The organism is Photobacterium obscurum (genome assembly GCF_026191635.1).
Taxonomy (GTDB): Bacteria; Pseudomonadota; Gammaproteobacteria; order Enterobacterales; family Vibrionaceae; genus Photobacterium; species Photobacterium obscurum.
Genome location: NZ_JAKRRW010000023.1, coordinates 1 through 57,671 on the forward strand (window position 1 = coordinate 1; position 57,671 = coordinate 57,671).

Consider the following 57,671-nt stretch of genomic DNA (forward strand, 5'->3'; position numbering starts at 1 on the left):
ACTAAGCCCGAGTCGAAAGACTCGGGCTTTTTTACATCTGTCTAATATGTTCGCCCTCCGGTCGAATGAGTCCCGCAGGGAGGCCTGCTCGTCATGCGATCCCTGCCATCCGTTACTTATCAATAAGTCTCAATAGCCGCATTATCTGTCTTTAATCTCTTATAGTGCATACTACTGCATTTCCACTTGTCACACCTTCTGCTGTTAAATGTGTCAATCATGCGTATTATCCTCATATCTTCATTGATAAATTGATGAATGATAGAAGCTAAGTAATTTTTTGCTCCCTTTATTGGACTTAACCTTTTGTTTTAATAGTGTTTATGGTAGTTTCTCGTGCTTTTATTTTATGCGCACTGTTGCGCACTGTTGTTAATATATAAATCAAGAATAACTATGCATAAAACAAAAAAACAATGGCTAGGTAGCGCAATTCTGAGTTTGTTGCTTATCGGTTGTGGTGAAGGAAGTGATGCAACGAATAAGGACTCAAAAGTTGCTGATTCATTGGTGGTAAATAGCACGTTTGCGGCTACTTATTTACAGACCATTGAAAAGGAACAGTCACAGCAAGTTGCTTTACGTTACTTGGCACCGGTACAGACGAAAAGTCAGACTCAGGCCCATGGTTATGACGGGAAACTGGAAGTCACCAATATTCTCACGAAGGATAAACAAGTGTTTGACTGGCCGATGACCCAAAAGGTCGATAGTGAGGGCAATGTCGAGACTATTTCGCATCGCGCACTTACTCTCAAGCCGGGAAGTTACGACTTTGTCTTGCTGCTGACGTCGAAAGACGGCAAGCAGAATCAATATATGGCGGAGGCTCTTGGTGAAGAAATCATTGACGGTGAAACTCCTGAGATTGATTTTGTCCTGTTGCCTAATTTAGGCGATACCATTAGTGACTTTGGGCAGATCCAGTACGTCTCTACTTTGAAGTTTTCCTGGCCTGCAGAAGATCTTGTTGTTCTAAGTAATCCGCAGTTCGGTTTGTCTATCAACGGAAAAGACGAGACGGTTTATACCATCAATAAAGAAACCGGTATTGCCGAGTTAATCATGAATGTTGAGCCGGGTGAGTATCAACTGGCTATGCGTCTTTATGATGGCGATTTGATGGTCGGTAAAAATGAAGATCAGAACAATTCGGTAAATTTCGTTGAAGGTGAAGACGCTAAAATGGATGTCATTCCTCTTCAGGCTGATGTGAATCTAAACCTTACTCCGCTTAAAGATAAGGGCACATTTACCTTTACCGTACCAGCTGAAGTGGTTAATGAAGTCGGTTCGGCACAGGAGTTAGCACTGATCGTTCGCCTGGGTGGGGACAATGTTCCTGTCCAGGAAAAAGTGCTGACCGTACGTGATGAAAACGGTATCTACAAAGCAAGCGATTTGTTTGAAACTGGTGGCCAGGACAAAGTTACTGCCTATCTGGCATTCCATAAAGTGAGCGAGGCATCTGAACAGTTTAACTCAGTACCATTCGCCAGTTGTAATACCTCGATTAATGTTGAGCTTAACCAGACATTGGGCTGTAAGCTTGAGCTGAAACGCGAAAGTATTGTCACAGGTCGAGTGTTGGGCACTTTGATGCTAAATGTCTTGGACCAGGACTTACAGCCTGCCATTGGAGTGAAGGTGTATGTGGGTGACAAGCTGATAGGCCTGACGGGGGATGAATACAGTACTGGTTCGATTAAAGCTCATTTAGTTGCGGGTGAATATAATATTAAGGCTGAGCAAGGGATATTGACTAAAAGCACATCATTGGCGATAGAGGCTCTTTCTATTGTCAATAAGGTGATTTATTTAAATGAAAGCGATGTTCCTGAAGTGGGGAATTTCCAAAAAAATCAATTCATCGAGGCATCAGTAGAGGATCATAATTCACTGGCTCTAGTCGATGTGGACAATGATGGAGATTTGGACGTCGTTTATCCAGGACCAAACGCAAATATTTATTACCTTGAAAATGATGGAACAGGTCAATTTTCAAAGCCATCGTTACTGATTGAGTGGGGCGAGGCATGGAAGGTTGTGGCTGCTGATATCGATGGTGATGGTGACAGTGATCTTCTTCTTATGGATGGATCTGATTGGGATAGCCCAGATCCGCATTTTCATCAATTGTATATCAATAATAATGGCCACTTTACTCCTGGCCAAAAGTTCAATGTTCCTTACTTACAAGAAGCTGATGCGAAGTTCAGTGATATAGACGGTGACGGAGACTTGGATCTTGTAACCTCATTAAGCTTTATGAACGCAGACCTTCGTGTTTTTACCAATAATGGCAAAGGGATATTTGAACAGGGTCAGCAAAGACTCACTTCTCAACAATCTAATGCGTTTACAGTTGCTGATGTAAATGGTGATAAGGCACCAGATATTATTACGGGTGGAGCATATCATGCCGCTGGAGAGGTTCTTATCAATAATGGAAAAGGTGATTTTGATAAACTAGCTCAGTCGGTTTCAATAAATGTTGGCCGCAAAGGTAATGCAAATGGCTCACGTCATTTAGATCCTAAAGTTAACCTTTTAGCTGCTGATTTTGATAATGATGGAGATATTGATCTATTTGCAACTCAAATCCAATTTGAGTCTGGTGATGGAGCCGAACTCCCAAATCAACTTTATATTAATGACGGAGAAGGCACCTTTTACATTGGTCAGTCTGTAGGTGTTAACGGTTTAACGGGGGTTGCTACCGACCTTAATAACGACGGTCTTCAGGATATTATAGTTATGCGACCATTGACTGATGTTGGAAGTGAAGAGGTTTACCACGCCTATATCAATCAAGGCAATGAGACGTTCTCAGAGCAAACGATTTTCAGTGATACTCCTTTTAGTCGAAGAAGCCAACAGTTTATGGGAGACCTTAATGATGATGGTCATATGGATGTTGTCATGATGGGTGATGAGGGGTTTGTCACCTACTTGAATACACCAGTTCAATAACAAGACAGAATGAATGGCAGCTTCGGCTGCCATTTTCATCTCAATCTCTTAGCTCTATCAAACACACTCATTTACAACTCTTTGAACCGACGCTCTGTGCTTTGCTTGTCATCTGATAGGAAGTTGTGAGAGGGTTAGGCTCATTAGTTTGTTACGATGAGAGTTAGCCATGACGTTTTTCTTCGAGCGTAAAGAGTCTGCTGAAAACATTACTATTGTTCTGAAACCGCACTCGCTTTATGCCATGTTAGTAATGCTGGCGGTATGGTTGATGAATGATCTTGTCCTGCAGTCAGCCCCGATCACCCAGATCATTATGCCAGTGTTTATTGTGTTTATGGTCGTTCGCTTCTTTTCGCTCATCCGGATTCAGAAAGAAGTGATTGTTGCCATGAAACAAGGTCGGGTTAGCACCAGCGGTAGCAAGTTTTCTTTCTCCAACCCCTTTACTTACATCATCAATAAATAAACCATCTAATTCTTTCTATCAGATTTGGCCGCTTAGAAAATCACTGAGCGGCTGCTACTATGTCCCAGCAGGAAAGTATCCCTTAATGCCACGCCGCTTATCGTTTGAAATATAACGTGCATAATAAGAGTAGCGCCTGAAAAATTATTCAGGGCGTGGTTTTTAATAAGGAGAGCTATGAGTAGATTTAACTGGAAGCCGCTGTTGCTGGCATGTCTGATCGTCAGTATCGGTCAGCTTAGCTTGGGATTAATTTTTCCTTCTCTGCCGTGGATCGCGCAAGATCTGGGGATCACATCGGAGCAGGCGCAGCTATTGGTTTCTGGTTATTTGCTGGGTTTTGGCCCCTCCCAACTGGTTTACGGCCCCATGTCTGATGTTTTTGGCCGCCGTCCGGTCTTGCTGTCTGGCTTGCTCATTGCTCTTCTTGGTCTCACACTGGCGGTGACACATGCGGATTCGTTTAATTGGTTGCTGGCCGGTCGCTTTGTTCAGGGACTAGGGGCCGGTAGTGTTGCTGTGCTTGCCAGGGCGACAATACGTGATAGCTATCAAAGCCACGACCTGGTTAAGGCGATGACCTGGGTTGCCATCGTAGCTGCGTTTACACCGATTGTTGCGCCTGTGATTGGTGGGATCGTAAACCACTATTCAGGTTGGCTTGCTGTCTTTATTCTGCTGCTGGGCTATATCATGGTGATATGGTTAGTCTTGCTGCTGACCTTCAAAGAAACGCTCAACACGACTTCAAAACCGCAGTCTGTCGGTAAACTGGTGATTTCGTATTTTTCCCTGATGAAGGAAAGGCACTTCCTTACATTTGCCGGTCTTGGTTGGATTAACTTCTCCTTGGTGGTGATTTCTATCTCGCTGATGCCGTTTATTATGCAGGTGCAGATTGGGATGCCCTCTGATGAGTATGCATTGTGGGCGATGGTCCCTGCCTTCGGTTTGTTGAGTGGTGGGATTGTGTGCCAACGCCTGCGGCCAGTATTAGGGACACAAAAGATCCTTCAACTTGCGCCCGTTGTTCACTTTGTTGCCGGTACTGTGTTGCTCTTGGCTCCCGTAGAGCCTATCTGGATGAGCTGCGGACACTTCTTGCTGGCGATGGCCAACGGGATGGCTTTTCCTTGCGCCCAATCGTTATTGTTGGTGCCCTATGGCAATAAAGCGGGGACGGTTTCAGCATTGTCAGGTGCCTGCCAGATGGTCTTTGCTTCGCTATTGAGTAGTGCTTTGCTCAAGCTCGGGATCAGCGAGGCATGGCATTTGGGCGGGCTAATGCTGGTTGCTTCAGGCATTGGGGTGGTTTTGGTACACCTCGGTTCACGAAGCGAGCAGGGACGGGAAGCTGTTGCTGCATTGAATTAACCGCCCATATAGGTACAGAAATTTAGTCCATACTTAACAGCAGAGACGATAATCCCACAGAGGGTGATTTTATGCTGAGGTTAATTTGCCTGGCCGCAGTTATCGCATTGACCGCCTGTGTCAGTAAATATGAAAAGGAACTGTCGCAGAAGCAAGAGTGGGAGCAGCTAGGGGTGTATCACGGTGAGCAAGGTTATCAGGAGTGGGATAAAAAACGTCTGAGTAAGCAAGGCGCAATGACGGAGACGGAGTATGAGAAGTACCGTGCTGGCTATCTGCAAGGGCGGTTTGAATATTGTAGCGGTAAGAAAAGTGTCGATACCGTAGTAAACCCTGATTACCCAGATGAGTGTAGGAATAACCAAAGCAGCTATGGTCTTATTGATAGGGGGTATTAGTTGTTGGTTTATCTATGGGTATGGCTGATATTGCACGTAACAAAAAGGCTGCCTCGGCAGCCATTTTTAGTAGCAGACAACCAAAGCTTTAGTTGTTGCTGTGTAGTTCGCTGTTCAGCTCTACCGCTGATTTGTTTGCCAGACACTCGATCTGACCAGTCATAGAGTTACGGCGGAATAGAAGGTCAGATACGCCAGCAAGCTCGCGAGCTTTCACGACTTCCACTTCCTGACCGTTCTTATCTAGCATGCGAACTTTCGAGCCAGCAGTTACGTATAGGCCTGATTCAATTGTACAGCGGTCGCCCATCGGGAAACCAAGACCGGCGTTTGCACCCAGCAGGCTGTTTTCACCGATAGAGACAACAACCTTGCCGCCGCCGCTTAGCGTCCCCATGATAGAGGCACCGCCACCGATATCAGAACCTTCACCGACCATTACACCAGCCGAGATACGGCCTTCTACCATGCTTACGCCCGTAGTACCGGCGTTGAAGTTGATGAAGCCTTCGTGCATAACGGTTGTACCTTCGCCCACGTGTGCACCAAGACGGACACGAGAGGTATCAGCAATACGAACACCTGCAGGCACCACGTAGTCGACCATTTTCGGGAATTTGTCGACACAGTCGACGGTCAGCACTTCGCCGTTCAGGCGCGCTTCAATCTGGCGCTCGGCGAGCTCTGGCAGATCGATTGGTCCTTGGCTAGTCCAGGCAATGTTGTGCAGCAGGCCGAAGATACCATCCAGAACGGTGCCGTGAGGCTTAACCAGACGGTTAGAGATAAGTTGCAGCTTCAGGAAGCCCTCTGCAACAGAAGTTGGTGCTTCGTCGGTGGCTAGAATCACAATAACCAGTGGCTGCGTAGACTGAGCGGCTTTGGTCGCAAACTGCGCACTTTTTTCATCTCCCGCAGCGGTAAATGCTGCAGCTAGATCTGCACACTGAGCCGAAGTGACCTCAATAGCCTGGTTGCCTTCTTTGTAGTCAACAACGGTTGCTACTGTAGCTACCAGCTCATCTGATGGATTCAGGACTGGTGTTGGGAAGAAAGCTTCAATGATTTTACCGTCACGGTTTTTAGTCGCGGTACCTAGGGCAAGTGAAAAGCTGGCCATTATTGATCGTTCTCCATGTAAACGTTTTGAGCGCTGCGTTGCAACGCAGGCAGATTGTATACGATTTGAAACCATCATAATGACAGTTGGCATGATATTGAAGGGGGGAGCAGATAATCAGTGAAAAATGACGAAATTATTGCCAAAGCAAGGCTATAAACAGTTATTAAGTGTTTTTTTATGCATAAAAAAACCTCCTAAATGGAGGTTTATTCATGTTGAAGTCATCAGCAGCTAAGATTAAGCCGCATCATCCTGTGGCTGTTCGGCAACAGCTTCAGGCTTTGCTACTTTCTTTTTTGGCGCCGCTTTCTTTTTGGCACCCAGTGCAATCAATACTTCTTCACGTTTTTGCGCCAAGAACAGCGATAGTTCTTCTTGCTTGGCTTCATCTTCGAACAGCTCACTTTCGCTTAGTAAAGTAAACATCTCGTCAGCCATATCCAGCATCTTGTCGTATGCGTCGGCTTCGGATTTAGAGGTGAAAGTCATCTTTTCTTCTCCGTTGCGCTCAACCACATATTTGACGATAACAGCCATGGTCACCCTCTCCCGAAATTGATTTACTGGCTGCTTATACAGTAGTATGGCTGCTTCTGTCCAGTGATAAGCGTGTTAATGTGATGGTGCGAGAAAAATTTATCCATATTTATGCTCGAGCAGCCGAAAGGAAAGGCGGCGAGGCCGAACTGGAAAGCTTGCTGAGTACGCCTTTAACTGCTCAAGAGTTAAGAGCAATTCCTGATGATCGCTGGTTGGCTGCGTTTACCCAGAAGGTATTTCAGTCGGGGATGAGCTGGAAAGTGGTTCGGAATAAATGGCCCAATTTTGAAGAGGTTTTTTTCGGTTTTGACATCGAAAAAATGTTGTTGATGCCGACCGAGATGTGGGAGCGCAAAGCAACCGACCCGGCAATCATTCGTCACTTAGGCAAGGTGATGACCATTCCCGAGAATGCCCATATGATTCATGATGCATCTTTGGAGCATGGTTCGTTTGCAGCGATGGTCGCCGACTGGCCAGCCGAGGATATCACCGGCTTATGGCGTTACCTGAAAAAGCACGGTAAGCGACTTGGCGGTAATACCGGGCCATACACACTGAGGATCATGGGCAAAGATACCTTTATTCTTAGCCATGATGTTGAAGCCTACTTGCGTAATACTGGCGTGATTGACGGTGGTCGAGATACACAGAAGTCGCAACTGGCGACTCAGCTGGCGTTTAGCGACTGGCAACAGGAGTCTGGCCGCCCGATGTGCCAGATCAGCCAGGTTATTGCTTTTAGCCAAGGTGACAACCGAGTCTGAGTGGGGGCTCGGTGAGCTACCTAATTCAGGGTCCAGTGCTGACAGAAATCCAGAAATAGCTTTAGCAACGGGCTCTGGTACTTTTCTTTGTGATAGAGCATCCAGTACTGGCGGTGCATATCCAGCGGAAGACTGAGAGTCACTAAACGGTTATCTTGCACCGCATGTTCTACCGCCAAACGTGACAGGCAGGTGATCCCCAGTCCCGCCGCGGCACAGTTAATTATAGCTTCGGTGGTATTGAGCTCGAACGCCTGCTGCCATTCTTCCAGCCTTGGGGCAATCCGGTTAAGAAAGAACTCTCGCGTGCCCGAACCCGGTTCGCGCAAAATCCATCGTGAATGTTCCAGATCTGACAAACTAAGATTGTCGATCTTGGTCAAGGGGTGATCGGGGTGGCATGCTACTACCATTTCATCGTTCAGCCAGGGTTGGACGATCAGATCCTGTTGTTGCACCTTGCCTTCGACCAGACCGACATCTAGCTCAAACTCGCTCAGTTTATGGCAGATTTGGGCGGTATTGGAAATAAATAGCGACTGATCGCTATGTTCGCTGCTGGCACGAAAATCACGCAGCAAGAAGGGGGTTACCTGATTGCCTACGGTGTCGCTGGAGCCAATCTTGAGCTGACCGGTTACCGGACCAGTCTGATCAAACAATTGTTCAATAGCATGACTGCGGGCCAGCAGTTCATCAGCTAGGGGAAGCAGGCGCTTTCCCTGTTCATTGATGATCAGCCGGTTGTTATTGCGGTCGAACAGCTTGTGTCCGAGGTGCTTTTCAAGCTCAGACAGCGCCATACTGACAGCAGGCTTGGAGAGAAAGAGCTTCTCGGCGGCAGCGGTGATCGTCCGCTCCTGGGCAACGGTAACAAACACCCTGAGCTGCTTGAGTGCAATATTCATTTCGTTCCTTGTTCAGTATTGCTTAAAGTTAATTTAAAAATATTCAAATATTATAAACGATTCAAGTTACATACACTCATCGGGTATTCAGAAGACAGTGTTTTTGTTGGCTTTCGGGCCGCAGAAAACGGAGTGAGAAAGATGATCCAGGCTACAAAGAAAAAAGTCGCAGGAGCGCCAACGCCGATGGCGGGTTTGGCACTAGGGATTGCAAGCCTTGGCTGGTGCTGGGAAAACGGTGCCGATCTTCATGGCTATGGTCAGTTGATGGGGGCGGCTATAGCCTCGGTGTTACTGTCTATACTGCTGATCAAGTTTCTTTGTCATCCTAAGCTATTGTGGAATGACCTGACTCATCCGGTGGTAGGCAGTGTGGTGCCTACTTTTGCCATGGGCATTATGGTGGTGTCGAATGCTGTCGGGCAGTTTGCCCCTGATGCCGGGCAGGCGTTGTGGTTGTTTGCCGTGATCCTGCACCTGATTTTCCTCGTGCTGTTTGCGTATCACCGAGTGGTCGACTTTGAACTTCACCATATGGTGCCGAGCTGGTTTGTTCCGCCTATTGGCATTATTGTCGCAGATGTCTCCTTTCCGGGAGGGGTACTGTTGCCGATCGCCGAAGGGGCGTTGTACTTCGGTATGGCCGTGTATGCCGTGATGCTGCCAGTGATGATTTACCGTTTGATTTTCAGCCATGAAATTCCCGATGCCGCTAAACCAACGATAGCCATCATGGCGGCACCTGCTAGCCTGTCATTAGCCGGTTACCTGACAGTGATGCAAGAGCCATCTCCGGTTGTAATTGGCCTGCTGGTGGGAATAGCGGTACTGATGACCTTTGTGATTTATGTGGCCTTTTATCGTCTGCTGCGCCTGCCTTTCAGCCCTGGCTATGCTGCATTTACTTTCCCTATGGTGATCAGTGTAACGGCCTTGTTCAAGGTGGTGGCCTGGATGAGCGGTTTTGGTTTTGCTGCGCACTATATCAACCAAGTACATGCCCTCGCGACGATTGAACTATATGTGGCAACGGCGGTGGTGAGTTATGTTGCGCTGCGCTATCTCGCCCATTACCGCCCGATCACCAAGTTGCTCAAGCTGCAAGCTCAGGGGGCGTAATTCGTCTCTCTCTATGTATCTTGCCCGGATTTTTCGCCCCGTAAAAATACGCGGACTGCCGGGCCTTTTGTGTTTGCAGCAAGTAGCTTATTGGTAGACAATCGTTGTAATTTTCTCTGTTCGTGAGATATCTGCGTGTTTACTGTTTATCACTCCAATCAGCTGGATCTGCTCAAATCGTTATTAGTTGAATTGATCCGCCTCAATCCTCTCGACAACCCGTTCGAGCAAGAACAAATTCTGGTTCAAAGCCCGGGTATGTCCCAATGGCTCAAGATGGAATTGGCGAAGTCGTTTGGTGTGGCTGCCAATATTGAATTCCCGCTGCCTGCGACCTATATCTGGACAATGTTTACCCAGGTACTGGATGATGTGCCGGAGCGAAGTGCGTTCAACAAAGAGGCGATGACCTGGAAGTTGATGCAGGTACTGCCCCAGCAATTAGAGCAGCCCGAGTTTGAGCCGCTTAAACGTTATTTGGAAAACGATAGCGATAGCCTCAAGGTTTATCAGCTGGCCGAGAAAATTGCAGATATCTTCGACCAATATTTGGTATACCGCCCCGAGTGGATCCAGCTATGGGAAGCGGGTGAAACCGTCTCTGAGCTGGAGGGTGAACACCCGTGGCAGCCAATTCTGTGGCAGGCGCTGTATGATCACACGCTAGAGTTGGGCCAGTCGCCTTATCACCGTGCCAACCTGTACGAACACTTTATTGAAACACTGGAAAACTACGCCAACAGCGGAACTTTGCCGCCTGAACTGCCCCAGCGGCTGTTTGTGTTTGGCATTTCCTCATTGCCACCGCGTTATTTAGATGCACTTGCCGCACTGGGGGAACACATTGATGTCCACCTGATGTTTACCAACCCTTGCCGCTATTACTGGGGGGAGGTGCGCGACCGTAAATACCTCGCCCGGCTTGCCGCCAAGCAGCGCCTGCAAGTGAAATGGCTCGATGATCACAGCGAAATCGGCGAGCGAATTGAGCCGCTAAAAGGCAGTATTGAGGACAATGTACTTGATGCTGGCGGTGTCGCTGATATGCACCACGAAGTCGTGGGCAACAGCCTGCTAGCCTCGATGGGCAAGCTGGGGCGGGATAACCTGTATCTGTTGTCAGAAATGCAGGCGCAGGAGGTTGAAGCCTTTGTGGATATCGAACCAGACACGCTGCTGCATGCTATTCAGGCCGATATTTTGAATTTGGAAGACCGTCAGAATGACGAAATTCTGGATTCGAGCCACCATAAACTCCCCGTTGAGGCTGGTGATCACTCACTGTCAATCCATGCCTGTCACAGTCCGATGCGTGAAGTGGAAGTCCTACACGACAAACTATTGGCGATGTTCGAGGCCGAAAGCGCGAATGGTCTGAAGCCGCGTGATGTGATTGTGATGGTGGCGGACATCAATGCCTATAGCCCGGCGATCCAGGCCGTGTTCGGCAATGCCCCGGGCAACCGCTATATTCCGTTTTCCATCTCTGACCGGACTGCGGAGCAGGAAAATCCGATCTTACTGGCTTTCCTGCGCCTGTTGACCCTGCCGGAAAGTCGTTGTAACGCTTCGGAATTGCTGGAGCTGTTGGAAGTGCCGGCAGTTATGAACAAGTTTGGCTTTGACGGCGATAGCTTCGAGAAAATTAAGCGCTGGATAGAAGAAGCCGGTGTCCGCTGGGGGCTAGATGGGCAGACCGCCTGTCAGTTTGAACTGCCCGAGCAGAACCAGAATACCTGGCTGTTTGGGATCCAGCGTATGCTGCTGGGCTATGCCATGCCCCACAGTGCCGGCCTGTTTGATGGTATTTCTGCCTATGAACAAGTGCAGGGGCTCGATGCGGAATTGGCCGGACAACTGGCTGGATTCATCGATAGCCTGATCGACTACCGCGAAAAGCTGGCCCAGTCGCAGACCGTCGCGGCCTGGACAGATATTCTCAATCAGCTGCTGGATGACTTTTTTGCGGTTGAAGTGGAGGGCGAGCTGGTGCTTAAATCAATCCGCGATAATCTGCACCGCCTCCATGAACAGCTCGAAGATGCCGGCTATCAGACCTTGATCACCCCGGCAGTGCTGACCCAGTACCTGCAAGATAAGCTCTCGGGTGAGCGAGTGAGCCAGCGCTTCCTTGCCGGACAGGTTAACTTCTGTACCTTGATGCCTATGCGTTCGATCCCGTTCAAGGTCGTGTGTCTGCTGGGCATGAACGACGGCTCTTATCCGCGCAATATTGCTCCTGAAGGGTTCGATCTCATGAACGGGCGCACCAAGGCGGGTGATCGTTCCCGCCGTGATGATGACCGCTACTTGTTCCTCGAGGCGATTCAGTCGGCGCAGGAGACTCTGTATATCAGTTATGTCGGTCGCTCGATTCAGGATAACGCTGAAAAAGTCCCGTCGGTCTTGGTCAGCGAGCTGGTGGAATATTGCCAGCAGGGATATTGCATGGCCGGTGACGAAGCTCAACCGGTTGATGAGTCAGCTGACCGTATCAAACAGCACTTAATTCATCACCACCCGCTGGTGCCTTTTAGCCCGAATGCCTTTTCTGGCGCGCATGCAAGTTATGCTGCCGAATGGTTGCCGGCAGCGGCAAGGGAAGGCGAGGCAAGCAAAGCGTTCCAGGTAACGGCATTAGATGCCGAGCCGCTGGAAGCGGGGCAAAGCTTGGTGCTTGAACTGGCCGAACTGCAGCGATTCTGGCGCCTGCCGGTGCGTTACTTCTTTAACCGTCGCTTAAAAGTGTTTTTCGAGCCGCCGATGGGCGTGATGGAAGATGATGAGCCATTTGTATTAAATGGCCTGGAAAATTATTTGATGCGTGATGAGCTGTTGGCGTTATTGCTTGATGCCAAAGTCAATCATCACTGCGAAGACGAAGTCTTTGCATCGTTTGCTGCCGAACAGAAAGCGGCTGGTAACTTACCCGTGGCCGCTTTCGGTGAACTCGATCTCGAGGCGACACGGGCTGAGGTGGTATCACTGGCCGATACGATTTTACCGCTGGTGAATAGCCCGCTTGACGATCATGAGGTGGATATTGCTTTCCATGTCGATGGCCATGAGGTCCGGTTGCAAGGCTGGTTGAAGCAACGCTACCAGTCCGGCCTGGTTCGCTATCGCAGTGGCAAGATCCGCGCCCAGGATCAACTAACGGCCTGGTTTGATCACTTGTGTCTGGCGGTAAGCGGCCATGGTCAGCAGACACACCTGCTCGGTACTGATAAGCACCTTGTACTGCTGAAAGTAGATGCCGAACAGGCCCAGCGTTACCTGCAAGATGTTGTCGAGTTGTATTACCACGGATTGAACCAACCGCTGCCTTATTTCCCGAAAACAGCCCTGGCTGGAATTCAGGCTTGTATCGGCCGTGACGGCAGCTGGAAAGATGACGAAGAGACCATTGAAAAGTCGCTGAAGAAAATGGCTGATAGTTTCAGTGACGGGTATCTGTTTCCGGGCGAGGGCTCCGACAGCTATATTGCCCGTGTCTGGCCGCAGTGGAGTGACGAACTGGCGGTTGATGCATCTCAGCTAGCTGGACGAGTGTTACAGGCAGCGATATTAAACAGTGAAGCGGTAGAACAATAGTGGAAGTGGTGTAGGGAGGAAATGTAGTGTGGCCGCCAGCAAATCATTCTTATTTGTAGGGTGTTCGCTGTACGACCACAGGTCCAGAGGTAGACCAAATTTCTGGCGCTGATACTAACCAAACCACATCTGGTAAACCGTGAGTAAGTTCTCACATTGGTAGAATGAAATAGGATTCTACTCGTCGAAAAGTCTTTATAAGTGATTGATCACATTGCTAATGTGATCTTTATCACTGAAGCCGAAGCGGGTGTTCGCGGTGTCGCAGACGTAGTGAACCGCTTCGGTATTATTTTATTTGCAACCAGACTCGGAAATACAATCAATGGATCATTCAAATGCTGCCACCAAGCTGCAGCCAATGACTTTCCCTCTGCATGGGGCGCGTTTAATCGAAGCGTCTGCGGGGACGGGGAAAACCTTCACCATTGCGAGTTTATATTTACGTTTGTTATTGGGGCACGGAAGTGCTGAAACTCGTCATGCGTCAGAACTGACCGTCGATAAGATACTGGTTGTAACCTTTACCGAAGCGGCAACGGCTGAACTGAGAGACCGTATTCGGGCGCGCATTCATGATGCCCGTTTAGCATTCAGTCGGGGTGTCAGCCACGATCCGGTTATCCAGCCGTTGCTGGAGGAAATTAGCGACCATAAAACGGCCGCAAGCATTTTGTTGCAGGCCGAACGGCAAATGGATGAAGCGGCTATTTATACCATTCATGGTTTTTGCCAGCGGATGCTGACCCAAAATGCCTTCGAATCTGGTAGCCGTTTCAATAATGAATTTGTGACCGATGAAAGCCAGCTCAAAAGCCTGGTGGCGGCGGACTATTGGCGTCGTAATTTCTATCATCTGCCGCATGCCTTGGCGAGCGAGGTACGCAATGTGTGGTCTTCGCCGGCAGCATTGCTGAAAGACATTGGCGGCAGCCTAACTGGGGCGCCCGTGAAGCTCAGTGTCGAGGCAATGAGTGATTCACTGGCCGAGTTGCACCAGCAGAACATGCAGCGTATTGATGATGTCAAAGCACTCTGGCGTGACAGTGAAGCCGACCTTGAGGCATTGATTGCCAATTCCGGTGTCAACAAGCGTAGCTATACCAAAAAGAGCCTGCCGACCTGGTTGGCTCAGGTGAGTCAGTGGGCGTTGATGCCGACCGTCAGTTATGATCTGCCCGATAAGCTGGATCGTTTTCACCAGCAGATCCTGATTGATAAAACGACCAAAGGTGATGCCCCCGAGCATGCGGTATTTGTGGCGATTGCCGAGCTGCTGGATAACCCCGCGAATTTGCGCGACCCACTGATGGCCCATGCGATTGAGCAATGCCGAGACTTGCTGGCCAAGGCCAAGGAGCGTAAAGGCTGGCTCTCTTTCGATGACTTGCTGACCCAGCTTTCAGCGGCGATCGACAGCGATCAAGATGATCTGCTGGCAGAGCGGATCCGCAGCCAGTATCCGGTTGCGATGATCGATGAGTTCCAAGATACCGATCCGCTGCAATACAGTATCTTCAGCAGTATCTACACCAGCAAGCCGGAGTGCGGCCTGTTTATGATCGGGGACCCGAAACAGGCAATTTATGCTTTCCGTGGCGCAGATATCTTTACCTATATTCAGGCCCGCCGTCAGGTGCACGATCATTACACGCTCGATACCAACTGGCGTTCGACCGCCGACATGATCGCCTCGGTCAACACGGTTTTTGAGCAGCCTGACAGCCCGTTTATCTATGATCAGGATATTCAGTTCCTGTCGGTCAACCATAGCCCCAAGGCGCCTGAACGCAGCTGGTGGCTCGACAACCAGGCCCAGCATGCCCTGACTTTCTGGCATCAGGACAGTGTAGACGGCAAGCCTGTAACCAAAGGCAGCTATCAGCAGACGATGGCCGAGGCAACTGCTGCGCAAATCCAAAAGGTTCTGACCCAATCGCAGCAAGGTAGTGCATTTTTCCAGGATAAAAGCAGCAAGAAACCGATTCAGGCCGGCGATATCGCGGTGCTGGTTCGTACCGGTAACGAGGGCAAACTCGTTCGTAAGGCATTATCTGAGCAAGGCATTGCCAGTGTGTACCTGTCGAACCGAGACAGTGTGTTCTCAACTGCGGAAGCGGCAGACATTCAGCGTTTGTTACAAGCCGTGCTGACACCTGAAGATGAACGTGCGCTGCGTGCGGCATTGGCCTCGAGCCTGTTTGCACTCACCGCTGTTGAGCTAGATAAGCTCAATAACGACGAAAATGAGTGGGAAATTGCGGTAAATAGCTTCAAAGAATATCGCAGGCTGTGGCAGAGCCGAGGCGTGATGCCGATGCTGCGCAGTGTCATGGCTAAGTGCAAAATTGCCGAACGCCTGCTTGCCGAGGAAGGCGGTGAGCGGCGTCTGACCGATCTGCTGCACATCGGCGAATTGCTTCAGGAAGCCAGCCAGACCCTAGACAGCGACTACGGGCTATTGCGTTGGTTGGCCGAGCATGTCGCCGAACCCAATGGCAATGCTGAAGATCAGATTCTGCGCCTGGAATCAGAGCGTAATCTGGTGCAGATCGTCACTATCCACAAGTCGAAAGGTCTGGAATATGATTTGGTCTTTATGCCGTTCGTCTGTAGCTACCGCGAAGTTGATAGCAAAAGCGAAGTAAAATATCACGACGAAGAAGCCAACCTCACCGTGCTGGATATCTCCAAGCAGGCGGACTCGATTGAAAAGGCTGATAAAGAACGCTTGGCGGAAGACTTGCGTCTTATCTATGTTGCCCTGACCCGTGCAGTGTATGGCTGTTACGTCGGGATGGCACCGATCCGTAAAGGCCGCAGTACCAAGGAGCCGACGGGCTTGCACCATTCGGCGATGGGGCACCTGGTGCAAAATGGTCAGGAAGGCGGTATTGCGGGATTGGAGCTCGCTCTTGCCAAACTGGCAGAGAGCCTGCCGGCGATAACGGTGGCCGAGCCGCCAGCACTGACAGATACCAAGTGGCAGCCGGCAGAGCAAGAAGCGCTTGAGCTTGCCCCTAGCCAGTTTACCACCAGCATTGAGCGTAACTGGTGGATGACCAGTTATTCCAGCCTGGTCAAACAGGGACACCAGTCCCACCATGACAGTAGCCTGGATTTACCGGGCTTTGATATCGAGTCGGCCGAGGAAGCGGTGGCAGACGGCGAAGAGCTGGCGGTTGAGCTTGAGCCTGAATATTCGATTTATACTTTCCCGCGCGGGGCGCGCCCGGGAACCTTTCTGCATACCGTATTCGAAGAAGTCGAATTTACTGCACCGGTCGATAGCCCCGAAACGGTGGCTGTCCTGACAGATCTACTGCAGAAAGAAAACTATGATCTGGTGTGGCTGCCGGTATTGCAGCAATTGATTGAGGATGTGCTCAATAGTTCGCTAGACGGCAAGGGAATGAAGCTGGTGGACAAAACGCCTTCCCAGCGCTTGACCGAAATGGAGTTTTTGCTACCTATTGAGCTGCTTTCGTCGGCGATGCTGAACAAGGTGCTTGCTAAGCATGATGACGTATCGGCAAAAGCCGGCGAGCTGGGCTTTGCAACGGTCAGCGGCATGCTCAAGGGCTTCATCGACCTAGTGTTCGAACATGAAGGGAAATACTACGTACTCGACTGGAAATCGAACCATTTAGGTGATGATCCCAGTGTTTATCGGGGCGATCAGTTGGTCGAAGCCATGCGCGATCACCGTTACGATCTGCAGTACCAAATCTATGCCCTTGCACTGCAACGCTTCCTGCGCAGCCGGATCCCAGATTATGACTACGAAACCCACTTTGGCGGTGTCTATTATCTGTTCCTACGGGGAATGGAAGCAGGCAGTGACAGCGGTATTTTCCATGCCCGCCCAACCGAAGCACTACTGGCCGAACTAGACCGATTAATTGATGGAGAGCAGATTGATGCTTAAGCGTTTACAGGATCTAACCAAGCAGGGTGTATTGCGCCAGTTAGATTATCAATTTGCCAAATTTGTGGCGCAGCGTAGCCCTGATCCTCATTCCTCGCTGGTGGCTTTGGTTGCGGCGTTGGTGAGCCATGAACTGGGAAAAGGGCATGTCTGCCTGATGCTTAATAAGATAACAGCCCACTCTTTGTTTGGTTTGCCAAGCCGGGTGGCTGCCGCTTTGTTGGAAGGTCTGCCAGAGCCTGAGCTGTGGGCGGCAGAGCTGAAAGAGTTACCGGTTGTATCGGATATCGCAAATTGTGAGCAGCAGGCAACGCCACTGGTTCTGGACGGAGGCCGGTTATACCTGCATCGCTATTGGCATTTCGAGCAGCTAGTCGCCAGTAAGCTCCATCATACGGCGCAGTCGGTAGAACCTGCTGCCATTATGCCGTCAGTGCTGAACGAATTGTTTCCACGCACCTATACCTATTTGTATCAAGCGCTGCAGCAGCTCAAAAAGGCCGACTCTGGCAAGGCTAACACTGCTGAAACTCGTCAGAAAGAAGTGTGCGACAAGCTGGATGTTGTTCAGGCTGAGTCGCTCAACTGGAGCGAGATTGATGTCGTGCTTACCGCAGCCACCAAAGCGGAAGAACTCTCAGCGTTAGATGGGCTCGTTCCTCTGGCGACTTGCCTAAACTGGCAGAAGGTCGCGGCGGCGATGGCTATTACCCGCCAGTTTGCAGTGATATCTGGTGGCCCGGGTACAGGTAAAACCACCACGGTGGCAAAACTACTGGCGGCGCTTGTGATGCAGGCAGAGCACGGCAGTTCGAATGGTGAGGTGGTGACGCCGAACATCAAACTTGTGGCTCCGACGGGGAAAGCGGCGGCGCGCCTGACGGAATCCATCGGTATGGCGGTCCAGTCGCTGCCGGTTGATCCCGAGGTACGAAAGCGCATCCCGACCCAGTCCAGCACCATTCATCGTCTGTTGGGCTCGGTGCCGAATCAGGTCGATTTTCGTCATCATCGTGATAATCCCCTTCACCTTGATGTGTTGGTGGTCGATGAGGCCTCCATGGTCGACTTACCGATGATGGCTCGTCTGCTGGATGCCATGCCCCCCCATGCCAAGCTGATCCTTCTGGGCGATCGTGATCAGCTTGCGTCGGTAGAAGCCGGCGCGGTATTGGGGGATATCTGTGCTTTTGCCAGTCAGGGCTATAGCCAACAGCAGGGGCTGTTGCTGAGTCAGCTGACGGGCTTTGACCTAACGGGCGGTTACCTAACCGGGATGGATGTGTTTGCCGGGCAGACGCAAACCGTTAGTCCGGTAGCAGATAGCCTGTGTATGCTGCAGAAGAGTTATCGTTTTCATGCCGAATCGGGTATTGGTAAGCTGGCAAAGGCGATTAATGACGGTAATCCATACCATGTTGAGCAAGTGTGTCTGCATGGTTTTAAAGATATCAATCACTATCCGCTGAGCGCCGAAAGTTACCAGACCATGATCAATATGACGGTGACTTTTTATCGCGACTATTTTGACGCTATCGAGCAGAGCAAAGAGCCCAAAGAGGTGCTGAAAGCTTTTTCTTCCGTGCGCTTATTATGTGCATTGCGAGAGGGGGACTTTGGGGTTGTTGGCTTGAACCAGCGTATCGAACGCGAACTGGTTCGGATTGGAAAAGTGAGCCAGGCCGATGAAACCTGGTATGAAGGACGCCCGGTGATGATCATCCGCAATGATCATGGTCTCGGTTTGTATAACGGTGATATCGGTATTGCCATGACTGATGGCAAGACTAATCCCGATAACCCGCAGCTACGGGTTTTCTTTGAAATGCCAGACGGTTCGATTCGTAGCGTGTTACCAAGCCGTTTGCCTGAACATGAAACCGTTTATGCCATGACAATTCATAAATCTCAGGGCTCGGAGTTTGCCGATACGTTGATGGTATTGCCTGCCGATTTCAGCCCGATCCTAACACGCGAGCTGATTTATACCGGTGTGACCCGAGCCAAAGAGAAGCTCTATTTGTTTGCTCAGCCGGATGTTATTCAGCGTGCCGTGCGTTTGCGTACTGAGCGGGCCAGCGGGTTGGCCTGTTTACTTGGCTAACTTCAATTAGGTCACGTTGGGAAAAAGAGTCAGCCCAGGCTGACTCTTTTTTTTGCGGATAAACCTTATAGTTCAAGCGTCAGAATTTTGGAACGGCGCTGGAAGTTATACAGTGCCTTTTTGGCCATGGGTAGCTGCTCGACATTGCATTCGGCAAATCCCTGTTCCCGGAACCAGTGCAGGCTGCGGGTCGTGAGCACAAAGATCTGTTTTAGCCCTTGTTCCTTGGCTTGCTGGCGCAGCCGGTTAAGCAGCAGGGCTCCCCGGTCGCCATCACGGTAATCCGGGTGCACTGCCACACATGCCATCTCGGCCATCTTTTCTTCGACAAACGGGTACAGTGCGGCGCAGCCGATGATCAGGCCATCACGCTCAACAATGGTGAACCGCTCGATTTCCTGCTCCAGTTGCTCGCGCGAGCGGCGTACCAGGATCCCGTCTTGTTCCAGAGGACGAATTAGTTCCAAAATCCCGCCGATATCATCGATACTGGCTTCGCGGACTCTTTCGGCACTGGCCATGACTATCTGGGTGCCGATGCCGTCGAAGGAGAACAGTTCCTGGATCAGGGCACCGTCTTCCTTGTAGCTGATCAGATGGCTGCGTGGAACGCCTGCCCGGCAGGCACTGATTGCCCCGCGGAGAAAACGGCCGGTTCCGCAGTCATCGGTATTGCTATCGACCAGTTGCTGTAGGGCATGTTCGGCTTCACTGGGCAGCATCTCGGAGGCGACATTTCCACTTTCATCTATTACCCCCTGCTCGGAGCAAAAACCGATCAGCTTGTCTGCTTTTAGGCGGATTGCAAGCTGGGTGGCTACCTCTTCCGAGGTCAGGTTAAAGCACTCACCGGTCACTGAGCTGGCGACCGGCCCCAGCAGTACAATTGCTTGCTGGTCGAGCTGACGGTTGATGCCCTCGATATCGATCCTGCGGATCCGGCCACTGTGGTGGTAGTCGATACCCTCATCAATCCCCAGCGGCTGGGCGATAATGAAATTCCCGCTAACGACATTGATCTGTGAGCCGGCCATTGGCGTGTTGTTGAGGCCCATCGAGAAACGGGCGGTAATATCGAGCTGGAGCTGTCCTGCAGCCTGTTTGGCCAGCTCCAGGGTGCGCTCGTCGGTAACGCGAATGCTCTTATGGTAAGGGCTCGAGTAACCGTGGGACTTCAGAAGCTGGGAGATTTGCGGACGGGCGCCATATACGACGACAATACGTAGCCCGAGGCTGTTCAATAGGGCGATATCATTGACGATATGGGAAAAATTAGGGTGGGCAATAGCCTCCCCGCCCAGCATGATCACGGTGGTTTTGCCATTGTGGGCATTCATATAGGGAGCGGACTGGCGAAATCCTTTGACTAGGTCGGTACTTCTCAGCTTCACGTTGATACATCCATGTCTATTCTGTAGGCTTCACCAGCCAGGCCTGCGGTGAGTGCAGGGTAAGCTGATAATCCCCATAATTATGCATACATAGTGGCTAATTATCTGCAACTGTTCAAGAGGCAGCTTTTGGTGGGCACTCAGAGGCACCTGGTTTTTTGGATTCAAGATCCCGTTATCGTATTAATGGGGGAGCTTTTTACCTCTATGATGTCAGCGATCGGTTATATTCATTTCTGATTTTAACTAGTTAACAGCAATATGAAGAAAGATAAGTATAAAAAAAGACAGGTAGCCCTATTGGTGGCGACAATTACAATTGGACTTATCTTCTCTACATTACTGGCTGTCGGTGTCATTGATAATGAGGTGTTTGCAGAGGAGCCTCCAATCAGCCTCAACGGCGTATGGGTCGAGCTGGATGTTGCTCCTTACGTGGCGGATCGGTTTGAGATTCGTCCGGAAGGGGTATTTGTTGATGGACGCCAAGTCAATACGCACTATGAGTGGGACGGCAGCACGCTAAAGTATCGTCTTGGTGAAGATGACTATGTTTATACCTACTTGTCTGAGCGGCTTATTCGACAGAAGCCAGCTCATTATATTTCCTCTTTTGCCCGAGAAGTGGTGTTTCAGTAACCACTCAATCTGGCGTCGTCCGTTACCTATGGCCAGCATTGGCCGACAGTGTGCGCAATAGGTTAATCACCGTGGCTTGTTTCAGGGCGACCTGCCAACACTGGCAAGGTTACGTACCCATTGATACTCGATTGAGTTGGTGTTTATCAAGGGTCATTACCGATTTTCATCCCTGCCGCCATTTCCGCTTTCCTTTCGTTCTGTTCTTATAGACATATTACGTATTACGCTTTTTATTAAAGGCGGCCTGAACATGACACTCCTATAACTGTGTGGTCATACGGCTATCTTTTGCTTTAAAAAACAGAGCGCTGACACAGCCTTTGAAAAATTTTGTAAAATATAGTCACTTTATTGCATCTATCGCTTTAGGCATACTTGGCGATAATGCCCCTTATAATTTCATAGGCCTTTACCGTGTTTCGTAAAGCAACAATTGCAATGTTAATTCTTGGCTTGGTGGGATGTGCCAAGCCGACTGACCGCGGTCAGCAGTATCTGGACGGCAGCTTTGATCAGGTGCTTAATCAGGTATCGACGGTAGAGTCTGACAAACCAAGGGACTACAGCCAGTTTAGCCAGCAGATGGCGAAGGTGATCGAACGGTCGCCGTCAATGGCAGGCCAATATCAGGCTTTGTACCGCCAGATCGAAAACTGGGCCGAGCAAAGCGGGGATCCCGCACTGCTGGGTAACTACGGTATTCAGCTGGCACAGATGGGGGGCGGTGATAGCAACGGTAACGTGATGTTTACCGGCTATTTCTCTCCGGTGATAGAACTGCGTCATGAGCAGGACGAGACATTCCGCTATCCGGTCTATGCGATGCCGACCTGCGAGGAGCAATGTCCGAGCCGGACGGAAATCTACGCCGGGGCTTTGCAAGGGCAAGGGCTTGAGCTTGGGTATAGTGCCTCAATGCTGGATATCTTCATGATGGAAGTGCAAGGCAGCGGCTTTGTTCATTATGAAGATAATGATCAGTTGCAGTATTTCGCCTACAACGGCAAGAACGGCCACCGCTATGTCAGTATCGGCAAGGTGCTGATTGAGCAAGGTGAGGTGCCACGTGAGAAAATGTCGCTGAAAGCGATTGAGGAGTGGGTACAGCGCCAGGATGAAGCCACGGTTCGGGAACTGCTTGAACAGAACCCGTCATATGTGTTCTTCAAGCCGCAGGATAGCCTTGAGGTGATGGGTACTGCGGGGATCCCGCTGCAGGCACATGCCTCGGTTGCAGCCGATCGTGACTACCTGCCGATGGGCAGCGTGCTGTTGGCGGAAGTGCCGCAGCTCGATCCTGAAGGGAATTGGAACGGCCAGCATGTGCTTAAACTCTTAATGGCGCTAGATACTGGCGGTGCCGTGAAGAAAAACCACCTCGACTTATATCATGGCATGGGCACACAGGCCGGCATTGATGCAGGCCATTACAAGCACTTTGGCCGGGTATGGAAGCTGGGGCTACAGGGCAGTGTCACCGAGCAGCCTTGGTTAACAGCCCAGCAGTAGCCAGAAATCAGCTAGTGGGCTCGGCGGGAGGGTGAGCTCACGGACTGGACAATTGTTACCAGAGCGCGTATAAAACGCGCTCATTCTTTATCTGAACGACCCTAGCTATCTGTGAATAACTTATGCGTGAATTAGAAGCTCCAGCCTCAGACAACTACAACCAACGTTTTGGTGGCACCCGCCGTTTATATGGCAACAGCGAGGTAGAAATACTGCGTGCTGCCCATGTGTGCGTGATTGGTATCGGCGGTGTGGGTTCATGGGCCGCAGAAGCTTTGGCACGTTCAGGTATCGGCGAGTTGACCCTGATTGACATGGATGATGTTTGTGTGACCAATATCAACCGCCAGATCCATGCGATGACGGGAACGGTCGGCCAGAGCAAGATTGAAGTGATGGCGGAGCGTATCAAGCTGATCAACCCGGAATGTAAAGTTAACCTGATTGATGATTTCATTACGCCGGAAAATATTCCGGAGTACATCGATAGCCGTTATGACTATATTCTTGATGCCATTGACAGCATGAAACCCAAGGCGGCGTTGCTGGCGTACTGTAAGAGTAATAAGTTCAAGGTGATCACTACCGGCGGTGCGGGTGGCCAGATAGACCCGACCCAAATTCAAATCACGGACCTGACCAAAACAATCCAAGACCCATTAGCGAAGAAGCTACGTGATACCTTGCGTCGTCACCACAATTTCCCGAAGAATCCGAAGCGCAAATTTGGTATCGACTGTGTGTTTTCGACCGAGCAGTTGAAGTATCCACAGGCGGATGGTTCGGTATGCAATGTCAAAGCGACGGCAGAAGGTCCTAAACGTATGGACTGTGCCAGCGGTTTTGGTGCAGCAACCATGGTGACTGCAACTTTTGGTTTTGTCGCGGTATCACGTATTTTGCAGAAGCTGATTGCAAAGCATTCTAAGTAGAGCGGCTCTAAGGTTCTAGGAGAAGCTGGCTCTGGGGAAGAGCAAGAGCTTGATTTTTCTTTTCGGTTTTTGTGCCTGCTTGCGGGATCCAAAAACAAAAAAAGCGAGAGTTAATACAGACTCTCGCTTTTTTATTCCCGCTTCTTGAAACGCAGTGTAAACCGCCTCCAAGGCGAGCCTTCCTACGCTCCGGCCAGTGTTTTAATCTGCCCCACAATCGCCCACAGTCCGTTGCCGCGTGACGGGCTGAGGTGCGCCATTAGGCCGAGGCTGTCAAAATAGCCGTCAATATCAAACGCCCGGATTTCCGAGGCCGTTTTTCCCTCATAGGCCGCCAGTACCAAGGTGATCAGGCCGCGTACGATACGGGCATCAGAGTCCGCGGCAAAGTGGAAAATCTCGCCATCCTGCTGGTGGGCCAGCCATACCTGACTTTCACACCCGCTGACTTTCAGCTGTTCCTGCTTTAACGAGTCAGGCAGGGCCGGTAGCTTTTTACCAAGCTGAATGACATTGCGGTATCTGTCTTCCCAGCCATTAGCCGCCTGCATCTGGGCAATGATGGACTTGGTAGTTACTTCCGTGCCGAAAGGGTGGGTAGGTAGTGTCATCGGTCTCTCCTAGAGCATGCTGCAGGCTTTGTGCAGTGCAGCAATAAAGCGTTCAACATCTTGTTCGGTATTATACAGCGCCAGTGATACCCTCAGGGTACCTGTTAGCCCGAGCGCATCCAGCATCGGGTGGGCACAGTGGTGGCCGGCACGCAATGCTATTCCTTGCTGATCCAGCAAGGTCGCAATGTCTTGGTGGTGAACACCGTCAACGACAAAAGAAAATAGGCTAGCCTCGGGCTGAAGGCCAACAATTCGCAGATCTTCGATGTCTTTGATACCGTCCAGCGCTTGCTGACGCAGGCTGTGGATATGAGCTTCTGCCGTCTGGTGATCTAATGCGGTTAGCCAGTCGATTGCAGCAGCAAGTGCCAGGCTGCCAGCAACATTAGGCGTACCGGCTTCAAATTTTCCCGGTAGTGCCGAGAACGTCGTGCCCTCGAAGGAGACTTTTTCAACCATTTTGCCGCCGCCGTGCCATGGCGGCATTGCTTCGAGCAACTCGCGTTTGCCGTAAAGGACACCGATACCGGCCGGAGCAAAGATTTTATGGCCGGAGAAGACGTAGAAGTCGGCATCGAGCGCCTGGACATCCACTTTTTCATGCGCCACGGCCTGGGCTCCGTCAATGACCGCCACTGCGTCAAACTGGTGGGCGGCAGCGATAATTTCCTCTATTGGGTTACGGGTGCCGGTGACATTGGTGATATGGGCCACGGCAACAATTTTGGTCTGTGCGCCGAGGCGCTGGTGGAAGGCCGTCATGTCGAGGGTGCAGTCTGCGTTCATCGGGATCTTGACGACCTTGGCACCGGTCTGCTCGGCCACGATTTGCCAAGGGACGATGTTGGCATGGTGTTCCAGCTCGCTGACCAGGATCTCGTCGCCCGGTTGCAGAACCTGTCGGGCGTAGGTCTGGGCAATCAGGTTCAGGGCCTCGGTAGCCCCGCGGGTCCAGATGATTTCTTTATTCTGCTCGGCGTTGATGAACTGCTGAACCGTGGTTCGTGCCTGCTCGAACTGTGTTGTCGCGGCTGCCGTTAAGGTGTGGCTGCCGCGGTGGACATTGGCGTTGTGACCACTGTAATACTGCTGAATGGTTTCGATAACAATTTTAGGCTTTTGTGTCGTCGCCGCACTGTCGAGATAGACGAGAGGCTGACCATTGCAGTCTTGGGCGAGGGCTGGAAACTGTTGGCGAATTTGGTTGATATCAAATTGAGCAGTCATGGTGAGTCACATTGCAATATAGAAGGAGGCGATCATGCCATTATTTGCCGCAAGAGCAAGGGCTAATACCAACACCTGCCGTCATTTTTCGTGAGCTGGGTATGCTGATATTAGCCTGAACTCGGTATTTTGAAGCTGTCTGGGTATATAAGGGTAATTATAATAGTACAGTCAAAGAGGCATGTTATCGTGGTTAGGGCGGGATAAAAAAAAGCACTGCGTTGGGGCGCAGTGCTAACAATAAACTTTGACAGACAGGTCAAAAATACAGGAAGTAAAATTGGTAGATTGACTACCTGTCCGGCACAACCCGGACAATATGCAAACACAACATCGCAACGCTGAGTGAGAACTAATGCCTGAGGGCAGAAACAGAACCTCCCTCACCGTTACGGAGCAAATCATATGGTTTATGTAGCACTTGAACAATGGACAATTTATAATGTTTAGCATAAAAAAAACTAATGCAGGAATAGTATGTCGAGACGTCTACCTCCACTCAACTCGCTGAAAGTGTTCGAAGCTGCGGCACGACACCTGAGTTTTACCCGTGCAGCCGAAGAGTTATTTGTCACACAAGCTGCTGTAAGCCACCAAATTAAAGCCCTTGAGGAATTTTTAGGGCTCAAATTATTTCGTCGTAGAAACCGGTCATTATTGCTGACAGAAGAAGGTCAAAGTTATTTTCTCGACATTAAAGACATCTTTTCTGCAATCTCAGATGCCACGGATAAGGTCTTGGAACGCGGCGCGAAAGGAGCGTTAACCATTAGTTTACCTCCTAGTTTTGCGATTCAGTGGCTGGTGCCGCGACTGGCCGATTTCAACGAGCAGCAGCCTGACATCGATGTCCGCATCAAAGCGGTCGATCTTGATGAGGGATCGTTAACGGATGATGTTGATGTGGCGATTTATTACGGTCGCGGCAACTGGCAGGGGCTGCGCGCCGACAAACTGTACCAGGAGTTTTTGTTGCCGGTTTGTTCGCCGATGCTGCTGACAGGCTCTAAGCCGCTGCATTCCTTGGCCGATCTTAAATACCATACCTTGCTCCATGATACCTCGCGTAAGGAGTGGAAGAACTTTGTCCGCCACCATGAAATTGTCGGTACCAATGTGAACCAGGGGCCGATTTTCAGCCACTCGACCATGGTGTTGCAGGCCGCCGTCCATGGCCAGGGCATTGCATTGGGGAACAATGTGCTGGCACAGCCTGAGCTGGAAGCCGGCCGTTTGGTTTGCCCGTTTGATGAGGTACTGATGAGCAAAAATGCCTTCTATCTGGTTTGTCAGGAGAAGCAGGCTGAAACCGGGCGTATACAAGCTTTCCGCGACTGGGTACTGGCCAAGGCTGCCCGTGAACAGGAGGATATGCCGGATGTCTGATAATAACGTATTGCCTCAATATCTAATCAATGAACCTGAAAATGCTGACGCCGTGGCCACCTTCCTGTTTGCCCATGGTGCCGGGGCAGGGATGGATCATGAATTTATGACCGCCATTGCTCAGGGGCTGGCCGAGCAGGGGATCCGCGTTGTGCGGTTTGATTTTCCGTATATGGTGAAGCGCCGCGAAGATGGCAAGAAGCGTCCACCGGACCGTCAGCCTAAGCTGCTGCTCGATTTCCAGCACCACATCAACCAGTTTGCCGATGGCAAGTTAGTGATTGGCGGTAAATCCATGGGGGGGCGGATGGCGACGATTATGGTCAGTGATCTCGCGGCGGAATCGCCGGATGTCGATAACTGTACGGATAAAGTACAGGGCGTTGCGTGTTTGGGCTTTCCTTTCCACCCGCCGGGCAAGCCGGAGAATTTCCGTGGCGAGCACCTCAAAAAGGCGACATTACCGACGCTTATCTTACAGGGGGAGCGTGATACCTTTGGTACCCGACCTGAAGTGGAAGGCTGGCAGTATGCTGATTCGGTTGCGGTTAAGTTCTTGCCGGATGGCGATCATAGCCTGAAGCCGAGAAAAGCGTCAGGCCATACAGAGCAAGGGAACCGTGATCTCGCTGTCGCACACCTTGCTGCCTTTATTAAGGAGTGCGTCAATGCCCAGTGAGCAACAGGCTCCCAGAATTATCTTACTTTTCGCGACGTTAAGCGGTGCCATTGCGGTAGCGTTGGGGGCATTTGCTGCCCATGGGCTGAAGGCACAACTGTCGCCGTACCTCATTGATGTGTTCAAAACCGGTGTCCAGTATCAAGCCTGGCACAGCCTTGCCTTGCTGGGTTGTGGAATCTGGGCACGCATTATGCCGACAAAAGCGGTATTATACGCAGCCCTGTTTTTTGCAGTGGGTATTTTGCTCTTCAGCGGCAGCCTGTATGCGCTGGCGTTGACGGGATTGAAATGGTTCGGCCCCATCACACCATTAGGGGGCATGTGTTTTATTATTGGCTGGGTAGTGCTTGCTGTGGCTGCCTGGCGTTCAGCTTGAGGGTTCAAAGTGAATCACGTTATATTGTACTGTCGTCCAGGCTTTGAAAAAGAATGTGCCGGTGAAGTTCAGGACAAAGCAAACAAACTGGAGTTGTATGGTTTTCCTCGGGCGAAAAGCAATACCGGTTATGTTGTGTTTGAATTTTATCAGCAGGGTGATGCCGAAAAATTCATTAAGCTACAACCCTTCTCTTCGTTAATTTTTGCTCGTCAGATGTTTGCTGCGGCGCCATTATTAACGGACTTACCGCAGGATGATCGTATCTCGCCGATCCTCGAGGTTGTTAAGGACTTTCCGCGCTGTGGCGAGCTGCGTATTGAAACGCCTGATACCAATGATGCGAAGGAGCTATTGAAGTTCTGCCGCAAGTTCACTGTGCCGCTTCGCCAGGCGATGCGCAAGAAAGAGATCCTGTACGCGAAAGATAACGCATGGAAGCCTGTGCTTCATATCTGCTTTATCGCACCGGGCTGCTGCTATGTCGGCTACTCGCTATCGAACAACAACTCGCAGTTCTTCATGGGGATCCCACGCCTGAAGTTCCCAGCCGATGCGCCAAGCCGCTCGACACTGAAACTGGAAGAAGCCTTCCATGTCTTTATTCCTCGTGAAGAGTGGGATGAGCGTCTGGCTTCCGGTATGTGGGGGGTAGATCTGGGGGCTTGTCCAGGTGGCTGGACCTATCAGCTGGTCAAGCGCTCGATGTTTGTCCATTCGATCGATAACGGCCAGATGGCACAGAGCCTGATGGATACCGGTCAGGTGAAGCACCATGAGGTGGACGGCTTCAAGTTCGAGCCAGCACGTAAGAACGTCACCTGGATCGTGTGTGACATGATTGAGAAACCGGCACGCGTGGCTCACCTGATGGGTGACTGGATGATCAAAGCATGGGCGAAAGAGGCGATTTTCAACCTCAAGCTGCCAATGAAAGGCCGCTATGACGAAGTACTGCAGGATATCGAAAACCTCAAAGAGTACATGACTCAGAATGGCGTGAAATTCAAGCTGCAGGCGAAGCACCTGTATCATGATCGTGAAGAGATCACGGTACACATTCAGCGCCTGGATAACCGCTCGCCGCATTAATCGCGACAGTTTCGGTGAACGCTGAATAAAAAAAGCCATCATTGTTGATGGCTTTTTTCTATTGGTATTAGCTTGGCGCTTGGTAGCGAATATCTTGCAGGTTGAAACCAAGCTGGAGATCGGTTTTTAGCGTAGCGACCTGCTTGCTGGCCATGGCTGTTTCGTGGTGCTCGTCGACTTTTTTCTTCCACTTCGGCGGCAGATCTTCTGCGGCGAGAATAGCTTCGAGGTTCGGGTAAAGGGAAAGCAACTCGACAGCAGCTTTCGGGCCGATCCCCGGAATGCCCGGGATCTTGCTGGAGCTTATTCCAGCCAGTCCCCAGTAATCTGGCAACTGTTCGGCCTTCACCCCAAATTCTTTTTCGACGAACGGGCTGTCGAGCCAGCGGTGTTGGAAATAATCGCGGATTTGAAGGGTAGGACGGAGTAACTGGCAATAGCCTTTATCGGTGGAGACAATGGTGACCTGCTGGTCGCGATCGGCGACTTTCAGTGCCAGAGTAGCAACCAAATCATCGGCTTCATCACCATCAGACAGTAACGAGTCGACTCCCATGGTCATAAAGGCATCCTGAATAGTATCCATTCCCTCGAGCAGCTCCGGCGGCATAGGCTTGCGGCCTTCTTTGTAGTGCGGCAGGAGTTCGGCCCTCCAGCCTCGATCTTCCCCGTGATGATCAAAGACCGCCACAATATGGGTCGGGTTGCTACTGCTGATGATCTTGCCCAGCGCCTGGCAGCATACCCGGGCTGTATTTTGGACATCCGGTTCGCCGGGTTGGGCGGCATGGACGCGTCGGATAAGGTTTAGGGCATCAATAACAACAAGATGGATAGACATAATGGTGATTCAGTAGATCAATAAAGGGCCGATACAGGCCCTTTATTGTACGCATTGCGCGGTCAGAGTGTAACCGCTGATGGCACGATTACGTGACTATTTTCCCTGCGTTATTTGCCATTACCGTTACTCGGTGCGGTGATGATTTCGTAGCATGGCTCGTAATGGGAGCCGGGCAGTTTCATCCGCTGCTGCTCAACAAAACTTTTCAGCAGTTTATCCATTCGTTTCATTAATTTGAGATCACCGTTGATCTGGAATGGCCCCTTACGCTCGATCTCACGGATCCCCTCTTCTTTTACATTACCGGCAACGATCCCCGAGAAGGCCCGGCGCAGATTGGCTGCAAGGTGCTCTGGACGCTGGTTCATGTGCAGATCGAGACAGGCCATTGAATCATGGGTCGGCTCGAACGGTAGCTGAAACTCCGGCGGAATTTTCAGAGACCAGCTATAGCTGTAGGCATCGCCAGTCGCCAGTCGCTGTTCTTTGATTAATGGCATTGCCGATTTCATGACCCTAGCCACCTGTTCGGGATCATCGATGATAATTTGGTAGTGCTTGGTTGCGGCCTCGCCAAGGGTATCTCTGATAAAGCTGTCCAGAGTCCGGAAATAGGGCTCGCTTTCTTTGGGGCCGGTAAGTACCAGTGGCATTGGCAGGTTGGCATTTTCCGGTAACATCAGGATCCCAAGGATATATAGCAATTCTTCAGCGGTACCGGCACCGCCGGGGAAAATGACAATGCCGTGGCCGGAACGGACAAAGGCTTCTAAACGCTTTTCAATATCCGGCAGGATCACCAGCTCGTTAACAATCGGGTTTGGCGGTTCGGCCGCAATAATCGATGGCTCCGTCAGGCCAATAAAACGGCTGGAGTGATAGCGTTGCTGGGCATGGCCGATGGCTGCGCCTTTCATTGGGCCTTCCATCGCCCCGGGGCCGCAACCAGTACAGATGTTGAGCTCCCGCAGGCCCAGCTCATGGCCGACCTCACGGGTGTACTGATACTCTGCAGGGTTAATAGAATGCCCGCCCCAGCAGACAACAATATTCGGGTCTTCTCCGGAGCGCACGACCTGGGCGTTACGGAGCACACTAAATACAAAGTTGGTGATATGCGGCGAACTGGTCAGGTTGATATCGTTGCGCTGCTGAACATGCATATTGACGTACACAATATCACGCAGTACTGCGAACATGTGTTCTTGAATACCACGGATAATACGGCCATCGACGAAGGCGTGCTCTGGCGGATTGGTCAGCTCTAGCTTGATCCCGCGTTCCCTACGCATCACATTGATATTAAAGCACTTGTGTTTTTCCAGAAGTTCTTTGGAATTGTCGGTATGACTGCCGGAGTTGAGCACCGCCAGCGAGCAGTTTCGATAGAGACGGTATAGGTCGCTGGATGCGGTCGCTTTTAGGCGATCTACTTCGAGTTGTGATAGCAGATCCATGGCCCCGACAGGACTGATATGCGTAATCATGGTTACCTCCCTGGTCACGATGAAACGGCTTTACTCACGCTGTTCGAATTATTTTGGAAGAGTATGTGAACAGAGCCGGAGAGAAATTATCAGAGGTGTTTTTAAGACACTTGCATTGTTGCATATGTTTCTTAAAAATCAGTCTGTTATTTCACCATACACAGGGATGTGTGATTTGACCAGAAATTGATTTGTCAGATGATGGCTCGAATAGAATTATGCGCAGAGTGGGCGCTAGGAGATCCACAGCATACGGTTGCTGCCGGTACTTTTGGCACTGAACAGGGCTTTGTCCGTGCGCTCGACAATATCCGTTGGCGTATCATTGCCGGCAAACAGGGTGGCGCCAATAGATACACTTATTGAGATATTTTGTTCTCGGAAGCGGAATGGCAACTGAGTAACGGTTTCCCTGATCTTGTTAAGGCGCTTGTTGCGTTCTTCCTCGCTAATATCTGGCAAGATGAGCATAAATTCATCGTCACCGAAACGGGCGATAAAATCAGTTTCGCTCAGGGTTTGGCGAATGCTCCGCGCGAGGATCTTCAGTACCTTATCACCAGCAAGGTGGCCATAGCTGTCATTGACCTCTTTAAAGTTGTCAATATCAATCAAGGCAACACATACCGGGTGCTGATAACGCAGCCAGCGGCGATATTCATGTTCGAGGCGATCATTGAGGGCGGCACGGTTATAGACCCGAGTCAGGTTGTCGAGGAACATCTTGCGTTCCTGATCATTGAGTCGGCGGCGATGATCTTGAGTCTGCTCAAACAGGCTGTGAATTTTGTTCTCGTTATAGCCAAGCTGCTCGATCAGAGCCTTTTCGCGTTTTTCGAGTGCCCGGTTGCGTTCCGCAAGTACCAGCAGCTCCTTGGTGAGCTCTGTCACTGCCGGGCGCCATGTCTCAAGGTTCTTGTTATCCTTGATTCCCAGCTTAAAGGTGTTGGCTAGGCTGGCAAGCTCGGAGGTCATCTCGCTGCGGTGTTCGTACAGGGCCGAGCTCTGGCCGACACTTTGGTTGGTGGTTTTTTGCAGCGTTGCCAAGTCACTGTTCACACTATCGAGAAATTGCTGCGATGAGCGCCGTTCCTGATGGGTTCCGTCGAGTACCAGTCGAAGTACTTCCAGCGAGAGCTCGATCAGTGCCTGTGGTGATACTCCGATCAGCAGTCGGTTGCGAATATTCAGGAGTTTCTCACCTGATTCTCCATCAAAATCGAGCTCGGTGATCAGGCGCTGCAACTCACTGGTCAGTTGAAGCTGTAGATCATGATCCAGGCTATCTTTCATCACCATTGCGTCACTGGATACGGACATTAGCTTGAGGGCGCGCTGGTATAATTCCAGTAACCGGATCGCCTGTTTGTGGGTTTGGGCCAAGGTATCGAATGGCTGCCCGAGTATGTTGCGCAGCTCTCTTTTTAGCTGGGCAGGCAGGCCATGAACACGTTTCAGGGTTTCACCGCTTTGGAAAACCTGATGTTCCAGTTGCTGGTTTTCTTTTTCGGTAAAGCCGGCCTGACGAGTGACGAGACGCTCGATAATTGCCAAGCGCGGGATGAGTTTGCTGATATCTCTCTGCTGTTCCAGATCATGGCGAAGCTCGCTAAGCTTTTGATCCAGCTCATGATCCAGTCCACGACAGGCTACAGATAAACGGCTGATAAGTCGCTTAAGTATCACAATTTCGCGACGAGACTTCAGAGAAGCATCGCGGTATGACAATTGAGCTTGGTCTAAACGCAGCTTCAACTTACTCACTTCAGAAGCTACGGCGTTAATATCAGTCACGTTTCTTTAATAATACCTTGTAGTATTTAACCTTTTTTATCAGCTAGTTAGTCGTCATAATGACAAAACATGCTAGCAAATTCGATACGACAATTCATTGTTATCGGCGGGACCGCAGATAATTGCAGTACTTTAAATGATATTTTTGTCAAAATCGTGATCATTGTTCCAGTTGATTTCAGTGTTTGAGGAACTCTGTACTTTTACCAAACCATTATCAATTCCCTGCAGGCAGGCTTTGCGGATATTGTCACTGGCAAAGCTGGCGGCAGGAGCAGCGTCAATGGCGCTGAGGTGTACCCACTGACTACCTGGTTCTGTTTTGCTAATAAGGCGGGCCGCGTTGGCCGCCATCAGCAGGATATCCAGTAATTCATGATCATTTATTGCTGTATAGGCTCTTGGTAGGAATGGATATTCTGCCATCCCGATACGTACCCGGTGATCAATATTGCGCTGGCCCAGGAAGTTATCGACCAGTTGCTGAATCGAGTTGGCTAACTGGTTCGGTTCGGTATCTAACCGCGAGTTTGGTTCGATATAGAGGAACATGGCATCCGAGAAGTGGTACAGGCGAGCCGGTTCGCAAACCTGCTCCTTGAGATACTCACCAAATTGACGTTCCAGCTCCAGCCCCTGCTGATAGCCGTGCTCGAGGTAAATATGCTTGAGGAAAGGTACCTCAAGCAAGGCGAACCGCAGCCGATCACTGAGCGGCTCGTTGATGATCTCACCTAGGTGCCACTGTTCAAAGTTTGCACTGCTCTGCTGCAGAGAGTTTGGCAGACGGGCATTGAGCATACGCAGGTTGCGTAGGCCGCTGCGCGGGTGGGTATAAAATTCTGTCCGCAGGCGCATCAGGCGTGCCTGGAGCATCTTGGCGACACGGTGACGGCGGAGCAGAACAATGAGGGTCAACAGAATAAAAGTGAGCAGAAAGATGGTGACATTTTTCTGTTTGTACAAGGCCTTTTCATTCTCAAACTGTTGGCGCTCCATCTCTTCAAGCTGCAGTGAACGTTCCAGCATCCGTTGCTGCTGCTTGAACACCTCAACATTGCTTTTTACCTGATCTTCCTGCTTGCTGGAAAATAGTTGTTCGTAGCGGCGCTGGCTGAGCAGGGCGTTGTAATAGTCATTTTGCTGTTCAAACGCATTGGAGAGCTCGGACTCGCCCATTAGCTGCAGATCCAGATCGCCGAGCCTGCTAGAGGCAATCAAGCCAGCCTGAAGCGTCGAAACGGCTTTCTCAGCTCGCCCCTCCGCCAGCTCCAGTTTGCCTTGCAGGATCTGGGCTTCTGCCTGAATCGCCTCATTGCCGCTTTGCTTGGCCAACTGGCGGGTATGCTGGAGGTATTGCTCAGTTTTCGGGTAGTTGTATAGCTGCAGGTATACCCGGGCAATATTGAGGCGCAGCCGGGCTGAGCGAATATCATGTTTGAGTTGATTTTCCTGGTCCAAGGCATTGAAGTAATGAACAAGCGCCAGGTTGTAACGCCCTTGCTGCTCGTAAATTGAGGCAATCAGAGCCAAGGTTTTTGCCAGTGGCAGGGTACGGTTGAAGTGCTCGAAAAATTCGCCGGCCTGGGTCGCGTGTTCGAGTGCTTTATCAAAAACTTTGCGCTGCTCAAACAAGTTGGCCAATTCATAATTGGCAATGGCGATTTGGGCATTGTTTTCTTGTTCAACAGCCAGCCAGTAACCGCTTAACAGGCGGTCGAGGGCCAGGTCAAAATGGCGATGCAGCAGGTAATGGTGGCCAATTGTTAGCTGATAGTTGATTAGCTCGTTGTTATCATCGAGATTGACGAGGTAACGCTTGGCACGGGTAAAAAGTTTCTCGGCTTTATTTTCGTTGTTCTGGTGCGATTCGATGATCGCTCTTTGCAGTAGCGACTGGTACTGCAGGACTTTGACTTGCTTAGTGAGCTTCAGTGCCTCGGCACCTTCAATATCTTTATCTATCTGATCCAGCATGTTCAGTGCCACGGCACTGTTTTTTAGGTTGTCCCAGTAGATGCGGGCATGGATCAGCCGGGTCTCGAAGGTGGTAAAAGAGAGGTTGTTGTCTTTTGCTAGTTTCTCGGCTTCTTTGACAGTCTTGATTGCCGCTTCTGGCTGGTTAAGGAGTGAGTAGGCACGGGCTTTGATTTGCAGCGCGTTAATGGTATTGAGCGGTGTGCGAATGGTGTGATCGGTTTCGTCGTTCACATGAACGCGAGACAGTTCTTGCGGGTTGCTCAAGCGGCGCTGCTCAAGGTAGCGCTGGGTCATTTCCAGAGATTTGTCCGGGCTGGTTTGTAATAGATCGTTGGCATCAGCCAAAATTGGCGTGGTGTAGATTTTTGCATTTACAGTAAAAGAAGTGGCAAGGATGACTAGCGCACTTATCAGCCAACGGCTAAAACACATACTTATTCTTAAACCCAGAAAAACAGTAGTTCTAATATTACTGCCTTCAGGCATCAAGTCCAGCAAAGTACTCGTTTTTGCTGGACTTATTCTATCAAAGTCGCTTACTGACGGGCTAAACGGAAGTTGTTGCTCGGTGTTTTTCCCTGGTTAGTACGGTAAGGGTTGATATCCAGACCTCCACGGCGGGTGTAGCGCGCGTATACCGTAAGAAGCTCCGGCTGACAGTACTTCATCAGGTCGGTGAAAATTCGCTCGACACACTGTTCGTGGAACTCGTTGTGGTTACGGAAAGAGATCAGGTAACGCAGGAGTTTCTCGCGGTTGAGCTTCTTCCCTTTGTACGAAATTTTCACGCTGCCCCAGTCTGGCTGGCTGGTGATTAGACAGTTCGATTTCAGCAGGTGGCTGTTGAGCTCTTCGGTAATGACTTCTCCCTCTGCGGCACCTTCGAGGTAGGCAGGGTTGAATTCATAATCTGTGATCTCAATATCCTGGTTATCGATACATTCACCGCTGAAGTTAACGATCGGCTGGTTGTCGAAATCTTCCAGTGGCTGGATTGTGACATCGACATCTTCACCGGCACAAGCGGTTAGATCTTTCTGCAGGCTATCTGCGACTTCCTGCCAGCTGGCAAAGCGGGTCTGGTTGAAGCTGTTGAGGTACAGCTTGAACGATTTTGACTCGATTAGATTAGGGCTGCTTGCCGGCAGGCGGACTTCACCGATCGCGACCTGTGGCAGGCCTTTGCTGTTGAGCCAAGATAGCTCGTAAAGTGTCCAGATATCGTAACCGGTAAATGGTAGGCTGTCGCCCAACGCTAAATCATCGCGATTCAGGCTGCGTGGTACAGGTTGAAGTAGTGATGGGTCATACTGATCTTTGTACTCGGTGCTCTGGCCGAGAGTTAAACCTGCTAATTCTTTAGCGTCTTTATATTTGCTCATACTGTCCTGGACACTCTTGGATTAGAATAGGCAAAGTTTACTTAATCTTTAATGAGGTTGCGAATGAATCATCCTGTTGCGGTCGCTTTATCTGACTTTTCATCCCGTTTTTTGCAGGCTTGGTGTGATGCCGGTCAAGGTTTTCCGCGGAGCGAAGATTTAGTTGGCCTGGAATCACCATGTGTCGAGAGTGATTCTGGCTATGAAGTGACATGGAAGCCGGTTAAACGTGAGCCTTTTGGAGACTTGGCTGGAGTGGAAAAAGGCATCGAGCTGCGCCTGCATGAAGACATTACCGTATTCTATGGTGCCCAGTTTAGTGGTGATATGGCAGCCCGATTTCGTGATGTCGAGTTTGATTTGCTGCAGGTATTTAGTGAGGCCGATGGCCAGCGCCTGCAGGAAAATATCCTCGGCCACTTGGTAACCCAGCGTCGGTTGAAGCTAAAGCCGACTGTTTTTATTGGCGCGATGGACGCTGAGGATCAGGTGATTTCAGTTTGTAACCTGACTGGCCAGGTGATTTTGGAGACTTTGGGCAAAGATATTCGCGAGGTTTTGGCTGCCGATATTGAAACATTCCTCCAGCAGTTGGAACCGGTAGTAAGAGAGTGCTGATTTATGTTTGTTGTTGAGTTGCAGTTCGAGTGTTTTGATAATACGACTGTATCGGCTGTTGATGTGGCGGTTAACGGCCTGATGGATGCTTTGCGTTATAACGGCCAGATTCTTGGGCGCGAGTTTCCCATCGTGATGGATGAAGGGGTATTCCGGGTACGGGTCGTTTGTCCTGAGCAGGATAGTTTGCATCCGCAGTTCCATAGCGATCAGGTAAAAGCCTGTTTGAACCGCCTAAGTCAGGCGAGTCTGCTTCAGCCGAAAATTAAGATGCTGGGGCGGGACATTAACTCCGAGGCGGCTGCTGAGAACTTAGCACCTTCCTGGCAGGTGATATATACCACCTATGTGCATACCTGCTCACCGCTGCGGTGTGGCGAAACTCTGATGCCTATCCCGCTGTATCGGCTTGGCCCCACACTTAATGGTGATCATAAAGCCATCGTGAAGTGGCAGACCGAGTGGCAGGCTTGTGATGAGATTCAGATGGCTGGTGGATGTCAGGCAGAACATGCCGCTTTGCATGAGATCCGTGATGCCGACAGTGATCTGTTCCGCCGAGGGTGGGATTTGCGCGGACGCATAGAGTACATTACCAAAATTCCCACCTACTACTATCAATACCAGGTCGGTGGAGAGAGTCTGGAAGCCGAGCGGAACCGTCCTTGTCCTAAATGTGGCGGAGAGTGGCATCTCGATGAGCCGCTACATGGCATTTTCCATTTCAAGTGCGATGACTGCCGTATTGTTTCCAACTTATCCTGGGATTTTCAGTAGTTGGTATCGCCTTCCTGTTCAAGGCACTATATGTGCCCTGAATAGGAGTATGCTGGATTGAGCATTATTGCTGCTCTAGTTGTTCTATCCTCGCCGTCAGTGCAGTTACCTGCTGTTCTAGCTGTAAGATCCGTTCTTCCTGACTCAGTGTCGGTGCGCTTTTTTCTATCTTTGGCACTTTGGCATTTTTCTTCCAAGCCTGAAGTGCCTTGATGATCACTGGTATTGGTAAGGGATCGGCAAGCCGAGCTTTGATAAGTGCGACTGATGGCTCTTTTCCTTCTGTAACCAGCGACGTAATAGCCTGCTCCAGGGCCTGGGTAATTTCTGATGACATAACGCTTCCTGACGTTGTGAGATATTAGCGTCTATTTTCGTAGTAAAGCATCGAGTTGATCAATCACTTCACACCAGTCGGCATCCTGATCCTGTGATTCCTTGATAAAACGCTTTTGCGAGGGCTGCCAGAAACTCGCTTCGGAGAGCTGTTCGTGTTGCTCGAGGTGGTGCTCGTTCAAGAAAGACTCGATAAATGCTTTTGAATTATTCATACCGAGCTGGCTGAACAGGCTGGATAGGTTGTGGTTAAAGGTTTCCATTGCTCACTCCATCGCAAATTATTGTTATTACCAGTTCACTTCCACTTACTTGAGATAAGTATAGAGAATAATTTCACCCTCATATCTGCTGCAGTTGTGCGAGATCTCTTACAAAGGTGTAGGAAATACCGGAGATATATGCGAGGAAATAATGCAGTGGATTAATTTAAGTGTTTGTTTTTATAGTATTTGTATTTGGTTTTGGGAAGTTGTGTCAATTGAGGAGGCAAGATTTTTTCTCTGCTTGCGTTGTTCTGTGGCCGAGAAAGCGTAATATTAACCCTGTCGGAAGGAACTGACGGAACGGAACAGGAAAAAAGCCAGGGAGCTTGGCAGTCTCAGGATGAGACCGGTGTATCAGGATGATATATCGAACATGGACTGTGAAGGGAACGCCGAAGGATTCGGTAACGGTAAGCAGGAAGTTTACTGGTCAGGATGACACAAGGACCACTTCAGGACGAAGTCAGGGACACCTCCAGGAAGGATGAAGAGAGTCAGGACAGGATGTACTGACGGGTCAGGAGACCGAAGGACCACTTCAGGACGAAGAATAAAAGGAATATGCTGACGGATTACAGCAATTCAAAGGAATGATGCAGGGAGCACCATAGTAGCGGGAATGCTGCATGTAAGACCTAAGGGCGCGACGCAAGTCGCGCCCGCTCTTTTTTAAGAGAAATTATGTCTCTTATACCCTTGTATCTTCCTTCTTCTTTCATGCTTTCTCTTATTCATTTTTGACTTCACACTTGGCTTTCTACGCCTTGTTTCATTTCAGCATTTATTTTGATCCAGTCCATTCACTGTGCCTATTTACATCTTCTGGATGATTTATCTAAAAGATGGTGGTGATTCAAATTTATCCTCTAATGTAATCGTTTTCTGGATATGTGCTATTGGCCTTGTGAGAGATCTCTTACATAGGTGTGGGATAAGTTGGTGCAGTGTTGTCTCATATTGCTATGATCTTTTTTAAAGTCTATTAAAATCAGCATCTTAACCGTGTGGCATATGGGCGGGCGTTTTCAGCAGGAAAAAAAGTGCATTTCACCTTATTGTTTGGAAAATTAATGCGCGTAATATCTTTCTTGTCGCAGGGAAACGGCATAACGGATTAGAAGAAGTTACTGGATGTGACTTACCTCAGGATGAGGAGAGCCGGCGAGGATAGCTTGCTCACCAGGATGGTATGGAACACGAAAGGATCTCGACGGCAGGCTGGATGTTTGCCAGTCAGGAAGACAAAGGATCACTTCAGGGCGAAGTAGGGACACCTCCAGGATGCGAGGCATAAAGGATCACTTCAGGACGAAGTAAAGGGACACCTCCGGGATGCGAGGCATAAAGGATCACTTCAGGACGAAGTAGGGACACCTCCAGGATAGAGGCATAAAGGATCACTTCAGGACGAAGTAAGGAACACCTCCGGGATGTGAGACATAAAGGATCACTTCAGGACGAAGTAAAGGGACACCTCCAGGTAAGGAAGAGAGAGTCGGAACAGGATGCTTCGACGGGTCAAGGAACTACCGAAGGACAACTCTAGGATTGGAGTTAGGGATTACCGTTAAAGGATTTAGCAGTATCAAGGAATGATGCAGGGAGCACTATAGTAGCGGGAATGCTGCATGTAAGACCTAAGGGCGCGACGCAAGTCGCGCCCGTTCTTTTTTATAGGTCTTACAAAGCGCCCCCTGGGCTCCTGGAAGAGTAGGCCCTTGGAAAAGAAGAGTAAAAGTCACTTGCACTCAGGTGAGTGCTGATTTACGTTCCCAGCACCCAGCACCCAGCACCCAGCACCCAGCACCCAGCACCCAGCACCCAGCACCCAGCACCCAGCACCCAGCACCCAGCACCCAGCACCGGCTAGAACTTGGAGCCTGATTATCTGTTTCTTCAGTTTCCTCTATTGCCTTATTTCCGTGTGCGAGATCTCTTACAAAACTGTGGGAGAATAAGGAAAAAACACTTGGTTGATAACTGTTGCATGGATTTAAGCTATTGATTTTAAATCGGTATGTTATCCAGTGCCCAAAAAGCCTTTTCCACCCTCAGTAATATTATTCTCCGTGGTGGTTCATTTCTTTGCGGGTTGGCGTAATCTTAAAGGTGTCGGAAGGAACTGACGGAACGGAGCAGGAAAAAGCCAGGGAGTTTGGCAGTCTCAGGATGAGACCGGTGTATCAGGATGATATATCGAACATGGACTGTGAAGGGAACGCCGAAGGATTCGGTAACGGTAAGCAGGAAGTTTACTGGTCAGGATGACACAAGGACCACTTCAGGACGAAGTCAGGGACACCTCCAGGAAGGATGAAGAGAGTCAGGACAGGATGTACTGACGGGTCAGGAGACCGAAGGACCACTTCAGGACGAAGAATAAAAGGAATATGCTGACGGATTACAGCAATTCAAAGGAATGATGCAGGGAGCACCATAGTAGCGGGAATGCTGCATGTAAGACCTAAGGGCGCGACGCAAGTCGCGCCCGTTCTTTTTTATAGGCCTTAGAAAGAACGGCCCCAGCTTCTTACTCCGGCATATGATGCGGCGGGACATGAAAATGCATCGCACGGAACCCTTTCATTACCACATACCCCTGATACGAGTCGTGTCCACTGGCCGAGAATTCGAACAGGTAGACAGTGTGCCAGTTCCAGCGCCCCTCTCGATCTCTGAGTTTGTGCGAGCCTCTGGCGATACTCAGTAGCTGCAATCCCAAGTTTTCACAGCGTTGTTCGACAAAGCGTTGGGCAAACTCTGTCTGGCGGCGTTGCTGCCAGAACAGATAGCCAAAACAAGCAAGGGCTAGGATGCCCAGTAAGTTATCCATTTCCTACTTTCTACCTTTCCATCTCTCTGATTAGGCTTGTCCGCGCGCGTGTTGCTGTAGCTTGGCAATTGCTTCAACCAGTGCAGGGTTGGCCTGACTATGTAGCACCTGAAGCATGATGCCACGGAGAATTGGCAGCATCACCAAATCTGCAAATAATTGATTGAAAAGAGTCTGATCTTCAGTTTCCGCCAGGCGTAGAAGAAATAGGCTGGCAACTTTGGTATCGGCCAGGCCATTCCAGCAGCGGCCGGCAATGGCAACTAACACTTCGGGGTGGCAAAGTGCGGGGATAGCGAGTAGCTGCTCAAGCTGCTGCCCGAGTATCTTGCTCTCGCTGCCGGCCAGGGCGCGGATCAGGGCAGAAATCAAGAATAGATCAGGCTCTGGCTGCGTAGTTTCGTATTCAAGGCGCTCTGCCAGGCACTGGGTGAGACTGTTTGGCAGCTCGCAATGTTCCAGACAGCCGAGTAGGGCGTAGAGTGGTGTCATTGGCAGCTTACTAATGGCCTTTCTCAGCAATGTGCTGTTATTCGCCTGCTTCATACGGGCACAGACATCCGCGAATCCCTGCAGGCCGACACCTTGCCATTGTTCCCAGCCAATATCGCCGGTTAGGTAATGCTGGGCGTGTTCATAGTAGTGGCTGGCCGGTAACGAGAGCTGTTGACGCAGAAGGGCATGGAAGATGGCCATCTTGTCGTCATTGGGCTTGAAGGTATATGGGTTGGCAGCCAGTTTTTCCTGCTCTTCCTCTGTTGGCGTGCTGTTTAGTGTTGCGCCCATGGCCTCAATAACATACTTGATGAAGTCGCCGACAGCTGCCTGTTTCAGTAAACCGCGCTCATCTAGCGGCAGGCGGAGGAACCAAATCCATGGTGGATTATCTTGCTGCCAGAAAGAAATAGACAGATGGGCATGCTGCTGCAGTGGCCATGGATAGGGCTGGCGGTTCTCTTCTACGGCTTTGAACTGGGTGACCTCAATTTCGCTGACACGACGGCCAAGATCGTAGATTTTATACTGGCAACCAGCGTTATCCAGTAGTTGGGTCAGGGTATGAAATTTATCCATGGACATTATGCTTACTCTTAAATGATGCCCTGATTATATGGACTCTGCGATGAAGATGGTATCCTTGCGCGCTTTATTGTTCCGTTTGGTATAAATAGTTTCTTGTAGGGAGAATGATGATGGATAGATACCATCAGACCCAATTATTGCTGGATCGGCTTGAAACCGTAATGCGGAAAGCTGATATCTGGGAAAACGAGTCACCAGGCGCGGCGGCATTGGCCAGTGTCGAACCATTTGCTATTGATACCCTGAGCTGCAGTCAGTGGCTGCAGTGGATTTTTATACCGAAGATGCACTATCTCGTTAATCAAAAGCAGCCTCTGCCAAGTCAGTTTGCGTTGGCCCCTTATGTCGAGGAAGCGATGAAAGGACAGGCTGGTGCTGAGGCTATTTTGGCCGTGATCCGTGAGTTTGATAATTTAATGAAAATGAAGTGAGTGCAATGGAACTAGAAATTATATACCAAGATGAATACTTGGTAGCGGTCAATAAGCCTGCCGGGATGCTGGTTCATCGCTCATGGCTAGATCGCCATGAAACGGTATTTGTTATGCAGACACTGCGTGATCAAATTGGCCAGCATGTTTTCCCGTTGCACCGTCTTGATCGGCCGACATCCGGGGTTTTGTTGTTTGGTTTATCCAGTGAAATTGCAGCATTGATGATGCCAAAATTTGCTGGTCGTGATATCCATAAAACTTATCATGCAGTTGTGCGGGGCTGGGTGAAAGAAGCGGCCGTGCTGGATTACCCGCTAAAAGAAGAGCTGGATAAAATTGCCGACAAAGACGCGGATCAAGACAAGGAAGCCCAGCCAGCTATTACTGCCTATGCTCCGTTAGCGATAGTTGAAACTGAGATCCCTGTTGGTCGCTACGCAACCAGTCGCTATACGCTGGTGGAGATGAAGCCCGAAACGGGGCGCAAGCACCAGCTCCGTCGCCATATGCATCACCTGAGCCACCATATCATCGGTGACGTCAACCATGGTGACGGGCGTCATAACCGGATGTTTAGAGACAATTATGAGTGCCGTCGCCTGATGCTACATGCCTCTCGCCTGCAGTTGGATCATCCCGTGACAGGAGAGGCGCTAGATATCCGTGCGACTGTTGACGATGCCTGGAATCGGGTGATGACCGCGTTTGACTGGTCGCCAGCCCTTCTAGAGCCTAAGGCTTAGGACCTTACCGGAAAAAGCCTACCGTGTAGCTGAGCAGTTTTATTTGCATCCTGCCTCATCAGCGGCCACAGTAAGTAGAGTGGTTAACAAATGGAAGAGAGGCAGGAAGCTATGGCAAAGGTGGGTGTTTTTGTCGGTTCGGTATTTGGTGGGGCGGAAGAAGTTGCTCAGGAAGTGGTGGAGCAGCTTATATCCAGTGGTTACATCGCGCAGATGTACCTCGAACCACAACTCGATGATTTTCTTGAATACAGAAATGATGCCGCTCTCGTGATCACTTCGACAACCGGGCAAGGGGAAATCCCCGATAACCTGATGCCGCTCTACCTTGCGCTAAACGACCAGTTTCCACAACTGCCGAAACTGGGGTATGGGGTGATTTCAATGGGTGACTCTAGCTACGGGGAAGATCGCTATTGCGGTGCCGGGCGTCAGTTTGATCAACTACTGCAGCAATTGCAGGCCAAACCGGTGACGGAGCGCCTAGATATTGATGCCAGCGTTAATTTTGATGCGCTAGACAAGGCCATTCCCTGGTTAGCGGGTTTTATCAAAGAGGTGATATAAGCCGGAAATCATGTCGCTCGTACTCCCAAAACGTGAGCCCCTGTTTTTATTCATAAAAGTAGGGGCTTTTATCCGTTGTTACCGATTTTCTAGTTCTTCAAATCGATGCTTAGCCTGCGCGGTCCGACCTAGTAGCTAAAAGTAACTCTCACTGTACTATTTTAGCTTTTCCAGATCGGCTTCGATCTCTGCAATCTTATGGGTGACCACCTGCTCGAGGTGGCGTAAGTCATTCAGTATCTTCTTCTTCACATCGACATCGGTGTGTTTTCTTTTGGTGATCTGATCCAGCTCGTCGATCACGAAAGTCAGGTTACGATTGATCTCGGTGACTTCTTTGTATTCGCGGTTGCCGCTATTTACGACGACAGATTTCCGCTGGCGTGGGAACTTGAACTTGACGCTTTTGGCAAATAATTCGCCTTTTTGCTTGGCAAAATAGACTTTTAGAATGTCATTGGTTGCTTCTTGGCGAAGGCTGTAACGATCGATGGTTTCTGGGTTTTCAATACCGATACTGGTGAGGTTTGGGTACATGGGCGCCTCATTATTATTAACTGCTTTGGTGAAATACCAACCGATAATAATGTATCAATTACAGATCATGGCGTCCTGATGTAGCACTGAATATGTGGGCAAGATCGAGGTTACCGAGCCACGCTTGATGCGGGCTCGGTGAGCAAGGGATTGTGGGTCATTGGCGAGTTACTTCGCCGCGTCTAACCGAGCAATCAGGGCATCTTTTAGCTGAAGCTGCTGCTCTTCAGTCAGCTGGGCACCGTCCTCATTGACCAGGATGAAAAAGTCTTCGGCCCTCTCGCCGATGGTGGTGATTTTAGCCGCTTGCAAGCTCACTTTCTGGCGGGCAAACACCGAGCCGACCCGTGCCAGCAGCCCTGGCATGTCGAGGGCGACCAGCTCCATCATGGTTTTCTTGCCACCTTTAGCCGGCAGGAAGTCCACCTTGGTTTTGACATTGAAATGCAGCAACTTGCGCGGTGCCCGTTTTTTCTTGCGCTCCGATTTCATATGGGTCAACGCACTGATTAGCGCCCGGCGTACCGTATTGTGGCGGTTTTCATTCAGGGCTTTCCCGTTCGGATCCAGTACCATAAAGGTGTCGAGGGCATAGCCATCTTTACTGTTCATGATCTGTGCATCATGGACACTAAGGTTTTTCTTGTCCAGCTCCGACACCACAATTGCAAATAGCTTGGCTTTATCTTTGCTATAGACAAAGACTTCGGTACCACCGCGGGTGGCTTTTTTGCTTAGCAGGATCAATGGCTTGTCATGATCCTCATGGGTTAGGATCGCTTCAGCGTGCCACGCAATCTGCTTGTGGGTATGGCGAAGGAAATAATCAGCCTTGAAGCGCTGCCAAAGCACTTCGATTTCTCGCGGAGTAAAGCCGTGGCTACGTAGTATTGCCGACGCCATTTGTTGATTATGGCGGATCCGCTCGCGGACATCCGGTGGGTTTTCCAACCCGCGACGCAGGGCCTTCTGTGTCGAGTAGTAAAGCTCGGCCAATAGGGTGCGTTTCCAACTGTTCCAGAGATCTTGGTTGGTTGCACAGATATCGGCGACGGTCAGGCAGATCAGGTAGTCGAGGCGTTCCTCGTCCCGTACCTGCATGGCGAAGTCGGTCACGACCTCCGGATCGTAGATATCCCGGCGCTGAGCCGTCACGGACATCAGCAGGTGCTTGTTGACCAGCCATTTTACTAGGTTGGCCTCCGGTCGGGAGAGTCCGTGCTGGATACAGAAATCATAGGCATCGACGCCGCCCAGCTCGGAGTGGTCACCACCACGGCCTTTGGCGATATCGTGGAATATAGCCGCCAGGATCAGGATCTCTTTCTTGATAATGCGCGGATAAACCTCGCAACAGATGGGGTGGCGCTGGCGGTTGTCCGGGTCGCTAAATTTGTTGAGGTTCTTAAGTAGTCGAATACTGTGCTCGTCTACGGTGTAGACATGGAACAAGTCAAACTGCATCTGGCCGACAATCTGGCTCCATTGGGGTAGGTAGGCCGAAAGCACGCCATGACGATGCATCAGGCGGAAGGCTTTCTGCAGAGCGTTGGGCTCGCGGACCAGCTCCATGAATTTCTCCCGGGCCTCGGGAATATCCACCAAGAAGCGATTCAACCGGCGCCGCGCTGTACGAAGCTGGCGTAGGGTCGGGGCAGCAATACCCTCTATCTCGCTATTGCGGGCAACATGCAGGCACATATCCAAAATGGTTTCAGGGCGAGCCTGAAACAAGGCTGGTTTAGTTGCCTCGATGAGGTGGCCACGAAGCTGAAAATCGTCATCTAAAGCGATGGCTTCAGTTGCCTGTCCTTTGTTGATAATGGCTTGGTCAAATAGCTGCAGCAGCATTTTATTGAGTTCGGAAACCCGGCGTAGGGTACGGTAGAACTCTTTCATCATCATCTCAACCGGGCGGTTTCCCTCGCCGGTATAGCCGAGCTTTTCGGCCACCGAGGCTTGGTGTTCAAAAGTCAGCCGGTTGTCGTAGCGGCGGAGCTCGCTGTGCAGAGCAAACCGAATTCGCCACAGGGAGTCCTGGCACTCCACCAACTCCCGGTATTCGGCATCAGTCAGGAAGCCGAACCGACTCATCTCCAGCAGGCTGGTGGCGCCGAAGTGGCGGCGGGCTACCCAGCTTAGGGTATGGATATCTCGCAGGCCGCCCGGGCTGGACTTGATATCCGGCTCGAGGTTGTAGGTGGTATCGTGATAGCGGGCATGGCGAGTCTTTTGTTCTTGCAGCTTGGCGCGGTAGAACTCGTCGCTTGGCCAGAACTTACCGGCGTTGATCTGCTCTTCCAGGCATTGATAGGTTTCCTCGTTGCCGGATAGTAGGCGTGATTCCTGCAGGTTGGTGGCAACGGTGAGATCCTCGAGGCCGATTTTTATGCAGTCCTCAATTGTCCGGACACTATGGCCGACTTCCAGTTTCAAGTCCCACAGAAAAGTCAGAAACTCACTGACGGCTTTACCGGCAGCCTCATCGAGTTCATTTTTGCTGAGCAGCAAAATATCGACATCGGAAAGTGGATGCAGTTCGCCACGACCGTAGCCTCCGACGGCAATCAGTGCCAGCTCATCGTGCTCACTCAGGCCAAAGTGCTGCCATAACCGTTGTAAAAGGCCGTCAATGAAGCCGGCGCGGGCCTCAACCAGTTCGGTGACGGGAGTATGGAGGCTAAATTGCAGTTTTTGCTGTGTCGAAAATTGCTCAAGCTCACAGCGCAGGGCTTCGTGTGAGAGGGAACTTGGGGAGAGCTGATTGGGAGCGGAGGAAGTATCTGTCATCGCAGTCCGTGCCATGTTGTGAGTCGTATTGTCTACTACTATAACCGTAACGGAGCAAATGTAAAAAAAGCCGACCTGGCGGTCGGCTTTCGGGATTAGTTGTGCATCTGGCGAGGAATACTTTCTTCCTGGCGCAGGGTCAGCACTTCACAGCCGGTATCAGTAACCAGCAAGGTATGTTCCCACTGTGCCGACTTCTTACCGTCAACCGTGTAGACGGTCCAGCCGTCGTTATGGTCGACGTCACAGCCGAACTTGCCGGCATTGATCATCGGCTCGATGGTGAAGCACATGCCCGCTTTCAGTACAGTACGGTCGTTGTTCTTGTAGTGAACAACCTGCGGCTCTTCGTGGAACTCGTTGCCGATACCATGGCCGCAGAAGTCTTTAACAATCGAGAAGCGGCTGTTACCGTTTTTGATGAATTTCTGGATAGCCGTACCGATTTCACCCAGCTTGGCACCCGGCTTCACTTTCTTCATTGCCAGGTACAGGCTTTCTTGGGCCACGCGGCAAAGACGTTTGTCTTCCAGTGATACTTCGCCGACTTCAAACATCTTCGAGGTATCGCCGTGGTAGCCGTCTTTGATCACGGTAATATCGATGTTGATGATATCGCCGTCTTTCAGCACTGCCGGCTTGTTGTATTTGCCGTTGACCGGTTCGTCCTGCTCGGCTGGAATGCCGTGGCAGATAACGTGGTTGATGGACGTGCAGATCGACTTAGGAAAGCCGTGGTAGTTCAGTGGCGCAGGAATGGCACCTTGCTCTTTGGTAATGTATTCGTGGCAGAGACGATCCAACTCTTCGGTGGTCACGCCAGCTTTTACGTGCGGCTCGATCATTTCTAGCACGTCGGCAGCCAAACGGCCCGCTACGCGCATTTTTTCAATTTCATCAGCCGTTTTGATCTTGATGCTCATCCAATCTTCTCTACGTTGACTGTTTTCTATTGGTTATATGGTAACAGTGAGGACGCTGGATGGAAACTAAGTTTGGCAGCCTCAACTATAATTAGGCTAGATTTTGGTTAACAAAATATGGTATAAAGCGCGCCGTAATTAGCCAACTTGTGTTTCGACCCTGCTGGTTAAATTACACATACTTTATATTAATCACTCACACATATCGGCACATTCTCCGGGGTGCTCATCAGTCTTTCGCGAGGCTGCAGGTTTGCAACTGTGCAAATCATGGGTCGGTAGAATGGGATATGTGGACGCCTAACCCCATAGAGGAATATTCAATGGCAACTGTATCAATGCGCGACATGCTTAAGGCTGGTGTTCACTTCGGTCACCAAACTCGTTACTGGAACCCAAAAATGAAGCCATTCATCTTTGGTGCTCGTAACAAGGTACATATCATCAACCTTGAGAAAACTGTACCAATGTTCAACGACGCTCTAGCTGAAATCAACAAGATTTCTGCTCGTAAGGGTAAAGTTCTTTTTGTTGGTACTAAGCGTGCAGCCAGCGAATCAATCAAAGAAGCAGCGATTAACTGTGACCAGTTTTACGTAAACAACCGTTGGTTGGGCGGCATGCTAACTAACTGGAAAACTGTTCGCCAGTCAATCAAGCGTCTAAAAGACCTAGAAACTCAGTCTACTGACGGTACTTTCGACAAGCTAACCAAGAAAGAAGCGCTAATGCGTACTCGTGAAATGGAGAAGCTTGAGAAGTCTCTTGGCGGTATCAAGAACATGGGCGGCCTACCAGACGCTATGTTCGTAATCGATGCTGATCACGAGCACATCGCTATTAAAGAAGCTAACAACCTGGGTATCCCAGTATTTGCTGTTGTAGATACTAACTCTAACCCAGACGGCGTTGACTTCGTTATCCCTGGTAACGATGATGCAATCCGTTCTATCCAGCTTTACACTGGTGCTGTAGCTCAAACTGTTACTGAAGCTCGCAACCAAGACATCGTTGCTCAAGCTGAGCAAGACGGTTTCGTAGAAGCTGAATAATAGCCAGCTCTTTTGAGCGTCTTAAGTTACCTTGTGTAAACTAAGTATGGTTACCAGGGGCCTATTATCGGCCCCTGATTTTTATATCAAGTATTTAAACTGAGGATATAACAATGGCAACAGTTACAGCTGCCCTAGTTAAAGAACTGCGTGAACGTACTGGCGCAGGCATGATGGAATGTAAAAAAGCGCTTGTTGAAGCGAACGCTGACATTGAACTAGCGATCGAAAACATGCGTAAGAGCGGTGCTGCTAAGGCTGCTAAAAAAGCAGGTAACGTTGCTGCTGAAGGCACGATCCTAATCAAAGACGAAAACGGTGTTGCAGCACTTCTAGAAGTTAACTGCCAGACTGACTTCGTTGCTAAAGATGCTAACTTCCTAGCGTTCGCTAACGAAGTTCTTGACGCTGCACTAGCTGAGCGTCTAGACATCGAAGCACTTCAGGCTAAGTTTGAAGAGCAGCGTATCGCACTAGTTGCTAAAATCGGTGAGAACATCGGCATCCGTCGCGTAGAGTTCATCGAAGGCGCTAAAGTTGGTTCTTACCGCCACGGCGACCGTATCGGTGTTGTTGTTGCTGGTGACGCTGACGAAGAAACAATGAAGCACGTTGCAATGCACGTTGCTGCATCTAAGCCTGAGTTTGTTACTCCTGAAGATGTACCTGCTGACGTTGTTGAGAAAGAAAAAGCAATCCAAGTTGCAATCGCTGTTGAATCTGGCAAGCCACAAGAGATCGCAGAGAAAATGGTTGTTGGCCGCATGAAGAAATTCACTGGCGAAGTTTCTCTAACTGGTCAGGCGTTCATCATGGACCCATCTCAGACTGTTGGTCAGATGCTGAAAGAGAAAGGCGCTTCTGTTTCTAATTTCATCCGCCTAGAAGTGGGTGAAGGTATCGAGAAAGCTCAAGAAATGAGCTTTGCTGAAGAAGTTGCAGCTGTTCAGAAGGGTTAATCCTTCTTGAAACGAACTCCAAAGACCGTAGCCTTGGCTGCGGTCTTTTTACAACTCCATATCACTATTTGTAAGCCTGGAAGGTAAAACTAATGACCACGAATCCTAAACCGACTTATCAACGAATTCTGCTGAAACTCAGTGGTGAAGCACTGCAGGGCGATGAAGGTTTTGGTATTGACGCACAAGTTCTTGACCGTATGGCTCAGGAAATCAAAGAACTTATTGAACTAGGCGTACAAGTTGGCCTGGTTATCGGTGGTGGTAACTTATTCCGTGGTGCCGGCCTTGCAGAAGCGGGTATGAACCGAGTTGTGGGCGATCACATGGGCATGCTAGCTACTGTGATGAATGGTCTTGCGATGCGCGATGCGCTGCACCGTGCCTATGTGAACGCTCGAGTGATGTCTGCAATTCCACTGAATGGTGTGTGTGATAACTACAACTGGGCTGATGCAATTAGCCAGTTGCGCCAGGGCCGTGTAGTAATTTTCTCTGCCGGTACGGGTAACCCGTTCTTTACTACTGACTCCGCAGCATGCCTGCGCGGTATCGAAATCGAAGCTGATGTAGTACTGAAAGCAACAAAAGTTGACGGTGTATTCACAGATGACCCAGTTAAAAACCCAGAAGCTGTTCTTTATGATAAGCTTGGTTACAATGATGTTCTTGATAAAGAACTGAAAGTGATGGATTTAGCTGCATTTACTCTTGCTCGTGACCACAGCATGCCGATTCGTGTTTTCAACATGAACAAGCCTGGCTCTCTGCGCCGCGTGGTAATGGGTGAGCAAGAAGGCACCTTGATCTCGAACGACTAAGCTTTTAGCTAGTCAGTTATGACGACTAATTCAGGCAGGGAGCGCGAGCGCTCCCTCTTTCACCGAATCATTAAGGGTATTAATCGTGATTGATGCAATTAAACAAGATGCGCAAGAGCGCATGGGCAAAAGCGTTGAAGCGCTAAAAAACCAACTGGCTAAAGTACGTACTGGTCGTGCTCACCCTAGCCTGCTGGATACTATCTACGTAGAATACTACGGTGCGAACACGCCGCTTAAGCAGCTGGCGAACGTTGTCGCTGAAGATTCTCGTACACTGGCAATCACTGTTTTTGATAAAGAGCTAACGCCAAAGATCGAAAAAGCGATCATGATGTCTGACCTAGGCCTAAACCCTATGTCTGCAGGTACGGTTATCCGTGTCCCATTGCCACCGTTAACAGAAGAGCGCCGTCGTGATCTGGTTAAGATCGTACGTGCAGAAGCTGAGCAGGGCCGTGTTGCTGTTCGTAACATCCGCCGTGATGCAAACGCAGATGTTAAAGGCCTGCTGAAAGAGAAAGAAATTTCTGAAGATGATGATCGTCGCGCACAAGACGACATCCAGAAGATCACTGATGCTGCAATCAAAGACATCGAAGTGGTTCTTGAAGCGAAAGAAAAAGAGCTAATGGAAGTATAAGACGCTACTGTCTTCATTGGCTTGATAAGTTTTGAGGCGCTGTGCGTGCAGCACAGCGTTTTTTTTTGAGGAAGATGTATGGCAGAGCATACAATCGATACTGCTCTTTCTGCTGACAGTTTGCCAAAGCATATTGCCGTCATCATGGACGGGAACGGTCGCTGGGCGAAGGCAAAGGGCAAAGCTCGAGTGTTTGGCCATAAGGCTGGCGTTGAAGCCGTACGTAGAACAGTCTCGACTGCAAATCGCCTTGGCATCCAGGTAGTGACACTTTTCGCTTTTAGTAGCGAGAACTGGCGCCGTCCGGAAAATGAGGTGTCATTGTTGATGGAACTCTTCATGACGGTTTTAGGTCGTGAAGTTAAGCGTCTGCACAAGAATAATATACAGCTACGGATCATTGGTGATACCACCCGCTTCAGTCAGCGATTGCAAAATAAAATTGCTGATGCCGAGTTGCTTACCGCAAACAACACCGGGATGGTGCTAAATGTGGCGGCTAACTATGGCGGACAGTGGGATATCTTGCAGGCAACCAAGCGTTTGGCACTGCAAGTTGCCGAGCAGGGATTGTCGGCGGAAGACATCACCGAAGAGATGTTGGCACAAGGTTTGTCGACCTCGGGATTGCCAGATGTTGATTTGCTGATCCGTACCAGTGGCGAATGCCGTATTAGTAATTTCATGTTATGGCAGGCTGCGTATGCTGAGCTCTATTTTACCGAGCAGCATTGGCCTGACTTTGACGAGCAAAGCCTTACTGATGCTATAGCATGGTATGTGAACCGTGAGCGACGTTTTGGTTGCACCGGCGAGCAGGTACAGGCTTTATTACAAAAATAGTAACCATTCGGTTTATGACTATTTTGCCGTATGACAGTTTTAGAGGGCATCTTGGGTTTTATCATGATGCCTTTTACAGGCTGCCACAGAATAGCAATAGACAGACAGCAACAGAGAAATGCTGAGTCGTTACTAACATATAATGAATAACGAGAGGACGCAGCTTGCTAAAGCAACGTATTATTACCGCACTTATCCTCGCGCCGTTAGTAATAGCAGGGATCTTTCTTTTACCTTTCCCTGCTTTTGTTATCGCTTTAGCGGCGATTACCATGGTCGGTTTTTGGGAGTGGACACAATTTGTTGATGCGAAGTCGCGCTGGGGTGCGATGGTCGTGCCTACTATCGCACTAGGTGCATCGATAGCCATGATGCCAACCGATGTGGCGACCTTGTCGAGCATCGCTCAATCGCACCAGCACATGCTGCTGGTTGGCGGTATCTGGTGGCTGATCGCCTCTACACTCGCGGTGACTTACCCTTCAAGTTCATCCCTTTGGTCCAAGGCCACCTCTTTGAAATATCTTTTTGGCCTGCTGACCCTGATCCCTTTCTTCTGGAGCATCCTGATGCTTCGTGCTGTCAACTATGCTGAATCGCCGTATCATGGTGCCAAACTGGTGATGCTGGTTTGTTTCCTGGTCTGGTCGGCAGATACCGGTGCCTACTTCTCTGGCAAGCGATTTGGTAAGCATAAAATGGCGCCGGCAGTCAGCCCGAATAAAACAATTGAGGGTCTGCTTGGCGGTGCAATCCTTGCCGTAGTGGTTACCTGGGGTGGTGCTGCGTTAATGGATATTCCTTTTACCAGCCTTGGTGGACTGCTGCTGATTGCTGTTGTGACAGTGGTGGCTTCAGTGCTGGGCGATTTGGTCGAAAGTATGTTCAAGCGGGTCGCCGGCATCAAAGACAGCGGCACGATCCTGCCTGGTCACGGTGGTATTCTTGACCGTATTGACAGCCTGACGGCTGCCCTTCCTGTTTTTGCTTTGCTCTACCTTTGGCTAGTATGATGTAGCTACTCTTTCGCTGTGCCGTGCCAGCTGGGATGAAAGTCGTGCTTACTTACCGAGTAGGCATTGTTTTAGCGGCTTACAGCGCAGCGAAATTGTCCGCGCTGGCTGGAAATAGCTTGGCAGATACCTGTTTACCGAGCAGCTTGTTTTGAGCTGCTTTTCATAGCTGAATTAAGTGATTTTATGCGTAAGTTAACGATTCTTGGTGCGACTGGTTCTATCGGAAGCAGTACGCTGGCTGTAGCAGCACAGAACCCGAATTTGTTTGATGTGGTTGCGCTCGCGGCAGGCTCCAATAGCCAGAAAATGTTTGAGCTATGCCAACAATGGCAGCCAAAGTATGCCGCTATGGCTTCTGAGTCAGCGGCTGTCGAACTGACCGCATTACTGAATCAGCATAATATCCCGACAGAAGTGGTCGCGGGTGCCGAGGGGATGTGTCAGGTAGCCGCCCTTGACGAGGTCGATACTGTGATGGCCGCGATTGTTGGTGCCGCAGGTTTGTTGCCAACCATGGCTGGTGTCAAGGCTGGCAAGCGTATCTTGCTTGCCAACAAGGAAGCATTGGTGATGTCCGGGCAGATGTTTATTGACGCCTGCCAGCAATATGGCGCGGAACTATTGCCGGTCGATAGCGAACATAATGCCATTTTCCAGAGCCTACCGGCCGAGATCCAGCGTGCGATGGGGCATTGTGACTTGGATGCACACGGCGTCAGTAAAATTTTGCTGACTGGCTCTGGCGGCCCGTTCCGTTATACCGATGTTTCTGAACTGGCATCTGTCACACCGGAAATGGCGATTGCTCACCCGAACTGGTCGATGGGACCGAAGATCTCTGTCGACTCCGCCACCATGATGAACAAGGGCTTGGAGTATATCGAGGCGCGTTGGCTGTTTAATGCCAAACGAGAACAAATGGATGTGATTATTCACCCGCAGTCGGTGATCCACTCCATGGTGCAGTACAAGGACGGTTCTGTTCTGGCGCAGATGGGTTTACCGGATATGAAAACCCCCATTGCCTGTGCGATGGCCTATCCTGAAAGAGTAGATGCTGGTGTGGCGCCGCTGGACTTTAGCAAGGTTGGTGAATTTACCTTCTTGCAGCCTGATTTTAGCCGTTATCCTTGCCTAAAATTGGCAATGGATGCCTGTTATAGCGGGCAGGCTGCTACTACGGCCTTGAATGCAGCCAACGAGGAGGCTGTTGCCGCATTTTTGAATAATCAGCTTCGCTTTACCGATATTGCAACAGTGAACAGCCAGGTTCTCGACTTAGCTCAAATGAGTGAGCCGGCCGACTTGGAAAGCGTGATAGAGCTGGATAGGATGGCTCGAATTGTAGCCCGGGAAGTCATTCGGAAGGTATCAGTATGATGGGAATATTGTGGAACCTTGGTGCATTTTTACTTGCCCTTGGCATTTTAATTGCGGTTCATGAATTTGGTCATTTCTGGGTAGCCCGACGTTGTGGTGTATTCGTCGAGCGCTTTTCGATTGGTTTTGGCAAGTCTTTATGGCACAAAGTCGGCAAAGATGGCACAGAGTATACGTTGGCGATGATCCCGCTTGGGGGGTACGTCAAAATGCTGGACGGTCGGGTTGATGATGTACCGGAAGAACGAGAACATCAGGCTTTTAACCACAAAGCACTGTGGCAGCGTAGTGCGATTGTTGCAGCCGGGCCGTTGGCGAATTTTCTGTTTGCAATCTTTGCTTACTGGGTTGTGTATCTGATTGGGGTACCTGCCGTTCGCCCTGTCATTGGAGAAGTCGCCCCGCAATCTATTGCTGCTGAAGCAGGAATTCGTAATGGAATGGAACTTAAGTCCATTTCAGGAATCAAAACCGCTGATTGGGAATCCGTAAACATGGCAATGATTTCCCATATTGGCGACAAAGAGATGGTGGTTACCGTTTCTGAGCCGGATTCGGAGTATGAAGTGCAGCGCAAGCTGGATCTTACTCGTTGGTCATTTGACCCGGAAAGTGAGCGAGTACTGACAACGTTAGGGATCACCCCATACTCGCCGGATATTACTCTTGTTGTCTCACAACTTAGTGATGACGGAGCAGCAATTGCGGCAGGTTTGAGGTTAAATGACGAAATTGTTGCAATTAATGCTGCCCCGGTAACTGAGTGGCAGCAGGTGGTTGATGCTGTTCGCTCACACCCTGCTCAGCCTCTTGCATTGGAAGTGCTGCGTGAGGGGGAGCTGATCGCGTTGACATTAACACCCAACGAGAAAACACAACGCGATGGTACAGTGATAGGTTATGCCGGTTTTGCGCCTAAGGTTAAGGACTGGCCGGAGTCGTACCGAATTAATTTGCAATATGGCCCGTTTGAAGCAGTAGGCAAAGCTGCCGAGAAAACATGGCAGCTGGTTACCTTAACGTTTGATATGGTGACCAAGCTGGTAACGGGGGATGTTGCCATTAAGAACCTGAGTGGCCCGATTTCAATTGCCAAAGGGGCAGGGATGACCGCCGACTATGGCATGGTCTATTTTCTTGGCTTCCTGGCATTGATTAGTGTGAACTTGGGGATTGTTAATTTATTACCGCTGCCAGTACTGGATGGTGGACATTTAATGTTCTTCGCCATTGAAGCGGTAACACGTCGTCCTGTTTCTGAACGCGTTCAGGATATAGGCTACAGAGTGGGATCAGCCATTTTGGTTGCGTTAATGGCCGTAGCGCTATTCAATGATTTTACCCGCCTTTAATAAGTGCGTTTTTTAGCAAGGAATAATCAGAACACTAATGGCGATGAAAAAACTGTTGGTCGCATCACTTTTACTCGGTAGTAGTGTTGCGCAGAGCGCGGAACAATTTGTAGTTGATGATATTCGTTTCGAAGGTTTACAGCGCGTTACGCTGGGTGCGGCATTATTGAAAATGCCGGTCCGTGTTGGTGATGACGTTGATGAGCGTGATGTCTCGGAGATGATTCAGGCTCTTTTTGCTTCTGGCAATTTTGAAGATATTAAGGTCTACCGAGATGGAAATGCGCTTTTAATCAAGGTCCTTGAGCGTCCGACTATTGCCAACATTACATTCTCTGGTAACAAAGCGATCAAGGAAGAGCAACTTAAAGAGAACCTAGACGCTTCGCGAATCTCGATTGGTGAAGCCTTGGATCGAACCACCCTGAGTAAGATTGAAAAAGGCCTCGAAGATTTCTATTACAGTGTCGGTAAATATAATGCGACGGTAAAAGCCGTTGTTACCCCACTGCCGCGTAATCGTGCCGATCTGAAATTTGTCTTTACTGAAGGTGTGTCGGCAAAAATCCAGCAGATTAACTTCATTGGTAATGAAGTCTTTTCTGATGATGATTTGCGCGACAAGTTCAACCTACAGGCTGAAGTGCCGTGGTGGAACTTCCTGGCAGATGAAAAGTACCAGAAACAGGTACTTGCCGGCGATTTGGAAACGCTGCGCTCCCAGTATCTAAATAATGGCTATCTCAAATACAAGCTTGATGCGACCCAGGTTGCTATTTCACCGGACAAGAAAGGTGTGTATATCACCCTGAAGGTCAATGAAGGTGAGCAGTATAGCGTTAAGGATGTGAGGCTACGTGGCGAGCTGGTCGGTAAATCAGACGAGCTAAATAGTTTGGTTACGATTGATACCGGCGACATCTATAACGGCGCTCGAGTTACGGCACTGGAAGAAGGCGTGAAGCGTAAACTGGGCGAACTTGGTTATGCCTACCCGCAAGTAACGACGATCCCTGAGTTTGATGATGAAAACCAGCAAGTTTCGCTAATTGTGAATGTTGAG

The 57,671-nt window shown here is 50.1% G+C and carries 49 protein-coding genes (1 of these 49 running past the window's edge); 31 read left to right on the plus strand and 18 right to left on the minus strand.

Annotated elements, in window-relative coordinates:
- Positions 1 to 396 precede the first annotated feature (396 nt).
- The 4 genes from MD588_RS21150 to MD588_RS21165 all read left to right on the plus strand — a co-directional run bounded on the left by MD588_RS21150 (position 397) and on the right by MD588_RS21165 (position 5,214).
- The gene (locus tag MD588_RS21150) at positions 397 to 2,973 is read left to right on the plus strand and encodes an FG-GAP repeat domain-containing protein (protein WP_265699693.1); all 2,577 of its coding nucleotides are present in this window, start codon (positions 397 to 399) and stop codon (positions 2,971 to 2,973) included.
- 169 nt (positions 2,974 to 3,142) lie between these two features.
- Positions 3,143 to 3,442, plus strand: coding sequence for a hypothetical protein (locus MD588_RS21155; RefSeq protein ID WP_265699694.1), 300 nt, complete (start codon positions 3,143 to 3,145; stop codon positions 3,440 to 3,442).
- A gap of 177 nt (positions 3,443 to 3,619) precedes the next feature.
- Positions 3,620 to 4,816, plus strand: a complete 1,197-nt coding sequence (locus MD588_RS21160; protein WP_265699695.1) for an MFS transporter — start codon at positions 3,620 to 3,622, stop codon at positions 4,814 to 4,816.
- A 71-nt stretch (positions 4,817 to 4,887) separates the two neighbouring features.
- A complete protein-coding gene (locus MD588_RS21165) occupies positions 4,888 to 5,214 on the plus strand; it encodes a DUF2799 domain-containing protein (protein ID WP_265699696.1) in 327 nt (108 codons plus the stop codon).
- An 88-nt stretch (positions 5,215 to 5,302) separates the two neighbouring features.
- Here the strand turns inward: MD588_RS21165 and dapD are convergent, their stop codons facing one another.
- The gene (dapD, locus tag MD588_RS21170) at positions 5,303 to 6,334 is read right to left on the minus strand and encodes a 2,3,4,5-tetrahydropyridine-2,6-dicarboxylate N-succinyltransferase (RefSeq protein WP_265699697.1); all 1,032 of its coding nucleotides are present in this window, start codon (positions 6,332 to 6,334) and stop codon (positions 5,303 to 5,305) included.
- A 240-nt stretch (positions 6,335 to 6,574) separates the two neighbouring features.
- Positions 6,575 to 6,874, minus strand: a complete 300-nt coding sequence (locus MD588_RS21175) for a YebG family protein (protein WP_265699698.1) — start codon at positions 6,872 to 6,874, stop codon at positions 6,575 to 6,577.
- 83 nt (positions 6,875 to 6,957) lie between these two features.
- On the opposite strand from MD588_RS21175, the gene MD588_RS21180 reads away from it, so the two are divergent.
- The gene (locus MD588_RS21180) at positions 6,958 to 7,644 is read left to right on the plus strand and encodes a DNA-3-methyladenine glycosylase I (RefSeq protein WP_265699699.1); all 687 of its coding nucleotides are present in this window, start codon (positions 6,958 to 6,960) and stop codon (positions 7,642 to 7,644) included.
- Positions 7,645 to 7,664: 20 nt separating this feature from the next.
- Here the strand turns inward: MD588_RS21180 and MD588_RS21185 are convergent, their stop codons facing one another.
- Positions 7,665 to 8,552: a LysR family transcriptional regulator gene (locus MD588_RS21185; RefSeq protein WP_265699700.1), complete on the minus strand. Its 888-nt coding sequence runs from the start codon at positions 8,550 to 8,552 to the stop codon at positions 7,665 to 7,667.
- A gap of 141 nt (positions 8,553 to 8,693) precedes the next feature.
- Between MD588_RS21185 and MD588_RS21190 the strand changes: the two genes are divergently transcribed.
- The 4 genes from MD588_RS21190 (at position 8,694) to recD (ending at position 19,297) form a co-directional block, all read left to right on the plus strand.
- Positions 8,694 to 9,671 carry a TDT family transporter gene (locus MD588_RS21190; RefSeq protein ID WP_265699701.1) on the plus strand — a complete coding sequence of 326 codons (978 nt, stop codon included), beginning with the start codon at positions 8,694 to 8,696 and terminating at the stop codon, positions 9,669 to 9,671.
- A 135-nt stretch (positions 9,672 to 9,806) separates the two neighbouring features.
- The gene (recC, locus tag MD588_RS21195; protein ID WP_265699702.1) at positions 9,807 to 13,265 is read left to right on the plus strand and encodes an exodeoxyribonuclease V subunit gamma; all 3,459 of its coding nucleotides are present in this window, start codon (positions 9,807 to 9,809) and stop codon (positions 13,263 to 13,265) included.
- 325 nt (positions 13,266 to 13,590) lie between these two features.
- Positions 13,591 to 17,193, plus strand: a complete 3,603-nt coding sequence (gene recB, locus MD588_RS21200) for an exodeoxyribonuclease V subunit beta (RefSeq protein WP_265699704.1) — start codon at positions 13,591 to 13,593, stop codon at positions 17,191 to 17,193.
- Positions 17,186 to 19,297, plus strand: a complete 2,112-nt coding sequence (gene recD / locus MD588_RS21205) for an exodeoxyribonuclease V subunit alpha (RefSeq protein WP_265699705.1) — start codon at positions 17,186 to 17,188, stop codon at positions 19,295 to 19,297. Before recB ends, recD begins: the two co-directional genes overlap by 8 nt.
- A 65-nt stretch (positions 19,298 to 19,362) precedes the next feature.
- On the opposite strand, the gene argA is transcribed toward recD, so the two are convergent.
- Positions 19,363 to 20,688 (minus strand): amino-acid N-acetyltransferase, encoded by a 1,326-nt coding sequence (argA, locus tag MD588_RS21210; RefSeq protein WP_265699707.1) that lies wholly within the window; start codon positions 20,686 to 20,688, stop codon positions 19,363 to 19,365.
- 303 nt (positions 20,689 to 20,991) lie between these two features.
- Here argA and MD588_RS21215 point away from each other — a divergent pair, with 303 nt between their 5' ends.
- The 3 genes from MD588_RS21215 to tcdA all read left to right on the plus strand — a co-directional run bounded on the left by MD588_RS21215 (position 20,992) and on the right by tcdA (position 23,771).
- On the plus strand, positions 20,992 to 21,327 hold the full coding sequence (locus MD588_RS21215; RefSeq protein ID WP_265699708.1) for a DUF2850 domain-containing protein: 336 nt from the start codon (positions 20,992 to 20,994) through the stop codon (positions 21,325 to 21,327).
- Positions 21,328 to 21,744: 417 nt separating this feature from the next.
- Positions 21,745 to 22,839, plus strand: coding sequence for a murein transglycosylase A (gene mltA / locus MD588_RS21220; protein WP_265699709.1), 1,095 nt, complete (start codon positions 21,745 to 21,747; stop codon positions 22,837 to 22,839).
- A gap of 122 nt (positions 22,840 to 22,961) precedes the next feature.
- Positions 22,962 to 23,771, plus strand: coding sequence for a tRNA cyclic N6-threonylcarbamoyladenosine(37) synthase TcdA (tcdA, locus tag MD588_RS21225; protein WP_265699710.1), 810 nt, complete (start codon positions 22,962 to 22,964; stop codon positions 23,769 to 23,771).
- Between the two features lie 182 nt (positions 23,772 to 23,953).
- Here tcdA and csdE read toward each other — a convergent pair whose 3' ends face one another.
- Positions 23,954 to 24,382: a cysteine desulfurase sulfur acceptor subunit CsdE gene (gene csdE / locus MD588_RS21230; RefSeq protein WP_265699712.1), complete on the minus strand. Its 429-nt coding sequence runs from the start codon at positions 24,380 to 24,382 to the stop codon at positions 23,954 to 23,956.
- A gap of 9 nt (positions 24,383 to 24,391) precedes the next feature.
- On the minus strand, positions 24,392 to 25,612 hold the full coding sequence (csdA, locus tag MD588_RS21235; protein ID WP_265699713.1) for a cysteine desulfurase CsdA: 1,221 nt from the start codon (positions 25,610 to 25,612) through the stop codon (positions 24,392 to 24,394).
- A 477-nt stretch (positions 25,613 to 26,089) separates the two neighbouring features.
- Between csdA and MD588_RS21240 the strand changes: the two genes are divergently transcribed.
- From MD588_RS21240 to rlmM, 4 genes are read left to right on the plus strand one after another with little or no spacing between them, the layout of a single operon-like run.
- Positions 26,090 to 26,998: a transcriptional regulator GcvA gene (locus tag MD588_RS21240; protein WP_265699715.1), complete on the plus strand. Its 909-nt coding sequence runs from the start codon at positions 26,090 to 26,092 to the stop codon at positions 26,996 to 26,998.
- A complete protein-coding gene (locus MD588_RS21245; protein ID WP_265699716.1) occupies positions 26,991 to 27,677 on the plus strand; it encodes an alpha/beta family hydrolase in 687 nt (228 codons plus the stop codon). The genes MD588_RS21240 and MD588_RS21245 overlap by 8 nt, the downstream gene beginning before the upstream one ends.
- Positions 27,667 to 28,056 (plus strand): DUF423 domain-containing protein, encoded by a 390-nt coding sequence (locus MD588_RS21250; RefSeq protein WP_265699717.1) that lies wholly within the window; start codon positions 27,667 to 27,669, stop codon positions 28,054 to 28,056. Before MD588_RS21245 ends, MD588_RS21250 begins: the two co-directional genes overlap by 11 nt.
- Positions 28,057 to 28,065: 9 nt before the next feature.
- Positions 28,066 to 29,148: a 23S rRNA (cytidine(2498)-2'-O)-methyltransferase RlmM gene (gene rlmM, locus MD588_RS21255; protein WP_265699718.1), complete on the plus strand. Its 1,083-nt coding sequence runs from the start codon at positions 28,066 to 28,068 to the stop codon at positions 29,146 to 29,148.
- 67 nt (positions 29,149 to 29,215) lie between these two features.
- Here rlmM and xni read toward each other — a convergent pair whose 3' ends face one another.
- From xni to queF, 5 genes are all read right to left on the minus strand, one after another.
- The gene (gene xni, locus MD588_RS21260) at positions 29,216 to 29,989 is read right to left on the minus strand and encodes a flap endonuclease Xni (protein ID WP_265699719.1); all 774 of its coding nucleotides are present in this window, start codon (positions 29,987 to 29,989) and stop codon (positions 29,216 to 29,218) included.
- Between the two features lie 110 nt (positions 29,990 to 30,099).
- Positions 30,100 to 31,479, minus strand: a complete 1,380-nt coding sequence (ppnN, locus tag MD588_RS21265) for a nucleotide 5'-monophosphate nucleosidase PpnN (RefSeq protein ID WP_265699721.1) — start codon at positions 31,477 to 31,479, stop codon at positions 30,100 to 30,102.
- 234 nt (positions 31,480 to 31,713) lie between these two features.
- Positions 31,714 to 33,273, minus strand: a complete 1,560-nt coding sequence (locus tag MD588_RS21270) for a GGDEF domain-containing protein (protein WP_265699722.1) — start codon at positions 33,271 to 33,273, stop codon at positions 31,714 to 31,716.
- Positions 33,274 to 33,405: 132 nt separating this feature from the next.
- Positions 33,406 to 35,685 (minus strand): tetratricopeptide repeat-containing diguanylate cyclase, encoded by a 2,280-nt coding sequence (locus MD588_RS21275; RefSeq protein WP_265699723.1) that lies wholly within the window; start codon positions 35,683 to 35,685, stop codon positions 33,406 to 33,408.
- A gap of 104 nt (positions 35,686 to 35,789) precedes the next feature.
- On the minus strand, positions 35,790 to 36,635 hold the full coding sequence (queF, locus tag MD588_RS21280) for an NADPH-dependent 7-cyano-7-deazaguanine reductase QueF (RefSeq protein WP_265699724.1): 846 nt from the start codon (positions 36,633 to 36,635) through the stop codon (positions 35,790 to 35,792).
- 63 nt (positions 36,636 to 36,698) lie between these two features.
- On the opposite strand from queF, the gene syd reads away from it, so the two are divergent.
- Both syd and MD588_RS21290 read left to right on the plus strand, forming a co-directional pair.
- Positions 36,699 to 37,253 (plus strand): SecY-interacting protein, encoded by a 555-nt coding sequence (gene syd, locus MD588_RS21285; protein WP_265699726.1) that lies wholly within the window; start codon positions 36,699 to 36,701, stop codon positions 37,251 to 37,253.
- 3 nt (positions 37,254 to 37,256) lie between these two features.
- Positions 37,257 to 38,030, plus strand: coding sequence for a Zn-ribbon-containing protein (locus MD588_RS21290; RefSeq protein WP_265699727.1), 774 nt, complete (start codon positions 37,257 to 37,259; stop codon positions 38,028 to 38,030).
- 64 nt (positions 38,031 to 38,094) lie between these two features.
- On the opposite strand, the gene MD588_RS21295 is transcribed toward MD588_RS21290, so the two are convergent.
- Together MD588_RS21295 and MD588_RS21300 are read right to left on the minus strand one after the other, a co-directional pair.
- Positions 38,095 to 38,367: a hypothetical protein gene (locus MD588_RS21295; protein ID WP_265699728.1), complete on the minus strand. Its 273-nt coding sequence runs from the start codon at positions 38,365 to 38,367 to the stop codon at positions 38,095 to 38,097.
- 31 nt (positions 38,368 to 38,398) lie between these two features.
- Positions 38,399 to 38,629: a DUF2789 domain-containing protein gene (locus tag MD588_RS21300; protein ID WP_265699729.1), complete on the minus strand. Its 231-nt coding sequence runs from the start codon at positions 38,627 to 38,629 to the stop codon at positions 38,399 to 38,401.
- A 2,112-nt stretch (positions 38,630 to 40,741) separates the two neighbouring features.
- On the opposite strand from MD588_RS21300, the gene MD588_RS21305 reads away from it, so the two are divergent.
- Positions 40,742 to 40,900 (plus strand): hypothetical protein, encoded by a 159-nt coding sequence (locus tag MD588_RS21305; protein ID WP_265699731.1) that lies wholly within the window; start codon positions 40,742 to 40,744, stop codon positions 40,898 to 40,900.
- A gap of 262 nt (positions 40,901 to 41,162) precedes the next feature.
- On the opposite strand, the gene MD588_RS21310 is transcribed toward MD588_RS21305, so the two are convergent.
- Together MD588_RS21310 and MD588_RS21315 are read right to left on the minus strand one after the other, a co-directional pair.
- A complete protein-coding gene (locus MD588_RS21310; RefSeq protein ID WP_265699733.1) occupies positions 41,163 to 41,465 on the minus strand; it encodes a DUF3301 domain-containing protein in 303 nt (100 codons plus the stop codon).
- A 30-nt stretch (positions 41,466 to 41,495) separates the two neighbouring features.
- Entirely contained in the window at positions 41,496 to 42,545 is a 1,050-nt protein-coding gene (locus MD588_RS21315) for a DUF3549 family protein (protein ID WP_265699734.1), read from the minus strand.
- A gap of 113 nt (positions 42,546 to 42,658) precedes the next feature.
- On the opposite strand from MD588_RS21315, the gene MD588_RS21320 reads away from it, so the two are divergent.
- The 3 genes from MD588_RS21320 (at position 42,659) to MD588_RS21330 (ending at position 44,292) form a co-directional block, all read left to right on the plus strand.
- Positions 42,659 to 42,979 (plus strand): YqcC family protein, encoded by a 321-nt coding sequence (locus MD588_RS21320; protein ID WP_265699735.1) that lies wholly within the window; start codon positions 42,659 to 42,661, stop codon positions 42,977 to 42,979.
- Positions 42,980 to 42,984: 5 nt separating this feature from the next.
- The gene (gene truC / locus MD588_RS21325; RefSeq protein ID WP_265699737.1) at positions 42,985 to 43,725 is read left to right on the plus strand and encodes a tRNA pseudouridine(65) synthase TruC; all 741 of its coding nucleotides are present in this window, start codon (positions 42,985 to 42,987) and stop codon (positions 43,723 to 43,725) included.
- Positions 43,726 to 43,815: 90 nt separating this feature from the next.
- The gene (locus MD588_RS21330) at positions 43,816 to 44,292 is read left to right on the plus strand and encodes a flavodoxin (protein WP_265699738.1); all 477 of its coding nucleotides are present in this window, start codon (positions 43,816 to 43,818) and stop codon (positions 44,290 to 44,292) included.
- Between the two features lie 156 nt (positions 44,293 to 44,448).
- Here MD588_RS21330 and MD588_RS21335 read toward each other — a convergent pair whose 3' ends face one another.
- From MD588_RS21335 to map, 3 genes are all read right to left on the minus strand, one after another.
- Positions 44,449 to 44,829 (minus strand): DUF3461 family protein, encoded by a 381-nt coding sequence (locus tag MD588_RS21335; protein ID WP_265699739.1) that lies wholly within the window; start codon positions 44,827 to 44,829, stop codon positions 44,449 to 44,451.
- Between the two features lie 168 nt (positions 44,830 to 44,997).
- A complete protein-coding gene (gene glnD / locus MD588_RS21340; RefSeq protein WP_265699740.1) occupies positions 44,998 to 47,634 on the minus strand; it encodes a bifunctional uridylyltransferase/uridylyl-removing protein GlnD in 2,637 nt (878 codons plus the stop codon).
- Positions 47,635 to 47,714: 80 nt separating this feature from the next.
- Positions 47,715 to 48,542, minus strand: coding sequence for a type I methionyl aminopeptidase (gene map, locus MD588_RS21345; RefSeq protein ID WP_265699741.1), 828 nt, complete (start codon positions 48,540 to 48,542; stop codon positions 47,715 to 47,717).
- Positions 48,543 to 48,865: 323 nt separating this feature from the next.
- On the opposite strand from map, the gene rpsB reads away from it, so the two are divergent.
- The 9 genes from rpsB to bamA form a co-directional block, all read left to right on the plus strand.
- A complete protein-coding gene (rpsB, locus tag MD588_RS21350) occupies positions 48,866 to 49,594 on the plus strand; it encodes a 30S ribosomal protein S2 (protein ID WP_265699742.1) in 729 nt (242 codons plus the stop codon).
- Positions 49,595 to 49,707: 113 nt separating this feature from the next.
- Complete coding sequence (tsf, locus tag MD588_RS21355; RefSeq protein WP_265699743.1) at positions 49,708 to 50,553, plus strand: translation elongation factor Ts; 846 nt, start codon at positions 49,708 to 49,710, stop codon at positions 50,551 to 50,553.
- A gap of 92 nt (positions 50,554 to 50,645) precedes the next feature.
- A complete protein-coding gene (gene pyrH / locus MD588_RS21360) occupies positions 50,646 to 51,374 on the plus strand; it encodes a UMP kinase (protein ID WP_265699745.1) in 729 nt (242 codons plus the stop codon).
- A gap of 85 nt (positions 51,375 to 51,459) precedes the next feature.
- Positions 51,460 to 52,017, plus strand: coding sequence for a ribosome recycling factor (gene frr / locus MD588_RS21365; protein WP_265699746.1), 558 nt, complete (start codon positions 51,460 to 51,462; stop codon positions 52,015 to 52,017).
- 78 nt (positions 52,018 to 52,095) lie between these two features.
- Positions 52,096 to 52,860, plus strand: a complete 765-nt coding sequence (locus MD588_RS21370; RefSeq protein ID WP_265699748.1) for an isoprenyl transferase — start codon at positions 52,096 to 52,098, stop codon at positions 52,858 to 52,860.
- Positions 52,861 to 53,024: 164 nt separating this feature from the next.
- The gene (locus tag MD588_RS21375; protein ID WP_265699750.1) at positions 53,025 to 53,873 is read left to right on the plus strand and encodes a phosphatidate cytidylyltransferase; all 849 of its coding nucleotides are present in this window, start codon (positions 53,025 to 53,027) and stop codon (positions 53,871 to 53,873) included.
- A 186-nt stretch (positions 53,874 to 54,059) separates the two neighbouring features.
- The gene (gene ispC / locus MD588_RS21380; protein WP_265699751.1) at positions 54,060 to 55,256 is read left to right on the plus strand and encodes a 1-deoxy-D-xylulose-5-phosphate reductoisomerase; all 1,197 of its coding nucleotides are present in this window, start codon (positions 54,060 to 54,062) and stop codon (positions 55,254 to 55,256) included.
- On the plus strand, positions 55,253 to 56,608 hold the full coding sequence (rseP, locus tag MD588_RS21385; RefSeq protein WP_265699753.1) for a sigma E protease regulator RseP: 1,356 nt from the start codon (positions 55,253 to 55,255) through the stop codon (positions 56,606 to 56,608). The genes ispC and rseP overlap by 4 nt, the downstream gene beginning before the upstream one ends.
- A gap of 37 nt (positions 56,609 to 56,645) precedes the next feature.
- Positions 56,646 to 57,671: the 5' end (the start) of an outer membrane protein assembly factor BamA gene (gene bamA / locus MD588_RS21390; protein WP_265699755.1), read on the plus strand. 1,395 nt of this gene lie beyond the right edge of the window; 1,026 of the gene's 2,421 nt are visible here — the first part of the coding sequence; it begins with the start codon at positions 56,646 to 56,648; the stop codon falls past the right edge of the window.

Bases quoted from the DNA above. Each gene is read 5' to 3' on its own strand.
- rseP (WP_265699753.1), top strand. From the start codon at position 55,253: ATGATGGGAATATTGTGGAACCTTGGTGCATTTTTACTTGCCCTTGGC.
- MD588_RS21190 (WP_265699701.1), top strand. From the start codon at position 8,694: ATGATCCAGGCTACAAAGAAAAAAGTCGCAGGAGCGCCAACGCCGATG.
- MD588_RS21290 (WP_265699727.1), top strand. From the start codon at position 37,257: ATGTTTGTTGTTGAGTTGCAGTTCGAGTGTTTTGATAATACGACTGTA.
- MD588_RS21185 (WP_265699700.1), bottom strand. From the start codon at position 8,552: ATGAATATTGCACTCAAGCAGCTCAGGGTGTTTGTTACCGTTGCCCAG.
- MD588_RS21300 (WP_265699729.1), bottom strand. From the start codon at position 38,629: ATGGAAACCTTTAACCACAACCTATCCAGCCTGTTCAGCCAGCTCGGT.
- MD588_RS21330 (WP_265699738.1), top strand. From the start codon at position 43,816: ATGGAAGAGAGGCAGGAAGCTATGGCAAAGGTGGGTGTTTTTGTCGGT.
- MD588_RS21175 (WP_265699698.1), bottom strand. From the start codon at position 6,874: ATGGCTGTTATCGTCAAATATGTGGTTGAGCGCAACGGAGAAGAAAAG.
- MD588_RS21315 (WP_265699734.1), bottom strand. From the start codon at position 42,545: ATGTCCATGGATAAATTTCATACCCTGACCCAACTACTGGATAACGCT.
- rpsB (WP_265699742.1), top strand. From the start codon at position 48,866: ATGGCAACTGTATCAATGCGCGACATGCTTAAGGCTGGTGTTCACTTC.
- MD588_RS21155 (WP_265699694.1), top strand. From the start codon at position 3,143: ATGACGTTTTTCTTCGAGCGTAAAGAGTCTGCTGAAAACATTACTATT.
- MD588_RS21250 (WP_265699717.1), top strand. From the start codon at position 27,667: ATGCCCAGTGAGCAACAGGCTCCCAGAATTATCTTACTTTTCGCGACG.
- MD588_RS21150 (WP_265699693.1), top strand. From the start codon at position 397: ATGCATAAAACAAAAAAACAATGGCTAGGTAGCGCAATTCTGAGTTTG.
- ispC (WP_265699751.1), top strand. From the start codon at position 54,060: ATGCGTAAGTTAACGATTCTTGGTGCGACTGGTTCTATCGGAAGCAGT.
- queF (WP_265699724.1), bottom strand. From the start codon at position 36,635: ATGAGCAAATATAAAGACGCTAAAGAATTAGCAGGTTTAACTCTCGGC.
- MD588_RS21160 (WP_265699695.1), top strand. From the start codon at position 3,620: ATGAGTAGATTTAACTGGAAGCCGCTGTTGCTGGCATGTCTGATCGTC.
- map (WP_265699741.1), bottom strand. From the start codon at position 48,542: ATGAGCATCAAGATCAAAACGGCTGATGAAATTGAAAAAATGCGCGTA.
- glnD (WP_265699740.1), bottom strand. From the start codon at position 47,634: ATGGCACGGACTGCGATGACAGATACTTCCTCCGCTCCCAATCAGCTC.
- csdE (WP_265699712.1), bottom strand. From the start codon at position 24,382: ATGACACTACCTACCCACCCTTTCGGCACGGAAGTAACTACCAAGTCC.
- truC (WP_265699737.1), top strand. From the start codon at position 42,985: ATGGAACTAGAAATTATATACCAAGATGAATACTTGGTAGCGGTCAAT.
- MD588_RS21245 (WP_265699716.1), top strand. From the start codon at position 26,991: ATGTCTGATAATAACGTATTGCCTCAATATCTAATCAATGAACCTGAA.
- MD588_RS21165 (WP_265699696.1), top strand. From the start codon at position 4,888: ATGCTGAGGTTAATTTGCCTGGCCGCAGTTATCGCATTGACCGCCTGT.
- MD588_RS21240 (WP_265699715.1), top strand. From the start codon at position 26,090: ATGTCGAGACGTCTACCTCCACTCAACTCGCTGAAAGTGTTCGAAGCT.
- tsf (WP_265699743.1), top strand. From the start codon at position 49,708: ATGGCAACAGTTACAGCTGCCCTAGTTAAAGAACTGCGTGAACGTACT.
- recD (WP_265699705.1), top strand. From the start codon at position 17,186: ATGCTTAAGCGTTTACAGGATCTAACCAAGCAGGGTGTATTGCGCCAG.
- MD588_RS21180 (WP_265699699.1), top strand. From the start codon at position 6,958: ATGGTGCGAGAAAAATTTATCCATATTTATGCTCGAGCAGCCGAAAGG.
- recB (WP_265699704.1), top strand. From the start codon at position 13,591: ATGGATCATTCAAATGCTGCCACCAAGCTGCAGCCAATGACTTTCCCT.
- MD588_RS21275 (WP_265699723.1), bottom strand. From the start codon at position 35,685: ATGTGTTTTAGCCGTTGGCTGATAAGTGCGCTAGTCATCCTTGCCACT.
- csdA (WP_265699713.1), bottom strand. From the start codon at position 25,612: ATGACTGCTCAATTTGATATCAACCAAATTCGCCAACAGTTTCCAGCC.
- MD588_RS21370 (WP_265699748.1), top strand. From the start codon at position 52,096: ATGGCAGAGCATACAATCGATACTGCTCTTTCTGCTGACAGTTTGCCA.
- tcdA (WP_265699710.1), top strand. From the start codon at position 22,962: ATGCGTGAATTAGAAGCTCCAGCCTCAGACAACTACAACCAACGTTTT.
- dapD (WP_265699697.1), bottom strand. From the start codon at position 6,334: ATGGCCAGCTTTTCACTTGCCCTAGGTACCGCGACTAAAAACCGTGAC.
- MD588_RS21295 (WP_265699728.1), bottom strand. From the start codon at position 38,367: ATGTCATCAGAAATTACCCAGGCCCTGGAGCAGGCTATTACGTCGCTG.
- MD588_RS21320 (WP_265699735.1), top strand. From the start codon at position 42,659: ATGGATAGATACCATCAGACCCAATTATTGCTGGATCGGCTTGAAACC.
- ppnN (WP_265699721.1), bottom strand. From the start codon at position 31,479: ATGATTACGCATATCAGTCCTGTCGGGGCCATGGATCTGCTATCACAA.
- MD588_RS21335 (WP_265699739.1), bottom strand. From the start codon at position 44,829: ATGTACCCAAACCTCACCAGTATCGGTATTGAAAACCCAGAAACCATC.
- MD588_RS21310 (WP_265699733.1), bottom strand. From the start codon at position 41,465: ATGGATAACTTACTGGGCATCCTAGCCCTTGCTTGTTTTGGCTATCTG.
- pyrH (WP_265699745.1), top strand. From the start codon at position 50,646: ATGACCACGAATCCTAAACCGACTTATCAACGAATTCTGCTGAAACTC.
- xni (WP_265699719.1), bottom strand. From the start codon at position 29,989: ATGTCTATCCATCTTGTTGTTATTGATGCCCTAAACCTTATCCGACGC.
- syd (WP_265699726.1), top strand. From the start codon at position 36,699: ATGAATCATCCTGTTGCGGTCGCTTTATCTGACTTTTCATCCCGTTTT.